Origin of the sequence: Nitrincola sp. (assembly GCF_048264025.1) — a bacterium.
Lineage (GTDB): Bacteria > Pseudomonadota > Gammaproteobacteria > Pseudomonadales > Balneatricaceae > Nitrincola.
Genome location: NZ_JBLXDN010000021.1, coordinates 1 through 57,104, shown reverse-complemented (window position 1 = coordinate 57,104; position 57,104 = coordinate 1). Strand labels below are relative to the sequence as shown.

The 57,104-nt window shown below is 52.9% G+C and carries 55 protein-coding genes (1 of these 55 running past the window's edge); 40 read left to right on the top strand and 15 right to left on the bottom strand.

Annotation, left to right across the window (positions count from 1 at the left end; translation table 11 throughout):
• The 9 genes in view from iscR to ACN0R1_RS14580 are tightly spaced (at most 41 nt apart) and all read left to right on the top strand, a layout consistent with a single transcriptional unit that may run on beyond the window.
• Positions 1-324 carry the 3' portion of a Fe-S cluster assembly transcriptional regulator IscR gene (gene iscR / locus ACN0R1_RS14620; protein ID WP_417584124.1) on the top strand. It extends 156 nt beyond the left edge of the window, so 324 of the gene's 480 nt are visible here — the last part of the coding sequence; its start codon lies off the left edge, out of view; it ends in the stop codon at positions 322-324.
• 32 nt (positions 325-356) lie between these two features.
• Positions 357-1,514, top strand: coding sequence for an IscS subfamily cysteine desulfurase (locus ACN0R1_RS14615; RefSeq protein WP_417584122.1), 1,158 nt, complete (start codon positions 357-359; stop codon positions 1,512-1,514).
• Between the two features lie 30 nt (positions 1,515-1,544).
• Positions 1,545-2,981, top strand: a complete 1,437-nt coding sequence (gene sufB, locus ACN0R1_RS14610) for a Fe-S cluster assembly protein SufB (RefSeq protein ID WP_417584120.1) — start codon at positions 1,545-1,547, stop codon at positions 2,979-2,981.
• Positions 2,982-3,022: 41 nt separating this feature from the next.
• Entirely contained in the window at positions 3,023-3,772 is a 750-nt protein-coding gene (gene sufC / locus ACN0R1_RS14605; protein WP_417584118.1) for a Fe-S cluster assembly ATPase SufC, read from the top strand.
• The gene (gene sufD / locus ACN0R1_RS14600; protein WP_417584116.1) at positions 3,772-5,070 is read left to right on the top strand and encodes a Fe-S cluster assembly protein SufD; all 1,299 of its coding nucleotides are present in this window, start codon (positions 3,772-3,774) and stop codon (positions 5,068-5,070) included. The genes sufC and sufD overlap by 1 nt, the downstream gene beginning before the upstream one ends.
• Complete coding sequence (locus tag ACN0R1_RS14595) at positions 5,063-6,298, top strand: SufS family cysteine desulfurase (protein ID WP_417584114.1); 1,236 nt, start codon at positions 5,063-5,065, stop codon at positions 6,296-6,298. The genes sufD and ACN0R1_RS14595 overlap by 8 nt, the downstream gene beginning before the upstream one ends.
• A 21-nt stretch (positions 6,299-6,319) precedes the next feature.
• Entirely contained in the window at positions 6,320-6,679 is a 360-nt protein-coding gene (locus ACN0R1_RS14590; protein WP_151057202.1) for a HesB/IscA family protein, read from the top strand.
• On the top strand, positions 6,679-7,212 hold the full coding sequence (sufT, locus tag ACN0R1_RS14585; protein WP_417584112.1) for a putative Fe-S cluster assembly protein SufT: 534 nt from the start codon (positions 6,679-6,681) through the stop codon (positions 7,210-7,212). The genes ACN0R1_RS14590 and sufT overlap by 1 nt, the downstream gene beginning before the upstream one ends.
• 19 nt (positions 7,213-7,231) lie before the next feature.
• The gene (locus ACN0R1_RS14580) at positions 7,232-7,663 is read left to right on the top strand and encodes a SufE family protein (protein ID WP_417584110.1); all 432 of its coding nucleotides are present in this window, start codon (positions 7,232-7,234) and stop codon (positions 7,661-7,663) included.
• A 7-nt stretch (positions 7,664-7,670) separates the two neighbouring features.
• Here ACN0R1_RS14580 and ACN0R1_RS14575 read toward each other — a convergent pair whose 3' ends face one another.
• Positions 7,671-7,949 (bottom strand): EscU/YscU/HrcU family type III secretion system export apparatus switch protein, encoded by a 279-nt coding sequence (locus ACN0R1_RS14575; protein WP_417584108.1) that lies wholly within the window; start codon positions 7,947-7,949, stop codon positions 7,671-7,673.
• A complete protein-coding gene (locus ACN0R1_RS14570; RefSeq protein ID WP_417584106.1) occupies positions 7,949-10,033 on the bottom strand; it encodes a flagellar hook-length control protein FliK in 2,085 nt (694 codons plus the stop codon). The genes ACN0R1_RS14575 and ACN0R1_RS14570 overlap by 1 nt, the downstream gene beginning before the upstream one ends.
• Before the next feature lie 131 nt (positions 10,034-10,164).
• Here ACN0R1_RS14570 and ccmA point away from each other — a divergent pair, with 131 nt between their 5' ends.
• Genes ccmA through ligA form a run of 11 tightly spaced genes read left to right on the top strand, consistent with a single transcriptional unit; the run spans position 10,165 to position 21,432 of the window.
• Entirely contained in the window at positions 10,165-10,800 is a 636-nt protein-coding gene (gene ccmA, locus ACN0R1_RS14565; RefSeq protein WP_417584104.1) for a cytochrome c biogenesis heme-transporting ATPase CcmA, read from the top strand.
• Positions 10,801-10,805: 5 nt separating this feature from the next.
• The gene (gene ccmB / locus ACN0R1_RS14560; RefSeq protein WP_417584102.1) at positions 10,806-11,540 is read left to right on the top strand and encodes a heme exporter protein CcmB; all 735 of its coding nucleotides are present in this window, start codon (positions 10,806-10,808) and stop codon (positions 11,538-11,540) included.
• A 10-nt stretch (positions 11,541-11,550) separates the two neighbouring features.
• On the top strand, positions 11,551-12,312 hold the full coding sequence (locus ACN0R1_RS14555; protein ID WP_417584100.1) for a heme ABC transporter permease: 762 nt from the start codon (positions 11,551-11,553) through the stop codon (positions 12,310-12,312).
• 1 nt (position 12,313) lies between these two features.
• Positions 12,314-12,493: a heme exporter protein CcmD gene (ccmD, locus tag ACN0R1_RS14550; protein ID WP_417584098.1), complete on the top strand. Its 180-nt coding sequence runs from the start codon at positions 12,314-12,316 to the stop codon at positions 12,491-12,493.
• Positions 12,490-12,954 (top strand): cytochrome c maturation protein CcmE, encoded by a 465-nt coding sequence (ccmE, locus tag ACN0R1_RS14545; RefSeq protein WP_417584096.1) that lies wholly within the window; start codon positions 12,490-12,492, stop codon positions 12,952-12,954. The genes ccmD and ccmE overlap by 4 nt, the downstream gene beginning before the upstream one ends.
• Positions 12,955-12,956: 2 nt before the next feature.
• A complete protein-coding gene (locus ACN0R1_RS14540) occupies positions 12,957-14,927 on the top strand; it encodes a heme lyase CcmF/NrfE family subunit (protein WP_417584094.1) in 1,971 nt (656 codons plus the stop codon).
• 2 nt (positions 14,928-14,929) lie between these two features.
• Positions 14,930-15,469, top strand: coding sequence for a DsbE family thiol:disulfide interchange protein (locus ACN0R1_RS14535; protein WP_417584092.1), 540 nt, complete (start codon positions 14,930-14,932; stop codon positions 15,467-15,469).
• Entirely contained in the window at positions 15,466-15,975 is a 510-nt protein-coding gene (locus ACN0R1_RS14530; protein ID WP_417584090.1) for a cytochrome c-type biogenesis protein, read from the top strand. The genes ACN0R1_RS14535 and ACN0R1_RS14530 overlap by 4 nt, the downstream gene beginning before the upstream one ends.
• Positions 15,972-17,225: a c-type cytochrome biogenesis protein CcmI gene (gene ccmI / locus ACN0R1_RS14525; RefSeq protein ID WP_417584088.1), complete on the top strand. Its 1,254-nt coding sequence runs from the start codon at positions 15,972-15,974 to the stop codon at positions 17,223-17,225. The genes ACN0R1_RS14530 and ccmI overlap by 4 nt, the downstream gene beginning before the upstream one ends.
• Before the next feature lie 49 nt (positions 17,226-17,274).
• Positions 17,275-19,026, top strand: a complete 1,752-nt coding sequence (gene zipA / locus ACN0R1_RS14520) for a cell division protein ZipA (RefSeq protein WP_417584086.1) — start codon at positions 17,275-17,277, stop codon at positions 19,024-19,026.
• A gap of 21 nt (positions 19,027-19,047) precedes the next feature.
• Positions 19,048-21,432, top strand: a complete 2,385-nt coding sequence (ligA, locus tag ACN0R1_RS14515) for an NAD-dependent DNA ligase LigA (RefSeq protein ID WP_417584084.1) — start codon at positions 19,048-19,050, stop codon at positions 21,430-21,432.
• A gap of 3 nt (positions 21,433-21,435) precedes the next feature.
• Here the strand turns inward: ligA and ACN0R1_RS14510 are convergent, their stop codons facing one another.
• The 3 genes from ACN0R1_RS14510 to ampD are packed head-to-tail and all read right to left on the bottom strand — an operon-like array spanning position 21,436 to position 24,644.
• Positions 21,436-22,086, bottom strand: coding sequence for an HPP family protein (locus ACN0R1_RS14510; RefSeq protein WP_417584082.1), 651 nt, complete (start codon positions 22,084-22,086; stop codon positions 21,436-21,438).
• A gap of 52 nt (positions 22,087-22,138) precedes the next feature.
• Positions 22,139-24,073: a bifunctional tRNA (5-methylaminomethyl-2-thiouridine)(34)-methyltransferase MnmD/FAD-dependent 5-carboxymethylaminomethyl-2-thiouridine(34) oxidoreductase MnmC gene (gene mnmC / locus ACN0R1_RS14505; RefSeq protein WP_417584080.1), complete on the bottom strand. Its 1,935-nt coding sequence runs from the start codon at positions 24,071-24,073 to the stop codon at positions 22,139-22,141.
• Positions 24,060-24,644 (bottom strand): 1,6-anhydro-N-acetylmuramyl-L-alanine amidase AmpD, encoded by a 585-nt coding sequence (ampD, locus tag ACN0R1_RS14500; protein WP_417584078.1) that lies wholly within the window; start codon positions 24,642-24,644, stop codon positions 24,060-24,062. The genes mnmC and ampD overlap by 14 nt, the downstream gene beginning before the upstream one ends.
• Before the next feature lie 62 nt (positions 24,645-24,706).
• On the opposite strand from ampD, the gene nadC reads away from it, so the two are divergent.
• Positions 24,707-25,549: a carboxylating nicotinate-nucleotide diphosphorylase gene (nadC, locus tag ACN0R1_RS14495; protein ID WP_417584076.1), complete on the top strand. Its 843-nt coding sequence runs from the start codon at positions 24,707-24,709 to the stop codon at positions 25,547-25,549.
• Between the two features lie 15 nt (positions 25,550-25,564).
• On the opposite strand, the gene ACN0R1_RS14490 is transcribed toward nadC, so the two are convergent.
• The gene (locus ACN0R1_RS14490; protein ID WP_417584074.1) at positions 25,565-26,665 is read right to left on the bottom strand and encodes a malate dehydrogenase; all 1,101 of its coding nucleotides are present in this window, start codon (positions 26,663-26,665) and stop codon (positions 25,565-25,567) included.
• A 170-nt stretch (positions 26,666-26,835) separates the two neighbouring features.
• Here ACN0R1_RS14490 and ACN0R1_RS14485 point away from each other — a divergent pair, with 170 nt between their 5' ends.
• From ACN0R1_RS14485 to ACN0R1_RS14450, 8 genes are all read left to right on the top strand, one after another.
• Complete coding sequence (locus tag ACN0R1_RS14485) at positions 26,836-27,345, top strand: sigma-70 family RNA polymerase sigma factor (RefSeq protein WP_417584072.1); 510 nt, start codon at positions 26,836-26,838, stop codon at positions 27,343-27,345.
• The gene (locus ACN0R1_RS14480; protein WP_417584070.1) at positions 27,338-28,309 is read left to right on the top strand and encodes a DUF4880 domain-containing protein; all 972 of its coding nucleotides are present in this window, start codon (positions 27,338-27,340) and stop codon (positions 28,307-28,309) included. Before ACN0R1_RS14485 ends, ACN0R1_RS14480 begins: the two co-directional genes overlap by 8 nt.
• 110 nt (positions 28,310-28,419) lie before the next feature.
• A complete protein-coding gene (locus tag ACN0R1_RS14475) occupies positions 28,420-30,807 on the top strand; it encodes a TonB-dependent siderophore receptor (protein WP_417584068.1) in 2,388 nt (795 codons plus the stop codon).
• Between the two features lie 28 nt (positions 30,808-30,835).
• Entirely contained in the window at positions 30,836-32,089 is a 1,254-nt protein-coding gene (locus ACN0R1_RS14470; protein WP_417584066.1) for a PepSY-associated TM helix domain-containing protein, read from the top strand.
• Positions 32,086-32,628: a hypothetical protein gene (locus ACN0R1_RS14465; protein WP_417584064.1), complete on the top strand. Its 543-nt coding sequence runs from the start codon at positions 32,086-32,088 to the stop codon at positions 32,626-32,628. Before ACN0R1_RS14470 ends, ACN0R1_RS14465 begins: the two co-directional genes overlap by 4 nt.
• Before the next feature lie 28 nt (positions 32,629-32,656).
• Positions 32,657-32,989, top strand: coding sequence for a hypothetical protein (locus ACN0R1_RS14460; RefSeq protein WP_417584062.1), 333 nt, complete (start codon positions 32,657-32,659; stop codon positions 32,987-32,989).
• Between the two features lie 119 nt (positions 32,990-33,108).
• The gene (ubiU, locus tag ACN0R1_RS14455; protein WP_417584060.1) at positions 33,109-34,104 is read left to right on the top strand and encodes a ubiquinone anaerobic biosynthesis protein UbiU; all 996 of its coding nucleotides are present in this window, start codon (positions 33,109-33,111) and stop codon (positions 34,102-34,104) included.
• 9 nt (positions 34,105-34,113) lie between these two features.
• A complete protein-coding gene (locus ACN0R1_RS14450; protein ID WP_417584057.1) occupies positions 34,114-35,019 on the top strand; it encodes a U32 family peptidase in 906 nt (301 codons plus the stop codon).
• Between the two features lie 82 nt (positions 35,020-35,101).
• On the opposite strand, the gene ACN0R1_RS14445 is transcribed toward ACN0R1_RS14450, so the two are convergent.
• The 7 genes from ACN0R1_RS14445 to glpK all read right to left on the bottom strand — a co-directional run bounded on the left by ACN0R1_RS14445 (position 35,102) and on the right by glpK (position 42,728).
• The gene (locus ACN0R1_RS14445) at positions 35,102-36,829 is read right to left on the bottom strand and encodes an ABC transporter substrate-binding protein (protein ID WP_417584055.1); all 1,728 of its coding nucleotides are present in this window, start codon (positions 36,827-36,829) and stop codon (positions 35,102-35,104) included.
• A gap of 57 nt (positions 36,830-36,886) precedes the next feature.
• On the bottom strand, positions 36,887-37,159 hold the full coding sequence (locus ACN0R1_RS14440; protein WP_417584053.1) for a DUF2160 domain-containing protein: 273 nt from the start codon (positions 37,157-37,159) through the stop codon (positions 36,887-36,889).
• Between the two features lie 11 nt (positions 37,160-37,170).
• Positions 37,171-37,965, bottom strand: a complete 795-nt coding sequence (locus ACN0R1_RS14435) for a carbohydrate ABC transporter permease (RefSeq protein ID WP_417584051.1) — start codon at positions 37,963-37,965, stop codon at positions 37,171-37,173.
• 16 nt (positions 37,966-37,981) lie between these two features.
• A complete protein-coding gene (locus tag ACN0R1_RS14430; RefSeq protein WP_417584049.1) occupies positions 37,982-38,860 on the bottom strand; it encodes a carbohydrate ABC transporter permease in 879 nt (292 codons plus the stop codon).
• The gene (locus ACN0R1_RS14425) at positions 38,853-39,956 is read right to left on the bottom strand and encodes an ABC transporter ATP-binding protein (RefSeq protein WP_417584047.1); all 1,104 of its coding nucleotides are present in this window, start codon (positions 39,954-39,956) and stop codon (positions 38,853-38,855) included. The genes ACN0R1_RS14430 and ACN0R1_RS14425 overlap by 8 nt, the downstream gene beginning before the upstream one ends.
• A gap of 1 nt (position 39,957) precedes the next feature.
• Complete coding sequence (locus tag ACN0R1_RS14420; protein WP_417584045.1) at positions 39,958-41,046, bottom strand: ABC transporter ATP-binding protein; 1,089 nt, start codon at positions 41,044-41,046, stop codon at positions 39,958-39,960.
• 185 nt (positions 41,047-41,231) lie between these two features.
• A complete protein-coding gene (gene glpK / locus ACN0R1_RS14415) occupies positions 41,232-42,728 on the bottom strand; it encodes a glycerol kinase GlpK (RefSeq protein ID WP_417584043.1) in 1,497 nt (498 codons plus the stop codon).
• 205 nt (positions 42,729-42,933) lie between these two features.
• Here glpK and ACN0R1_RS14410 point away from each other — a divergent pair, with 205 nt between their 5' ends.
• Positions 42,934-43,692 carry a DeoR/GlpR family transcriptional regulator gene (locus ACN0R1_RS14410; RefSeq protein WP_417584041.1) on the top strand — a complete coding sequence of 253 codons (759 nt, stop codon included), beginning with the start codon at positions 42,934-42,936 and terminating at the stop codon, positions 43,690-43,692.
• Positions 43,693-43,894: 202 nt separating this feature from the next.
• Positions 43,895-45,424: a glycerol-3-phosphate dehydrogenase gene (glpD, locus tag ACN0R1_RS14405; protein WP_417584039.1), complete on the top strand. Its 1,530-nt coding sequence runs from the start codon at positions 43,895-43,897 to the stop codon at positions 45,422-45,424.
• 3 nt (positions 45,425-45,427) lie between these two features.
• Here the strand turns inward: glpD and ubiT are convergent, their stop codons facing one another.
• A complete protein-coding gene (gene ubiT / locus ACN0R1_RS14400; protein WP_417584036.1) occupies positions 45,428-45,925 on the bottom strand; it encodes a ubiquinone anaerobic biosynthesis accessory factor UbiT in 498 nt (165 codons plus the stop codon).
• A 92-nt stretch (positions 45,926-46,017) separates the two neighbouring features.
• Positions 46,018-46,614 carry a helix-turn-helix domain-containing protein gene (locus ACN0R1_RS14395; RefSeq protein ID WP_151057125.1) on the bottom strand — a complete coding sequence of 199 codons (597 nt, stop codon included), beginning with the start codon at positions 46,612-46,614 and terminating at the stop codon, positions 46,018-46,020.
• 257 nt (positions 46,615-46,871) lie between these two features.
• On the opposite strand from ACN0R1_RS14395, the gene purU reads away from it, so the two are divergent.
• Genes purU through ACN0R1_RS14350 form a run of 9 tightly spaced genes read left to right on the top strand, consistent with a single transcriptional unit; the run spans position 46,872 to position 56,930 of the window.
• Positions 46,872-47,726: a formyltetrahydrofolate deformylase gene (purU, locus tag ACN0R1_RS14390; protein WP_151057123.1), complete on the top strand. Its 855-nt coding sequence runs from the start codon at positions 46,872-46,874 to the stop codon at positions 47,724-47,726.
• Between the two features lie 9 nt (positions 47,727-47,735).
• Positions 47,736-48,977 (top strand): FAD-dependent oxidoreductase, encoded by a 1,242-nt coding sequence (locus tag ACN0R1_RS14385; RefSeq protein WP_151057121.1) that lies wholly within the window; start codon positions 47,736-47,738, stop codon positions 48,975-48,977.
• A 10-nt stretch (positions 48,978-48,987) separates the two neighbouring features.
• On the top strand, positions 48,988-49,254 hold the full coding sequence (locus ACN0R1_RS14380; protein ID WP_151057119.1) for a sarcosine oxidase subunit delta: 267 nt from the start codon (positions 48,988-48,990) through the stop codon (positions 49,252-49,254).
• Positions 49,238-52,147, top strand: a complete 2,910-nt coding sequence (locus ACN0R1_RS14375; protein WP_417584034.1) for a 2Fe-2S iron-sulfur cluster-binding protein — start codon at positions 49,238-49,240, stop codon at positions 52,145-52,147. Before ACN0R1_RS14380 ends, ACN0R1_RS14375 begins: the two co-directional genes overlap by 17 nt.
• Entirely contained in the window at positions 52,147-52,635 is a 489-nt protein-coding gene (locus ACN0R1_RS14370) for a hypothetical protein (RefSeq protein WP_417584032.1), read from the top strand. Before ACN0R1_RS14375 ends, ACN0R1_RS14370 begins: the two co-directional genes overlap by 1 nt.
• Entirely contained in the window at positions 52,635-53,969 is a 1,335-nt protein-coding gene (gene glnT, locus ACN0R1_RS14365; RefSeq protein ID WP_417584030.1) for a type III glutamate--ammonia ligase, read from the top strand. Before ACN0R1_RS14370 ends, glnT begins: the two co-directional genes overlap by 1 nt.
• A 24-nt stretch (positions 53,970-53,993) precedes the next feature.
• The gene (locus ACN0R1_RS14360) at positions 53,994-54,899 is read left to right on the top strand and encodes a class II glutamine amidotransferase (protein WP_151057111.1); all 906 of its coding nucleotides are present in this window, start codon (positions 53,994-53,996) and stop codon (positions 54,897-54,899) included.
• An 11-nt stretch (positions 54,900-54,910) separates the two neighbouring features.
• On the top strand, positions 54,911-55,594 hold the full coding sequence (locus tag ACN0R1_RS14355; RefSeq protein ID WP_417584028.1) for a protein glxC: 684 nt from the start codon (positions 54,911-54,913) through the stop codon (positions 55,592-55,594).
• Positions 55,595-55,604: 10 nt separating this feature from the next.
• The gene (locus ACN0R1_RS14350) at positions 55,605-56,930 is read left to right on the top strand and encodes an FMN-binding glutamate synthase family protein (protein ID WP_417584026.1); all 1,326 of its coding nucleotides are present in this window, start codon (positions 55,605-55,607) and stop codon (positions 56,928-56,930) included.
• The last annotated feature ends 174 nt before the right edge of the window (positions 56,931-57,104 follow it).

Genomic DNA, 57,104 nt, shown 5'->3' with positions numbered 1-57,104 from the left:
GATCTTGTCGGCAGTGTACGTGGACCAGGCGGCGGTTATCAATTGAAGCGCTCACAGCGTGAAATTAATGTCGCTGAAGTGATCGATGCTGTGAATGAAAATGTTGATGCCACCGGCTGTAATAAACGCGGTGATTGTCAGTCTGGCGAAGTGTGTCTGACGCACCATTTGTGGTGTGATTTGAGTGATCAGATTCATACTTTTCTGAATGGCATAACACTGGCTGATCTGGTGGAACGTCAGGATGTTAAAGATGTTTCCCTGCGTCAGGATGGCCGACGTTCTGAGCAGATGATCGCCAGTGATATTCAGGTAGCTAGCTGATTCTGAATTTAATTTTTGTTAGTGAAGGTGTAATGAAAAAGCCGGTGTATCTTGATTATGCGGCCTCAACTCCGGTTGACCCCAGAGTTGCCGAGCAGATGATGGCTTGCCTGACGCTGGATGGAAATTTTGCTAATCCGGCTTCTCGGTCACATATTTACGGCTGGAAAGCTGAAGAAGCGGTGGAAACAGCACGTCAGCAAGTCGCCGAGCTAGTGAATGCTGATCCCCGAGAGATTGTTTGGACATCAGGTGCCACTGAGTCCAACAACCTCGCCCTCAAAGGGGCGGCGCATCAGTATCGGCGCAAGGGACAGCATTTGATCAGCTCGGTGATTGAGCATAAAGCCGTCATAGATACGCTGCGTCAGTTGGAGTCAGAGGGTTATGAGGTTACCTGGCTAACTCCTGATTCTAACGGCTTGATTCAGCCAGCTCAGGTGGCGGCAGCCATTCGTGAGGATACGCTGTTGGTCAGCATCATGCAGGTCAACAACGAGATCGGCACGATTAATGATATTGCCGCCATGGGTCAGATTTGTCGTGAGCAGGGCGTGTTGTTTCATGTCGATGCGGCGCAGAGTCTGGGCAAGTTACCGATTGATCTGAGCTTGTTGCCGGTGGATCTGATGTCTTTTTCAGCGCACAAGCTCTATGGCCCCAAGGGTGTGGGTGCGCTGTATGTGCGCCACCAGCCTCGGGTTCGCTTAGAGGCTCAGATGCACGGTGGTGGACATGAGCGGGGGATGCGCTCGGGTACGCTGGCGACGCATCAACTGGTTGGTATGGGTGAGGCGGCCCGTCTGGCCCATGAATTGATGGCCGATGAATCGGCACGTATTCAAGGGATTCGAACGCGTTTTCTTGAAGGGGTTCGGGATCTTCCGGGAATCCATGTACATGGTTCATTAACACAACGTGTCGCTGGAAACCTGAATCTCGGCGTAGAGCAGGCTGATGGTGAGTTGTTACTCATGGCGCTTAAAGACCTGGCTATATCGACAGGCTCGGCTTGTACGTCAGCCAGTCTGGAACCCAGCTATGTGCTGAAGGCCATCGGTGTACCGGATGCACTGGCTCATGCATCCCTGCGGATTAGTTTTGGTCGTTTTACCACAGTGGAAGAAGTTGATTTTGCTGTTGCCCATTTCCGGCAGGTGGTTAGTAAATTGGTCAGTATCACCGCCTGACCGTGGTTAGCGAGAATAAGAGGTAGGGTTATGTCTGAACAGGTTGAACAGTTAATTAAGAAAGAATATGCGGCGGGTTTTCATACGGATGTTGAGTCTGAAACCTTACCTCCCGGATTGAATGAGGATGTGGTCCGCTTTATCTCGGCCAAGAAGAATGAACCAGAGTGGATGCTGGAATGGCGTCTTAAGGCCTACCGTGCCTGGCTGACCATGAAGGAGCCTGAGTGGGCGCATGTGCATTATCCAACTATCGATTTTCAGTCGATCTCCTATTTTTCCGCACCGAAAAGCCTGGCTGATAGGCCTCAGAGTCTGGATGAAGTTGATCCTGATCTGATTGAAACCTACAACAAGCTGGGTATTCCTCTGCATGAGCAGGAGATGCTTGCCGGTGTGGCTGTGGATGCAGTATTCGATTCTGTGTCTGTGGTGACCACCTTCCGGGCCAAACTGGAAGAAGCGGGGGTTATTTTCTGCGCGATCAGTGAAGCGGTGCACAAATACCCTGAACTGGTGAAAAAATATATCGGTTCTGTCGTACCTCAGCGCGACAACTACTACGCCGCGCTTAACTCGGCGGTGTTCTCCGATGGCTCCTTTGTTTATATTCCCAAAGGCGTGCGTTGCCCGATGGAGCTGTCGACCTATTTCCGTATTAACCAGATGAACACTGGGCAGTTTGAGCGCACGCTGATTATTGCTGAAGAAGGCTCTCACGTCAGTTATCTGGAAGGCTGTACCGCCCCTCAGCGTGATGAAAACCAGCTGCATGCCGCCGTTGTTGAGCTGGTGGCGATGGACAATGCTGAAATCAAATACTCCACCGTGCAAAACTGGTATCCAGGTGATGAGAATGGCAAGGGCGGGATTTATAACTTTGTGACCAAGCGTGGCATCTGCCATACCCGTGCCAAGATCTCCTGGACCCAGGTTGAAACGGGCTCGGCGGTCACCTGGAAGTACCCAAGCTGTATCCTGAAAGGGGATCACAGTATCGGCGAGTTTTACTCGGTGGCGTTGACCAATAACTATCAACAGGCCGATACCGGTACCAAGATGATCCATCTGGGTAAAAATACCCGTTCAACCATTATTTCCAAAGGGATCTCTGCCGGGCACAGTCAGAATGCCTACCGTGGGCTGGTGCGCATGGGACCAACCGCGGCTGGTGCGCGTAATTATACCCAGTGTGATTCGTTGCTGATTGGCGATCGTTGTGGTGCGCATACCTTCCCTTATATTGAAAGTTCGCACCCTTCGGCCATAGTCGAGCATGAAGCCACTACCTCTAAAGTGAGTGATGACCAGATGTTTCTGTGTCAGCAGCGCGGTCTGGATCCAGAGAAGGCGGTGTCGATGATTGTTAATGGCTTTTGTCGCGAGGTATTCAAGCAGTTGCCGATGGAGTTTGCCGTAGAAGCCGGTAAGCTTTTAGAAGTCAGCCTGGAAGGTTCTGTCGGTTAAGCGATTCTCAGCCGTATACGTTAATGTTTTTGGAAGATACTATGTTAAATATCAGTAATTTATGTGCCTCTGTAGAAGATAAAGCCATCCTCCGCCAGTTATCGCTGGAGGTGAAGCCGGGTGAGATTCACGCCATTATGGGGCCCAATGGTGCCGGTAAAAGTACGCTGGGTAATGTATTGTCAGGGCGTCCTGGCTATGAAGCTACCTCTGGTAGCGTCACCTTTAAGGGTATGAACTTACTTGATCTTGAGCCTGAAGTACGTGCGCGTGAAGGCTTGTTTCTGGCATTCCAGTATCCGGTGGAAATCCCGGGTGTCAGCAATATGGAGCTGCTCAAGGCGGCTGTCGATGCTCGCCGCGCACATACCGGACAGGAAGAACTGTCAGCTATCGATTTTATGAAAATGGCGCGTGAAGCCAGCAAGGCTGTGGATCTGGATCAGAGCTTCCTCAAACGTGGCGTTAATGAAGGTTTTTCCGGCGGTGAGAAGAAGCGTAACGAGATTATGCAGATGATGCTGATGGAGCCGTCATTGTGCATTCTGGATGAAACTGACTCAGGTCTGGATATAGATGCATTGCAGGTTGTTGCTCGTGGCGTCAACGCCATGCGCGCAGAGAACCGCAGCTTTATTGTCGTGACTCATTATCAGCGTCTGCTGGATTTCATCGTACCGGATTACGTGCATGTCCTGGCCAATGGCCGCATCGTTAAATCGGGTGACAAGTCACTGGCGCTGGAGCTGGAAGCCAAGGGTTACAGCTGGCTCGAAAACGAGGTGGCGTGATGACTTCTGAGTTTCAGCAACATGCCGTATCACTGGCTTCTAGCCAGCCGTTTCCAGCCTGGCTGGGTCAGGTAAGAGAACAGAGTGGTCAGCTATGGCAGGATCTGCCCTGGCCGACACGTAAGACCGAGGCTTGGCGCTACACCTCGCTGTTGCCGATTGAAAATGCACAGTGGCAGTTGGCGTCTCAGGCAACGCTGGATTCTACCGATGGGCTGATCGAACTGGATGCCTATCGCCTGGTGTTTGTGAACGGTCGCTTCGATGCTGCTTTGTCTTCAAGCTTGCCTGCCGAAGTGGTGCGTTTCTCCACCGCAGATAGCGAGCAGCAAGCACTGATCAGTGAACATCTGAATAGCATTGCTGATCAGCGTAAACACCTGTTTGCGGCACTCAATAGCAGCTGGCTGGAAGAAGGTGTTTTACTGCATGTGCAGGCCAATCAGCGCCTGGACAAGCCGGTTTATATCGTGCACGCAACCGATACCCCGTCATCCGAAGTGGTTAACAGCCGTTTGCTGGTGGTGTTGGAAAGTGGCGCTGAGGCGCAAGTGCTGGAGCATTTCTTTACCCTCAGTGCTGAGGATAAGGGCTGGCTGAATTCCACCACCGAGCTGGTGCTGAAAGCCAATGCCTCTCTGAGTCATCATCGCATCAACCTGGAATCTGAGCAGTCACTGCATACCGGTGGTGTGCATGTCAGTCTGGCTGAAAATTCGCGTTTGCTGGGATTCACGCTGGCAACCGGCAGCCGTCTGAAACGCATTGATTACCATGTGTTTCATCAGGGCAGTGGGGCTGATTTGCAGCTTAACGGCATCTACCTGCCACGCAATAATCAACGTATTGATTACCACACCAATGTTGAACACTGTGTCCCTAACTGCACTACCACGGAAGTGTTCCGTGGGGTGATGTCGGATAGCTCAAAAGCAGTGTTTAATGGCCGTATCCATATTCATAAGGATGCGCAGAAAACCCTGGCACAGTTGAGCAACCGCAATCTACTTACGTCAGATCGTGCCCAGATCAATACCAAGCCTGAGCTGGAAATTTATGCAGACGATGTGCGCTGCGCTCATGGAGCAACCGTCAGTCAGCTGAACGATGAGGCGCTGTTTTACCTGACCAGTCGCGGTATTTCTGAAGCGGAAGCGCGGGTGATGCTGAGCTTTGGTTTTGTCAATGAACTGGTAGAGAACCTGACCCTGGAACCCTTGAAAGTTTGGCTACGGCCACGTCTGGCCAGGCTATTTGGCCAGGATGGGCAACTGACACGGCATATTATTCATGACTGAGCAACGTAAATCCTTTGATGTTGACGCTGTGCGGGCTGATTTTCCTATCCTGCAACAGCAGGTGAATGGCCATCCACTGGTTTACCTGGATAACGGTGCCACGACACAGAAACCTCAGGCAGTCATTGATGCGCTGGTGCATTACTACACCTGTGACAACAGCAATGTACACCGGGGTGCGCATACCCTGAGTGATCGTGCTACCGAGGCTTTCGAGCAGGCACGCCTAGCCGTGGCGACGTTTATCAATGCACCAGAAGCGCGTGAGGTGATCTGGACCCGCGGGACCACTGAGGGTATTAACCTGGTCGCCGCCAGTTGGGGGCGTCAGCATCTTCAGGCCGGGGACAGGGTGCTGGTCTCAATGATGGAGCACCACTCCAATATTGTGCCCTGGCAGTTAATTGCGGCCGCAAAAGGCGCGCAGGTAGAGGCTATTCCAGTCACTACATCAGGCGAAATTGATATGCAGGCATTCGAGAGTATGCTGGATGAGCGTGTCAAAATGGTCTCTGTCGGGCATGTCTCCAATGCGCTTGGCAGTATCAACCCGGTGCGTGAGATAGCGCGTCTGGCCCATGTGGTGGGTGCGCTGGTGATGATCGATGGTGCCCAGGCGATCAGCCACTGGATGACGGACGTACAGGCACTGGAATGTGATTTTTATGCTTTCTCCGGACATAAGCTGTTTGGCCCGACAGGCATTGGCGCCCTCTGGGGGCGTGCTGAGTTGCTGGAGGCCATGTCACCTTGGCACGGCGGCGGCGAAATGATTGAAGATGTCAGCTTCGAAGGTACCACCTTTAACAAGATACCGTTTAAATTCGAGGCCGGTACACCCAATATTGCTGATGCGATAGGTCTGGCCGCAGCCATCACCTATCTCAACAGTCTTGATAAGGCTGGCATGATCGCGCATGAGCAGGCTCTGATGCAGTATGCCCAGCAACGTGCCGAGGCATTCGAAGGGATGCGTTTGGTCGGTACAGCGCAGAACCGCATCTGTGTGATGAGCTTTGTGCTTGAGGGGATACACGCTGCTGATATTGGCATGTTACTGGACCAGCAGGGTATCGCGGTGCGTACCGGAAACCACTGCGCCCAACCGGTGATGGAATACCTGGGGCTGGATGGCACGGTCAGGGCAAGCTTTAGTTTTTACAATACGCTGGCTGAGGTGGATCGTTTGTTCGACGGTCTGGCCAAAGCACGCGAATTTCTACTCTGATTTACAGGTGGAGTTAAATTTATGTCGGTAGAACGTTTTGATCCGTCGACTCAGACAGTAACAGTACTTCCTGCTGCCCTTGAGCATTTTCGCAAACAGCTGAGCGCTCAACAGAACGCCCAGGCCATCCGCTTGAGTGTGAAACCCAGCGGTTGCTCCGGTTTTATGTATGTTCTTGATCTGGTTGAAGCTGGACAACAGGAAGACCTCAAGCTGCAGGTGGAAGATGTGACTCTGCTGATTGATAAGTCGAGTCTGGCGATTGTCAGCGGCTCAGAAATTGATTATGTGCGTGAAGGTATTAATCGCCAGATCAAATTTATCAATCCCAATGCCACCAGCGAATGCGGTTGTGGTGAAAGCTTTACGGTGAATGAGTAATGGAAAGACGCATAGTTGTTACTCTGACTGACTGCCCGGCGCGTATTGTTCCGGCAGGCACACCTGTAACTATTCCCAAAGACACCTTTGTTACTATCACCCAGTCACTCGGTGGTAACTATACGCTGACCTGGCATGGTCAGATGGTGCGGGTGGATGGTACCGATGCGGCGGCGTTGGGTCTGGAAGCGGAAAAGCTGTCCTTCCCGCCAGCTGAAACGGATGAAATACTGGAAACTCAGGTCTGGGAAGCGTTGCGGACTATTTATGACCCTGAAATTCCGGTGGATCTGGTGAATCTGGGGCTGATCTATTCGGTCCGTATTGATCAGCAGGCACATAGAGTTGATATCGATATGACGCTTACTGCACCCGGTTGTGGTATGGGCCCGGTATTGGTGGGTGATGTCGAATACAGGGTGGCTAAAGTACCTAATGTTGAAACGGTTAAAGTGGAGCTGGTATTTGATCCGCCTTGGCAACGCGATATGATGAGCGAAGAGGCGCAACTAGCCACCGGTATGTTCTACTGAAAGAGATAGCAGACGTCAGATGAAAACCTTTGGAACCGATATAACCACCGACGACATAATCGATACCCTGTCTTTTTTTGATAGCTGGGAAGATCGTTATCGTTACATCATCGATCTAGGCAAAGAACTCCCGCCTATGGATGAGGCACAGCAGACCGAAGCCAATCAGGTCAAGGGATGCCAGAGTCTGGTGTGGTTATCTGAGCGGCTGGAAGATGACAAACTCTATTTTGAAGCCGACAGTAATTCACACATCGTGCGTGGGTTACTGGCGGTGGTCCTGGCCGCCTACAATGCCAAAACACCGACTGAAATTCAGCGCTTTGATATCGAAGGTTACTTTGAAGCCTTGAATCTGATAAAGCACCTCAGTCCCAGTCGTGGTAATGGGCTGAAATCGATGGTGGCCCGGATCCGGGAGACCGCTGCGCGTATGTCAGCGATGGCGTAACCCTGTATCAACTATCCGTCTCGTTTTGTTTCAGTGTGTAGGCGAATGCGATCACTTCGGCGATGGCTTTGTAGAGCGTTTCCGGGATTTCATCACCTAACTCTAGCCTGATCAGTACTTCGAGCAACTCCGGGTTCTCGTGAATATGTACATCATGCTCACGTGCCAGCGCCAGGATCTGCTCGGCGATCAGGCCTTTGCCCTTGGCAACGATCTTGGGAGCAGTTCCTTTCTGTTGATCATATTTCAGGGCTACAGCCTGAGTGTCTAGCTCGCTTCTTTTCATCAGGTATGCACATCCACTAAACGCTTCTGCAGCGGAGTGATCTCCGGATTAGCCATTTTTCCCAGTCTGGCATAGAGCGGCGATACATCAAATCCCTTGCGCTTCAAGTCACCTTCGAAATCATTGAGGCGTTCGCGCAGACGCCCAAGCGTCTCGGGTTTTTCCACCCAAAAGCTGGCACTGAGCTGGAAATTATCTTGCAGGCTAATATCCGCATCGATAGAACCGGCTTCCTCCAGTTGGAAGTGCAGGCGTACACTCCAGAGGGTAACAAAGTTGCCCTGCTCATCTCGGCGGCGGTGTTCGGTAATGCGCAGTTCCGCATTCTCGAATTTTTGTTCCTGCTGGATTGGCAGGTCTAGCCGAAAATGGCGTTCCTGGCCGCCGTCTGGCAGGTCTCTCCAGCGTTGCAAGCTGCTGATCTGTTGAGCCGTAGAACGTGCCAGCAGTGAGTTAATCAGTTGTGTCAGTTGCTCACGTGCCTGGGCCGGGAGTTGATCGGCCAGCTTAAGTAGTTGTCCGAGTTGTTGTTTCAGGTCAGGCGCTGGCGCCCGCTCACCCGTTGCCCGATTCAGTCCTGCTTCACTTAGTAATCCGCCTTGCTGCAGGTTGCGTGCAATCGCCTTGTCAGCATCGGCCGATCCGGGTTTAACACTGAAGAGTCCCAGCATTGACTGAATCAACTGATTTAATGCACCGTTCTGTTTAACTCCCTGGCGCGCGCTGATTTGCATCAACTGGTTAAGGCCGTCAGCCAGCGGCAATTGTACCGGCAGTACTTCACGCAGTGTTTGCTGCATGATGGCCTGAACGCCCGGTTGCTGTGATAGCGGTAAGGCTGGCTGAGTAATCTGTAGGCGTAACAATCCCTGCTCATTGCGGGTGACTTCAACCTGCTGACCCGCCTGTATCGGACGCGGGCTGACCAGGTCAATAACCTGCCCGGCGGCTAAAATGCGTACCGGATACCCTCCCTGGGGCCTGGGAGGTGGCTCAGCCTGGCTGAGTGCGTTGGCTAAGGGTGTCGGTGTAGCGAGTGGTGGGGCCGTGGCCGGTTGAGAGGTTCCAGGGGACAGCGTGGTGGCTGGTTGTGTCGCTGTTGTTAGAGGGGCTGATTGAGTGATGGATTGAGCCGGTTGTCCCGCCGCTGCTGACGCGTTGGCGGTTGCAGACGGTAATGCACCACCAGTAGGTGTAGGGGGTAAGCCCTGTGTTCCTGAAACCGGTGCTCCTGAAACGGGCGCTCCAGATGCAGGAGTTGCAGTCGCTGGAGTTGCAGTCGCTGGTGTGGCTGGGTTGTTACCAACTGTGGATGTTACTGTGCCAGGGGGCGGGGTGCTGGCTGGGTTGCCGCTGGTGCTGGGTGTAGGTGCTGCAGTAGCGGGCGCAGCGCTGGCTGGGTTGCCACCGGCGCTGGCAGGCGTAGGTGCTGTTGTAGCGGGCGCTGTACTGGCTGGAGTACCGCTGGTGGTGGGTGTTGCTGTGGCGGGTGCCGAACTGGCAGGGTTACCCCCGGAGCTGGGTGTCGCTGGCGTAGTTGGTGTGTTGCCACTGCTACCTGGTGTCGACGTACTGGGTGTGCTACCTGGTGTGGGTGCCGCCGCCTGGGCAACAACGGCGGGTTGTGCCAGCACGACCCCACGAACCGGCTGATTCAAGGGTAGGTTATTGGTTTGACTAACAGACCCAGCAGTAATGCGTAGCAAAAAAGCCTCTGCGGCCGCTCTGGCCTGAGCCGGTGCATTCTGGGCATTTCCAGCCCCCGATTGCCCGGCCGTTTGTGCGCTAGAAGGTTGCCCGGTATTGATCGGCAGGCGCAGTTGCACATTGCCTTCAGCGTCACGACTGAGAGTCACCTGGCTGCCTTGTGGCAGCGGTCGTTGAGTAGTCAGTTCCAGAGTACGGTTGCCAACTTGCAACTGGATAGTGAATTGCGCGGGCTGCGTTGGGCTCTGTGAGACACGCTGAACGGTGGCGCTGGCTTCCTGCCCAGCGGGCAGCATCCGGGCAATATCTGTCCCACGGGCCGCTTGGCCTGCTTCATTGCTGACATTGATTGCACGTACGTTCAGATAAGATTGCACCGTCTTCCCCAGTAAACCTCTAACATGACTGACACTAACAGTTTATAATAATAGTCTTATTTATATCGGCGGTAATGCGGATTTTTTCAGTGTTGTTGTTAATTCAGTATATTTTCATGACAGGGTGATTTGTGGCTGACCCGCTTCTTCAGGTGGTAGACCTTTTCTGCGAACGCGACGACAGAGTTTTATTTGACGGATTATGCTTCAGTGTGTTCCCTGGCGAAATTCTTCAGGTCGAAGGTCAGAACGGCAGTGGCAAGACAACACTGCTGCGTATTTTAGGTGGTTTGTCACAGCAGTATGAAGGGCAAATTCTTTGGCGCGGCAAGCCAGTCACCAAACACGTCGAAGCGTTCCGACGTCAGTTGTTGTACTTCGGTCATCAGGCGGGCGTTAAAGCCATACTAACAGCGGAAGAAAACTTGCGTTGGTATGCGGCATTGGATCCTGGTATTGATCTACAACAAATCACTAGGGCGCTCGATGCGGTAGGCTTAAAAGGATTTGAGGATGTACCCTGTCACATGCTGTCAGCCGGACAGAACCGACGTGTCAATCTGGCACGTTTGTATCTCAGTCGGGCGCCATTGTGGATTCTGGATGAGCCTTTTACGGCGATCGATAAAAAAGGGGTTGCCGCTAAAGAAGCCTTGCTGGTAGAACATGCTGCTCGCGGTGGCACCGTCATGTTGACTACCCATCATGAGTTGGATCTGAGTCGGCATGTTCGTCGCATCAATCTGGATGAATCGTCAGGAACTTAATGCGCATGATAGACACAAATCCTCAGCGACTGGCTGCATTACAAACTGACAGTGAGACTGATTATCGTCCGGCACGGATATTTTTCGCCACTCTGAAACGTGAGTTACAGCTGGCATTGCGCCGACGTAGTGATCTGGTTAATCCACTGATTTTTTTTCTGATGGTTGCTACGCTGTTTCCGCTGGGTGTCAGTCCTGAGCCGACTTTATTGGCAATATTGGCACCAGGCGTGGTTTGGGTAGCCGCTTTATTGGCAACTTTGCTGGCTATGGACAGTCTGTTTCGTTCAGACTTTGAAGATGGATCGCTTGAGCAGATATTGTTAAGTCCACAGCCTTTGTTTGTTGTGGTGTTGGGTAAAGTCTTAGCACATTGGATAATGACAGGGCTGCCGCTGACGCTGATGGCGCCATTATTGGGTGTGATGTTGTTCTTGCCTGCAGAAGGTATGAAGGGGTTGATGCTCAGCCTGCTGATTGGTACACCGACCTTGAGTCTGGTGGGTGCAATTGGCGCCGCACTGACAGTTGGTTTGCGTAAAGGTGGCGTATTGATCTCATTGTTGGTATTGCCGTTATATATACCTGTACTGATTTTTGGTACAGCGGCAGTTGAGGCCGCATTGACAGGTCTGCCAGTAGGTGGGCATCTAGCTTTACTGGGGGCGTTGCTGGCACTGGGGTTGGCTTTAGCGCCACTGGCCATTGCAGCTGCATTACGAATTTCGGTGAGTGGATAAAGAGAAATTTATGGCAGGAAAAAACCTGATGCCACGCTGGTTCTATCAGTTGGCTTCACCACGCTGGTGTTACCAGATTACCGGCAAATTGTTGCCAGGCTTTGCAATCGCTGCAACCTTACTGATTGTGGGTGGGGTCATCTGGGGGCTGGCCTTTGCGCCACCGGATTATCAGCAGGGTAACAGTTTCCGTATCATCTATTTGCATGTACCGACGGCTTACATGGCGCAGTCGATCTACCTGACTATGGCGCTTGCCGGCGCCATCGGTCTGATTTGGAAAATGAAGGTTGCCGATATGGTAGCTAAGTCCTGTGCACCTATCGGGGCTTCTTTGGCTGTACTGGCACTGATTACCGGGGCGATCTGGGGCAAGCCTACCTGGGGTTCCTGGTGGGTATGGGATGCCAGACTTACGTCTATGCTGATCCTGCTTTTTTTATATTTAGGCGTTATGGCACTGAACTCTGCCATAGAAAGTGAGTCTACCGCTGCACAATCAACGGCTGTATTAGCGTTGGTGGGGTTAGTGAATATTCCAATCATCAAGTATTCCGTGGACTGGTGGAACACCTTGCACCAGCCTGCCACGTTCAGTGTGACGGAAAAGCCGGCTATGCCAGCGGAAATGTGGATTCCTTTGCTTATTTTGGTGATAGGTTTCTACTGTTTTTTTGCCGTTGTGCTGATGATGCGTTTGCGCAATGAAATCATCCGTCGGGAGCGCCGCACAGGATGGGTTCGTGAATTATTGATGCAGCAAAGGGGTTGATGTGAGTTTCGAAAGTTTTTCTGATTTTCTCGCCATGGGCGGGCATGGGCTGTATGTCTGGAGTAGCTATGCATTGGGTCTTGTGGTCCTGCTGGCGAATGTCATTTCACCTATGATGACGCGCAAGCGTCTCATCACCGAGCAGTTGCGTCGGATCCGCAGAGAGGAGACAACATCATGAATGCACAGCGCAAGCAACGCTTAACGATTGTGTTAATGATTGTATTTGGTGCCAGTGTGGCTGTAGGCCTGACGGCCTATGCACTGAGTCAGAATATTAACCTGTTTTACTCCCCCAGCCAGATTTCCATGGGTGAAGCGCCAGCTGATACCCGTATTCGTGCCGGAGGCATGGTGGTTGAAGGCAGTATCCGCCGAGACCCGAACAGCCTGAAAGTGGAATTTGATATCACGGATTACGCCCATACCACTCGAGTGGAGTATGTTGGCATTCTGCCTGATCTGTTCCGTGAAGGTCAGGGTATTGTTGCTCAGGGAATGCTGGATCAGGGCGGTCGTTTCGTCGCCTCCGAAGTATTGGCAAAGCATGATGAAAATTACATGTCCCCCGAGATAGCCGAAGCCTTGGCTGTTGCCGGTGAAATGCCTAAAATGCCTGCCTCAGCGGCTAAGGAATACTAAGCATGATTCCGGAGTTAGGTACTTTTTCGACGATACTCGCCTTATGTTTGGCTTTAATTCTTTCAGTTGTGCCACTGGTCGGTGCTTACAGCGGTAATAAACTCTGGGTCGATTATGCCCGGCCCCTGGCTAAAGGGGTGTTTTTCTTTCTGACACTGGCCATGCTGTTGCTGGCCTATTCCTTCCAGTTGGATGACTTCTCGGTTGCTTACGTAGCGCAAAGCTCTAATACCAACCTGCCTTGGTATTATAAAGTCAGTGCGATTTGGGGCGGCCATGAAGGGTCGCTGTTGCTGTGGGTATGGATACAAGCTTTCTGGACCCTGGCTGTCGCCATTAAAAGTAAAGACCTGCCTCTGGATATACTCGGGCGGGTGTTGGCCGTTATGGGCATGATTACCGCCTCCTTTCTGTTGTTTATCCTGTTTACCTCCAGTCCGTTTGGTCGTCTTCTGCCCAATACGCCGCTACAAGGCGCTGACCTTAACCCGCTGTTGCAGGATTTTGGCCTGATCGTTCATCCACCCGCGTTATACATGGGCTATGTGGGTCTATCAGTGGCTTTTTCCTTTGCTATAGCGGCCTTGTTGAGTGGTCGGCTTGATGCGGCCTGGGCGCGCTGGTCGCGTCCCTGGACCAATGTCGCCTGGGCGTTTCTAACCCTGGGCATTGCCTTGGGAAGCTGGTGGGCTTACTACGAGCTGGGCTGGGGTGGCTGGTGGTTCTGGGATCCGGTAGAAAACGCGTCATTAATGCCTTGGCTGGTGGCTACGGCCCTTATTCACAGTTTAGCAGTTACCGAAAAGCGTGGTGTGTTTAAAAGTTGGACAGTGCTGCTGGCGATTTCGGCTTTCTGTTTGAGTTTGCTGGGTACCTTCCTGGTGCGTTCCGGCGTGCTGACATCGGTACATGCCTTTGCCACAGATCCTGAGCGCGGCATCTTCATTTTAGGTATGTTGATCTTTGTTATCGGCGGCTCGCTGCTTTTGTATGCTATCCGTGCCGGCTCGGTAAAGAGTGAGTCTTCGTTTGCACTCACCTCGCGTGAAAGCTTTTTGCTGGTTAACAATATTCTCTTTACCGTTGCCTGCGCCATGGTGCTAATTGGCACGCTTTATCCGCTGGTTATGGATGCCTTGAATATGGGCAAAATTTCGGTAGGGCCTCCTTACTTCAATGCCCTGTTTGTGCCACTGATGTCTCTGATGGTGATTTTCCTTGGCATAGCCTCCGTTAGCCGCTGGAAAGAAACCTCGGTTTCCCTGCTGGCATCAAAACTCTGGTTGCCTGCTGTGCTGGCGATAATTGCCGGTTTTGCGACCAACTGGTTGTATAGTGGCACGCTGGATTTTTGGGTGGTACTGGCGTTTGTATTGAGTTACTGGATAGTGTTCACCTGGGGGCGTGAGTTTATTGGCCGCCTGCGCATGCGCAAAAGCCTGTTTTCAGGGTTGACTAAACAGTCCCGGAGTTACTATGGCATGCTGCTTGGGCATGTGGGTGTGGCTGTTACCGTGATAGGTATAGCCATGGTCACTGTGTTCGTTGAACATCGCGACGCACGTATGGCCCCGGGAGATAGCTTGGAATTTCGCGGTTATACCTTTATTTTTGATGGTGCGCGAAAGGTACAGGGGCCAAATTATTCCTCTGACATGGCGCGTGTCAGAGTGCTTTATAATGATAAACCTTACCGGGAGATGTTTCCGGAGAAGCGGATGTACAACGCACGTGGCATGGTGATGACACAAGTTGCGCTTGATCCAGGGCTGTTCCGTGATCTTTACATCGCTATGGGTGAAGAACTGGAAAATGGTGCCTGGGCGCTCAGATTGCAATTTAAACCCTTTATTCGCTGGATCTGGTTGGGCGCCTTGCTGATGACAGCGGGTGGCATACTGGCAGCGAGTGATCCGCGTTATCGTAAGCAGGCTCGTAGGGATGCGACTGCACGACAGACTGTCACGGAGTAGCTATGCGTAAGTTAATGGTTTTTGTTCCCTTTGTTGCTTTTATAGTGCTGGGTATTTTTTTGTATAAGGGGTTGTTTATGGACCCTTCAAAACTGCCGTCAGCGCTGATTGATCGTCCGTTCCCTGAGTTTGCTCTGCCGTCACTGTATGAGCCTGAGCGGGTACTGACTCAGGAGGATGTGAAGGGTGAGATTGCGTTGCTGAATGTCTGGGCAACCTGGTGCCCAACCTGCAAAGAAGAGCATGAACAACTGAATAAAATCGGTCTGGAGGAGGGTATCCCCATCTATGGCTTGAACTATAAGGATGATCCACAGCTGGCGCGCGACTGGTTACAGCGCTACAAAGACCCTTACAGTCAAGTCATCGTCGATCGTGAAGGGCGTTTAGGCCTGGATCTGGGTGTCTATGGGGCGCCGGAAACCTATATTCTGGATAGCTCAGGCGTGATTCGTTATCGCCATGTCGGTGAAGTGGATGAAAAGGTCTGGCAACAACTCAAGGGGCTGATGGAAGCCATCGCCACAGAGGAGGGGGCATGAGTCTGCGATTAAGCCTGTTTGCGCTGCTGCTTCTGTTATGTTCGGGTGCTCAGGCCTCATTTGAAACCTATGAGTTTTCAACCACACAGAATGAGATGCGCTATTTTCATCTGTCCAAAGAGCTGCGTTGTCCAACCTGTCAGAATCAGAATATCTCCGACTCTGATGCACCGCTGGCTGCCGATTTACGCCGTGAACTGCATCGGATGATTGAGGCGGGTTATGACGATGATGAGATCCTGGACTTCATGGTCAGTCGTTTTGGTGATTTTGTGCACTACCGCCCACGGATCAGTCCCGATACCTACCTCCTTTGGTTCGGCCCGTTTGCGTTGCTGTTGGGTGGCTTTGGTGCGGTCTGGCTGGTAGCAAGAAACAGACGGCTAAGACGGACGGCAATCGATTCGCCCGTGCAGCCTGAAGCCAATACCCAATTTTCAGATGAACTAACTTCCGAGCAGCGCTCTCGCCTGAATAAATTACTGCAACAGGATAAAAATTTATGACGTTACTCTGGGTGGGCATCGGTGTTTTGACGCTGATTGCTGTTGTTATCGTGTTTTGGCCTTTGCTGAAAAGTCGTCATGAGCAGCCGGTTGCAGAAGAAACGGCAGCGGATAGAACAGCCCAAAATGTGGACATTTTTCGGGAGCGTCTGGCTGAACTGGAAAAAGAGCTGGATGCCGGTACGCTGACAGAAAACGCCTTCATCGAATTGAAAACCGAGCTGGAAAAAAATCTACTGATTGATGCCGACGAAAATCGCCGTGTGGCACCCGTGTTACGGGTGGGACAATCCCAGTTAGTGACCATTACGCTGATTGCACTGTTGGTGCCGACCTTCTCGTTCGGGCTCTATGCCTACCTCGGGCGAGCTGATGATGTCGCCAGGAAAATGGCCATGGATGTCTGGCAACAAGCCCCAGGACAGAGTGATATATCCATTGAGGAAGCCATCGCGCAGCTTGAAGACGAGTTGGATAAGCGTCCTGAAAATGCGGAAGGCTGGTATCTTCTGGCAACCACGCGGATGAACATGAGTCAGTTTACAGCCGCCGTTGATGCGTTCAACCAGTCGCTTACGTACTTGCCTGAAGGCGCTGTGGAGTTTCCGATGGTGATGGGTCAATTAGCTCAGGCGATGTTTTTTGCCAATCAGGGTGAAATGACTGACGAGGTTATGGCACAGGTGGAAGCAACCCTGAGACTGGACCCCAATGAGCTGACAGCCTTAGGTCTGCTGGGTATTGCCGCATTTGAAGCTGAAGACTATCAGGCCGCCATTAGGCATTGGGAACAAGCACTTCAGGCAGCTGATGGTCAGTCAGCCGAGTCGTTACAAACCGGTATTGCACGTGCCAGAGCTCAACTTGAAGCACAGGGTGTGATCATGGAAGAGGTGGTTGCAGGTCCCGGAGTACGTCTGCAACTGGATCTTGCTGATGCGCTTATGACTGAGGTCAGAGGTGATCAGTGGGTATTTGTGTATGCGCGTGCACCGGGTGAACGTATGCCGATTACCGTAGAGCGCTTGCAGGTTTCACAACTGCCTGCCGATATATTTCTCAGTGCGGCCAACTCTATGGTTGAAGGAATAAGTCTGGCTGATTTTGAAAATGTCGATATCGTGGCACGTATCAGTGTGTCTGGTATGGCAGAACAACAGCCGGGTGACTTTAAAGGTGAGCTCAGCAATGTTAAAGTGACGGATGGTGATGAGTCTATCAGGCTGATCATCAGTGAACGGGTTGAGTAACTTTAACGCTATTTATAATCAGAGTTGTAACTTGGGAACCGGTTGAATCATGGAGATCAGTCTTCGCGAATGGCTTATCATCGGCGCTATTTTTGTCATCGCCCTGATTCTTTTTGACGGTTGGCGCCGTATACGCGCAAATCGCAACCGCTTACGTATTGATATTGACAAAACGCTGTCAGAGATTGGTGAAACCAGTCATCATAATCCTGAGTTGCCGAATGGTGGTGCGCGTGTTCGTTCATTTGTTGAACCGCCGTTGACGACAGCCAGTCACAACGATCGCCGAACAGAGCTTCAGGACCAACCGGTTACGAAAGCAGCCAATGTTGAACCTGAGCCTGACTCAGATAAGCTCGATATTGGTATCTCTACGCCCGAAGCACCCGAGCTCCACGAACCACAAACGCCACGAACATACACTCCCCGAGCCGAAGAATTAGTCGAAGCACCGGCCCATGCGACAGACAATACCGATATTCCGGTTCTCAGTAATATTAATCCTGCCGAACTTCAGGAAGGCATGATTGATGCATTTGACTTCCCTGCTGAAACAAAGCCATCAGCCTTCAGTGCCTATGACGATGATACGGATCACTTGCAGCCGCCTCTGTCTGCCGAGCCAATCGAACCTGAGCCTGAGCCTGAGCCTGAGCCTGATACTGTCGCTGAGCAGTTTGAGTGGGATCCTGAGCTGGAACGCCAGTTTGATAGCTTCGATGAATCTGAAAGACCTATGGCTGAGCCTGAGCCTGAGCTTGAGTCGGAACCAGAACCCAAGTTTCTGACGCCCGAAGATAAAACCAGCCTTCCTGAAGCTGCCCCAGTCGTGGCCGAAAATCCTAAGGCAGATTATTCTGGCCTGGATCCCTTATTTGATGATATACCCTCCGATTCCTTTGATAGGGATGTGCCGGATGAAGAAATAACTCAGCCGAATCTTTACCTTGACCTGGATCTGGAACAGCCGATTCATCAGATTATGGCTAATAAAGCCGCGGCTAAAGACTCAGTTAAAGACAACAGTAAAAACGACAGTAAGGACACCAGCAAAGATTATGGCCGTCGGGTAGCGGAAAAACCGCGTCGCCGCCAGGTTGAAAACCCCAGTTTTACGTTACCTCTGGATGAACCTGAAGAGGATCTGCTGTCAGATATGGGGCTTTCTGCGCTGGAGTCCGAATTTGAAACCCGGCAGGAAGCTGAACCTCCGTTTAAGCCGAAAGAGCAAGCGCCTAGAACATCAGTGCCCAGCACACCTGCAAAACCTGATAATCGCGCGGCAGAATCCCAGGCAGCCAGCTCGGCAGCCTCTAAATCGGCGGCGGCTGCGGCTCGTAAGGCACTCACTGATATGCCGGATCCAGACGAAGTGCTGGTAATCACCGTGGTGGGCCGTGATCGTCAGAAACTGCCAGGTGTGCCCTTGCAAAAGGTGGTAGAGGCCTGTGGTATGGAGTTTGGTGATATGTCGATCTATCACCGTTTTGAAGGCGATGCGGTGGCATCATCTTTACAGTTCAGTATGGCCAATGCGGTCAATCCGGGTACCTTTGATCCGGATGCCATGGATGAGCTGGAAACACCGGCGGTGTCCTTTTTCATGTCGATGCGTGAACCGAAAGACCCGATGACAGCCTACGAGTGTATGCTGGCAACGGCTGAAACACTTGCCAAGCACCTGGACGGAGATCTACTTGATGAAGACCGTTCGGTAATGCGCGAACAAACCAAAGAGCACTATCGTCAGCGTATTCGTGATTTCGAGATGCAGAGTCGTCGTCGAAAACTGGGCCGCTAACCTCTAAGCCACAAGATACCTATGACTCATCAGGATATAACCGCCAAACTGGCTGATCTGCGCGAACAGCTGGACCAGCACAACTATCGTTATTATGTACTGGATGACCCGAGTATCACCGATGCCGGGTATGATCGTCTGTTTGCTGAGCTGCAGGCGCTGGAAGCGGAACATCCTCATCTGATTACCCCCGAGTCACCCACTCAGCGCGTCGGCGCGAAGCCGATGGGTGGTTTTGCCGAAGTGGCACACGAACTGCCGATGTTGTCATTGGATAATGCCTTCACTGATGAAGACCTGGCGGCGTTTATGCGCCGTGTCGAAGAGCGTCTGGATCAGTCGCCCGTCGATTTTGCCTGTGAACCCAAGCTGGATGGCATCGCCATCAGTCTGATCTATGAACAAGGGTTGTTGGTACTGGGTGCAACACGCGGGGATGGTTACACAGGTGAAAATATCACCGGCAATGTGCGTACTATCCGCAGCGTGCCACTTAAACTGCATGGCGAAAATATTCCGGAGCGCCTGGAAGTCCGCGGTGAAATCTATATGCCTCGCGCCGGTTTTGATGCACTTAATCAGGCTTCTATAGAGCGAGGTGAAAAAACCTTTGTTAATCCGCGTAATGCCGCTGCGGGCAGCTTGCGTCAGTTAGACCCGCAAATTACCGCCGCACGGCCTCTGGAGTTTTGTGCTTACAGTACCGGAATAGTCTCCGGGGGTGAGCTACCCGAAGGGCATGTGCAAACCCTTGAGCAACTGCAGCGCTGGGGTATACGTATCAATGCCGAGATGCGGCTGGTCTCTGGGCTGCAGGGCTGTCTGGATTACTATACTCAGTTGGCAGAAAAGCGGCAGACGCTACCCTACGATATTGATGGTATCGTATTCAAGGTTAATCAGCGCGACCAGCAGCAACAGCTGGGGTTTGTCTCGCGCGCGCCACGCTGGGCAATTGCCCGCAAGTTTCCGGCACAGGAAGAGATCACCCGACTGAACTCGGTGGAGTTTCAAGTGGGGCGTACCGGTGCGATTACGCCTGTTGCCCGGCTGGAGCCCGTGTTTGTCGGCGGCGTTACTGTCAGTAATGCAACCCTGCACAATATGGATGAGATCAACCGTCTGGGGGTAATGGCGGGTGATTACGTGATGGTTCGTCGCGCGGGTGATGTGATTCCGAAGATCGTTAGTGTGGTCATGGAGCAGCGTCAGCCGGATCAGGTTAGCGAAGTTCAACTGCCCGAACACTGCCCGGTCTGTGGTTCGGATATCGAACGTAGCCTGCTGAATAGACACCGTAAGGCTACTGATAGCCAAAGCTTCGGTACCGTCTACCGCTGTGTTGGCCGTCTGGCCTGTCGGGCGCAGGTTAAGCAGTCTATCTTGCATTTTGTATCCCGACGAGCGATGGATATCGAGGGGCTTGGCGATAAGAATGCAGAGCAACTGGTTGAACGCGGATTGGTGAAATCTCCAGCAGACCTGTATCAGCTGACTAGCGAGCAGTTACTGCAACTAGACGGCTTTGCTATGCTGTCATCCGAAAATTTATACCAGGCGATTCAATCCAGTAAGTCGGTAACGCTGGAGCGCTTTATCTATGCCTTGGGTATACCCGAAGTCGGTGAAGAGACGGCGCGGGTGCTGGCACAAAGCCTCGGCAGCCTGAGCCGTATTCGTGAAGCCTTACCACAGCTGTTGGTATTTTTGCGTGATATAGGCCAGGAAGTTGCAGCTGAAATTCATAACTTTATGCAGGATAGTCACAATCAGGAAGTCATGGATGCCCTGCTTGCCGCAGGTGTGTCTCTTAAAGCCTCTGGCGAGGTAGCTGTTGGGCTGCGAGGCAAAATTACCCTCAGTGACTTGCTCAGTCATTTAGCTATACGTGGCGTCGGACCGACCAGTGCCAAAGCCCTGGCTGCCTTCTTTGACAATCCGGAGCAACTGTTTAACACCGATGTCGCACGTCTGGCTCAAGTACCCGGACTGAATAGCAAAGCGCAGCAGGGTGTTGCTGAGTGTCTAAAGGATAGCGATTGGCTGGATAAGGCCCGAGCGCTCTACCAACAACTGCAGGACTTTGGCCTGTATGCAGGAAGCGAAGCCGCGCAGGTTGCCGCGGAGAACTCAGCCGAGAGCTCATCAGAAAACGTGCAGAAAAATGCACAACCTCTGGCGGGAGAAACCTGGGTGCTAACCGGCACGTTGGAAGTCATGACCCGTGATGAGGCCAAGGATCAATTGCTGGCACTGGGGGCGAAGGTGAGTGGCAGTGTATCCGGTAAAACGGCTTGTGTTGTCGCAGGCCCTGGGGCTGGGTCAAAACTGACTAAAGCAGAACAGCTCGGTGTTAAGGTGATCGATGAAACGACCTTTCTGTCTTTGCTGGAGAGCCTGAAGTAAACCTCAGGCCCAGCTTTCCACCTGCGCGTCATTGATAAGTAAGCGCACCAGATCAGTTCTGGAAATGATGCCAAGCAGTTCGTCTTTTTCGCTGATCACCGGAATGGCGCTGATCGGATAACTAACAAAGGTCGAGGCAATCTGGGACAGCTCAGTTTCCAGTGTCGCGGCAACCATCTGTTTCTGATACACCACCGCCACCGTAACAGTGGAGTCAGTGCCGTGCTCAAGGATGTCCGGGCGGGAGATCAGGCCAACAGGTCGTTCACTGTCATCCAGCACAACCAGATGGGCAATGTTGTGTTCTTCCAGTTGTAACCAGGCCTGACGCAGTGATGCTGTGGTGGTAATGGTCTGCACCGGGAAGGTCATAATCTGCTGCGCACGCAGTACCGGGCGAGCTGTTTTGGGTTTGCCAGCCTTGCTGGTTTCCTCATAGGCTGCCTGAGCGCCGCTGGTCTGAGGTGCCGGATGGCGACTGGATTCCGGGTCGAGTCGAATAAAACGTTCACCCGGGCGCTTCATGTTTTCATCTGAACCTGGCAGACCACGCGATGCGTTACTGGCAGCCGTTTCATCGACACTGCGTTGTTTAAACAGTGCCTTGACCGGTGTCTGTATCCTGTTCCCTTGATCTATGATTATCAGTGACATACTAAGCGACTCCTCTCTCTTGTAGAGTATATCGTCATTTTACTGAAAATCATTAAATTCGTCGTCGTGTCAGATCACGCAGAATAAATCGTGCCGGGTCCAGACGGGCTATCAGTTGCTTGGATAAGGGCGCGGGCGTGCCACAGATCTGTGCTGTCAGTAGTGCGGCGCTGATCGGGCAGGTTATCAGGCCTTTGGAGCCGTGACCGGTGTTGACATAAAGTCCGGATAAACGTGGTACCGGCTGATCAGCCAGACGGCGGGAATCGGTCCTCAGTGGGGCAAACACTTCCACCGTGGCATCGTAATCAGCCACCTGGCCTACCATCGGCAGATAATCCGGGGTGCTGCAACGAAATCCGGTACGTCCATCACAGTCGGCCGGTGTCAGCGTTTTGAAGGCGGGTAGGGCGGCGGCCAGAGTATTAAGGTTCTTCTGATGATCACTGTCACGCAGTTCCGTGTTGGCATAATGCAGATCAAACGTAGCGCCAAAGCAGTAGTGCGCTTTCCGTGCCGGAGAGATATAGCCTTCACCACAGATAACCGTGTGGAGCTCTGGCAGCGATGCACTGGCCTGGACCAGACTGGTTTGTCCGCGTATCGGTTTAACCGGCAAATGAGCAAGTTCGGCTAGCTGACGCGTATCGGCAGCGGTGCATATAATCACTTTTGGAGCTGAAAAGCACCCTTGGAGCGTTTTGACTGCCCAGTGACTGTGATCGGCATCGGCAATCAATTGCTGTACTGGCTGATTGAAGTGACATTCGATCGCCGGATGGTCCAGCAGATAGCGGCAATAGTCAGCGGGGGCGACCCAGCCAGCATGGGGAAAGAATAATCCGGGATAGCCTACCTGGGTTCCGGCTAGCGCTGAGGCTTGTTCAGCAGAAACAGCACGAAACAGGCTGTCCGCGTAATGACCCTCAGATAGCAACTGTTTCTGACGCTTGGCATCCTTGGGCTGTATGGCCAATTGCAGTACCCCGCAGAGCGAGGCCAACGGCGGATCTGTGTCGGGGAGTTGTCGCAGTTGATTAGCGCTGAATAGCAGCCCCTGCAGGTGAAAGGCACTTTCATAAGTGGGTTTTACCGCTAACTTGGCGTAAAGCGCGCCCTGGGCATTACCCGAGCCCTGTTGTGCAGGTTCAGGTCCTGCTTCGAGTAGTGTCACGCTTATACCTTGTTCGGCCAGCGCCCGAGCTGTTGACGCACCCGCCAGTCCAGCACCGACAACAATCAAGTGTTGTGGCGCTGGTTCTAACGGCGACTGTAACGGCGCATCACTCAGTTGCCCACAGAGCATTTCCCGTTTGCGGCCAAAACCGGAGCGTTTACTCAGGCTAAATCCGGCCTGCTGCAGGCCTTCTCTGACCTGGCGGGCAACGGTAAAAGTTGCCAAAGTGGTACCTGGGTGGCTTTTAGCGGCCAGTTGTTGAAACAGCGCCGGTTGCCACATGTCCGGATTTTTATCAGGAGAAAAGCCATCCAGAAACCAGGCATCGACGCTGGCTTGAAGTTGCGGCAGTTGCTCCAGTGCATCACCGATAATCAGCGTCAGCTGTACACGGCCCTGGTCAAAGAACAGGCTATGGAAGCCCTGTTGCTGGGGTGGATACTGCGGCAGAAAGCGGCTTTGGCAATCGGTTATATCAGGCCAGCGCTGCAGCAGGATTTCCATGTCGGCCAGAGATAACGGATATTTCTCAAATGCCAGGTAGTGCAATTGGGCATCGGCTGGTGCGCAGCGCAGCCACAGTTTCCGGGCAGTAAAAAAATTCAATCCGGTACCAAAACCGGTTTCACCTATGACAAAAGTCTGTCGACTGGCTAGCGCCTGAAAGCGTTGCTCGAGCTGGTTACCCGCCAGAAAGACATGCTGGCTCTCTTCAATACCGCCATCCGTGTTGAAATAGAAATCATCAAAGGCTTCGGCGACAGGTACGCCGTCTTCCCAACGCAGTCTGGCACTTTCAATACGACTCATCGGCAAACCCCTGTGCTACTGATTCAAGGCTTTTCAGGTAGCTATCCCAATCAAAACAGGGGCCAGGATCGGTTTTTCGCTCCGGCGCAATATCACTATGGCCGGTGATGCGTGCAGGCGTAATCTCAGGGTAAGCCTGCATTAACAGCAGGGTAATCCGGCTGAGTTGCTGATACTGTGCTGGGGTGAAGGGCGTGGTATCTGTACCTTCCAGTTCGATGCCGATGGAGAAGTCATTGCAGTTGTCGCGGCCCTCAAAACAGGATGCTCCGGCATGCCAGGCGCGCTGATTGAAGGGCACAAACTGCAGCACTTCACCGTCACGGCGAATCAACAGGTGAGCCGAGACCTGTAGCGCTGCAATCTGGCAAAAACCGGGGTCAGCCTCAGGATCCAGACGGTTACAGAACAGGTCTTCGATATAAGGGCCACCAAACTGACCCGCAGGCAGACTGATGTTATGGATCACCAGCAGCGACACCTCATCATTCGGGCGGGCGTTGAAATTATCACAGTTAACCTGACGGGCAAACGTCAGACGATGATCCTTGAGTAAGCTTTGCACTGGCACAGAGTGATCCTGATGGTTAGAATGCTGCATCTTAGATTGAAACTTCGGAATAGCCTATTCTCATGCTTACACTCCCTGAACTGCAAGCCGTTATCCAGGATAATGTTACCTCTGCTCTGTTGGAAGATGTCGGCAGTGGCGATATTACCGCTGAACTTATCCCGGCGGCGCATCAGGCCAGTGCCCGGGTGATCACCCGTGAAGCCGCGGTTATCTGTGGTGTGGCCTGGGTAAATGAGGTGTTTCGCCAGGTGGATCCTGACGTTGAACTGCAGTGGCAGGTTCAGGAGGGTGATCGGGTGGCGGCGGATACTGAGTTGCTGTTACTCAAGGGGTCGGCTCGGGCAATCCTGACCGGCGAGCGCACGGCACTCAATTTTCTGCAGACCTTGTCTGGTACAGCAACACTCAGTGCTGCTTATGCCGATAAAGTGGCGGCAACCAGCGTAAAGTTACTGGATACCCGCAAAACCCTGCCAGGACTGCGGATGGCGCAGAAATATGCCGTCAGTTGTGGAGGCTGTTTTAACCACCGTATCGGCTTATTCGATGCTTTTCTGATCAAGGAAAATCATCTGATGGCTTGTGGCGGCATTACCACCGCCATTCAAACCGCGCATCAGAACCATCCCGGTAAGCCGGTCGAGGTGGAAGTTGAAACCTTTGAGCAGTTACATGAAGCGCTGCAGGCCGGAGCGGACATTATTATGCTGGATAACTTCACCCCGGCGCAGATGCGTGAAGCGGTTCAGATCAATGCCGGTAAAGCGAAGCTGGAAGCTTCAGGTAATATCACCGATGCCACGTTGCTGGATTTTGCCACCACCGGTGTTGATTATATTTCCATAGGTGCCTTGACCAAACATTGTCGGGCGATCGATCTGTCGATGCGGATCACCCTTTAATTTACTGACTGGATGCTAGAGAACCCGGTTAGTACTGAGGTATTTAAAGCTCGCCTCAGGTCCTGTGCCATCGGCATAGAGGGTTACACCCGAGCGCAGACAGATGGACAGATGCTGGTGTGAAGCCTCGGTTTCTGGCGGTAGCAGATGATTAACAGCGGCTTTTTCATCCAGCAGTTCCTGTTCAGTAAGCTTCATCATCGTCATACTGTATTCATTTAGATCCAGCCCTTTGACTATCTGATAGCGGCCATAGTTACAGCGTACCGGAAAGGAGTAGAAAATCCCTTTCTCAATACCGTAACTGCCATCACTGATAATACCCATACTGACAACCTGGCCCGGCGGAGTGCCCAGTGCCCAGTCGCGCATATGATGAATGATGGCCTGAGCCGCTGATGCGGCACTGGATACACCGCGGGCATCAATAATCTGACTGCCACGGGTCTGTACCTTGGGGATGAACTCCTGCTGATACCAATCCTGATCTATCTGTTCCATGACGGGCTGCCCCAGCACACTGGCATGGTAAAGATCAGGAAACTGTGTCGGTGAATGGTTACCCCAGATGATGATGCCATCAATATCCAGTGGATTAGCCCCTGTGTGGTTAGCCAGGATACCCTTGGCCCGATTGTGATCAAGTCGAGTCAGGGCAGTGAACTGTGATGGTGACAATTTAGGTGCGTTACGACTGGCGATCAGCGCATTGGTGTTCGCCGGGTTGCCCACCACCAGCACCTTCACATCACGGTTAGCGTGATCGTTGAGGGCCTTGCCCTGACGGGTAAAGATTTCCGCATTCACTTCCAACAAGTCGCGCCTTTCCATACCCGGCCCACGAGGGCGTGCTCCGATCAATAACGCATAGTGAGCATTATTAAAGCCCTCTTCGACATTATCGTGCAGCGTAATGGTATGCAGTAAAGGAAAGGCACAGTCCTCTAGCTCCATGGCCAAGCCACGCAGGGCTTCCATACGTTCAGGCATCTCGATCAATTGCAGGATGACGGGCTGATCATCTCCCATCATGCTGCCATCGGCAATCTGGAAAAGCAGGCTGTTACTGATGGCACCAGCGGCACCGGTAATGGCGATACGGACAGGGCGTCTCATAAGGGGATCTCTTTTTATAGTGTTTATGGATTGTGAAATACTAGACCAAAGTCTAGTTAATATGAACCCCAGCTAATGTGTTCTGTTGAAATTGATTAGAGCTTGTAAGCTTAGATATCGATATATAGAATGATAACTATTATCATTATTATAGTTGTTAAGGAATACTGATGTCTGAGGCTAACTCAATGCTGCACAATCAGGTGGACTCGCTGTACCGCGACCATCGTGGATGGTTGCACCATTGGTTGCGTCGACGTTTAGGCTGTTCGGAAACAGCGGCCGACTTGGCTCAAGATACGTTTATCCGAGTGCTATTAAAAGATACGGCTCCACAACCTGACAGCCCTCGCGCTTATCTCAGCACCATTGCCAAAGGGCTGATGTTCAACCACTGGCGACGACAAGCCTTAGAGCAAGCTTATTTAGAGATGTTGGCCCTGCAACCAGAGCCTGAATCGCCCTCGTTGGAAGATCAGCATCTGGTGGTAGAAACGTTGCTGCAACTGGCGCAGATACTCGATGGTTTGCCTCATCGGGATCAGCAGATTTTTCTGATGGCGCGCCTGGATGGACTGAAATATCAGGAGATAGCTGAGCACCTGAACATCAACGTAAACAGAGTGCAAAAAGCCATGGTGCGTTGTATGCAACAGTGCTATCGAGTCTTGTATGACTAATTCAGCCATGCCAACTCGTGAACTCGTAACGGAAGCTATTCACTGGCTGGTTAAATTCGAAGCAGGGGAGGTTGCAGATGAAGAGCAGCGTGCCTTTACTCACTGGCTATCGCAAAGCCCGGAGCACGCTTTGGTTTGGGATCAGCTGGGACGAGCAAATCAACACTTCTCTGCCATCTCGAATCTGAACAGTGAGAAGGCTTTATACAGCCTGCATTCGGCTGAACACCGATTACTGCAAAAACGCCGCACTCTGAAAACACTCGCCTCCATTAGTGCTTTAGGTACAGCGCTGTGGTTAACCCGTGATATTACCGGTGCTGCACAAGCTGGACGCTATCTGTACGGCAAGACGATGGCCGATATACAAACAGCGGCTGGTGAGCAAAAAACACTGGTTCTTCAAGACAGCAGCAGGTTAATTCTTAATACCCAATCGGCCCTTGCTGTGGACTTCAACGCCCAACCTGAGCTTAGGCTGCACTATGGTGAGTTGGCCATTACCAACAGTGGTGGTGCCCAGGTTCGGATCGGCAACCATCTATTCAGCCCAGATGTGGGTAGCGAATTTACCCTGTCCCGAGAAGATAGCCGTTGCCATTTGCAAGTGATTACTGGGCAGGTGAACTGTACCCTCAGTGGTAACAGAGAATATCAGGTTACCGCTAGCCAGGGTCTACTGATGCAGGGAGAACAGGTTCAACAGTCAACCCTAACGCCTTACCACCTGAGTTGGCGCCAAGGGCTGTTAACCGCCCAGCGCACCCAATTAAGCGACTTTATCCAACAGCTTGCTCGTTACCGAAGCGGTTACCTGGGCTACGCCGACGACATTGCCCATCTTACATTTTCAGGCAGTTTTCCAATTGAGGATACTGACGCTATCCTCGATAACCTCTGCCAAATTCTACCTATTCGTCAACATAGAGTGAGTAAATATTGGGTACGACTCATGCCTGCATAAAAAAATTATAAAAATAAGGCAGATTTTTCCTGTTCGTGGGGCATATCAAATATGAACTGCGCTTGGCTATCAACCCAAGTGTATAAGCCACTAAACAAGGAATCTTGAGCATGTTGTTGACCCAGCCACCTGTAAGTCTTGTAAGAAAATACCGACCCACCTTGAGTCAACTCGCCTTGGCTATGGGACTCGGACTTAGTGGGCTATCAGTGTCCGCGCTGATACACGCTGACCCGGTGGTGGATGTTAAACAGGCTTTTGCAATTCCGAGTGGCGCTCTGGACTCAGCCTTGGTGCTGTTTGGTCAGCAGAGTGGAGTCCTAGTGTCCGTGAGCGGAGACTTGAGTCAGGGTAAACAAACACGAGGCCTGCAAGGTAACTATTCCGTCGATCAGGCGTTAAGTCTTCTGCTACAGGACAGCGGACTGGTCGCTGTACCGCAAACTGGCGGGGGCTATATTATCAACCGGCCTGAGCCTGTGGTAAGCCAGCATGGCGCGGTGCAGTTGCCCACCCTCAGCATTCAACATAAACGTGAATTCCGTGTTTCCAAAGGCGCAACCAATCTACCTATGGAAATAAAGGACACCCCCCAGACGATCAGCACGATCGAACAGGAAAGCTTGCGCGACTTTGGTGTTAGCAACAGTAATGATGCGTTGCGTATGGGTACCGGTATCAACGTCGATGAGTGGGAGACCAATCGTACCGGCTATAACGCACGTGGCTTCGATATTATGCTGACGCAGGTCGATGGCTTAGGGATGACCAACGACTGGGGGCTTGTTGAAGGTCAACTGGATACCTTCCTGTTCGATAAAATCGAACTGACTCGTGGCGCAAATGGCTTGCTCACCGGTGTCGGTAACGCCTCTGGTACCATCAACTTCGTTCGCAAACGGCCTACCAACGAGGACGGTGGCGAGGTTCAGCTCTCCGGTGGATCCCATGGTCTTAAACGCCTGGCATTGGATTATAACAAGGTGCTCACTGAGGATGGCGAGTGGGCCGGACGACTGGTGCTTACGCAGGAGGATAAGGGCTCGTACCTGCGCGCACTTAATGACAAGCGTACCTCCCTCTACGGCGTTGTCGAAGGGCAGATTGGTCTCGACGGAGTGTTAACACTGGGCTTGAGCTACCAGGATTCCAAACAGCGTTCTCCTATGTGGGGATCGCTGACACTGCCTTATGCCGACGGTAGCCTGGCTGATTTCGACGTCTCTGCCTCCACTGCCCAGGACTGGACACGATGGAACAACCAGTCCTATAACGCCTTCATCGAGTACTCACATATGCTATCGCCTGACTGGGAGGGCAAGGTGACTTACAGCCACACCAAGGGTAGCAGTGATAACAAGTTGTTTTATGCCTACACCTCCACTGGCTATCTGAACGATGACAACACCGGTCTGCTCGGTTGGCCGTATCGCAGCGATAGCGAATCAGAGATCAATATCCTCGATGTCAACCTCACCGGTGTTTTTGATGCTTTCGGTCGCCAACACGAAGCCGTGTTCGGCTTGAGTCATTCCAGGCAGACAAGTCTGACCTACACATACGATGGTGCCACCTTCCCCGTATTGCCAGCTTTTCCTTATGGTGGCGATGTTTATGCAGAGCCCAATTGGGGAGCTAAAAGTGTCGCATCAGATGGTGATCAGAACATTACCCGGTTGTACGCTGCAAGCCGTATATCCTTGACCGATAGACTCAGGGGTATCGTCGGCATTAACGCCATACACCTAAAGCGAGATGGTACGGCGATCTACGGCGGTGGAACTAATCTTGACAACGAAACGACTGAAAAGGCCAGCCCGTATTTTGGCTTAACCTACGATATTTCACCTGATGTGATGACCTATGCTTCATACTCGGATATCTTCCAGGCGCAGGATCAACGTGACGTGAATGGTGCCTTCCTTGCGCCGATGAAGGGGGTTAACACTGAGATCGGCCTCAAAGCCGAGTGGTTTGATGGTGATCTCCTTACCACTGTTGCGGTTTTTTCTGCCAAGCAGAAGGGACTTGCAACCATTGCTGGCTTCGATCCTGTTGCCCAATGGAACTACTATGAACCGATGGACGTGACTTCGCGCGGTTTCGAGTTAGAAGCCACTGGTCAAGTCAGTGAAAATACCCAGCTAACGGTTGGCTATACCTCGCTCAAGCTGACTGGGGAAGATGGTAGCGATATCTACGAGTGGGTTCCTCGGCATACGTTAAAAATTCGTGCTGCCACGCGTATGCCCATGTTGCCCGATTTGCGGGTGGGCACGGGGGTGCGTTGGCAGTCCGATGTGTCTAAGGACGGTGGAGCTCGACAGGACTCACACTTTATTGCCGACGCCTTCGCGGCTTATGCGTTGAGCGACAACGCAACCCTGCACTTAAACGTCAACAATCTGTTTGATGAGAAATATATTCGTTCCGTGCAGTATGGTGCGATCTATGGCGCGCCTAGAAGCGTTTTACTCTCGCTTGACTACAAGCTCTGACCGGTAAGCTGGGAGGAATTACTGTCTGATGTCTAATTCTATATCGATTAAATCAGGTGCGGAAAAACCAAAACCTAGCCGTGCCAAAATCTGGTTTCTAGTGCATAGCTGGATGGCTATGCCGATCTGGGCATTTGTATTTTTCATCTGTCTAACGGGTACCATCGCAACGGTTAGTCAGGAGATCGTGTGGCTGGCTGATCCGGCCTCACGTGCCAATCCTCCTGCTCAGGCGGGCCCGCTGCTCAGTTTTGATGAAATTGTGGCGGTGGTGAAGGAAGGGCATCCTGAAGCGATTATTCAGTCCATTTCTCGGCCGGTAAAATCGCAGTTTGCACTGACGGCTGATATCAGCTACCCGGACACCACGACCCGGACTTTATACGTGAATCCCTATACCGGTGTCATACAAGGGGAGAGCGCTCGTTTTGATTTTCGCCAGTTTATCCGTGGCCTACATGGTTGGCTATTGATGCCCTGGACCAATGGCTACAGTTGGGGGTGGTATCTGGTCAGTATCACCGCCATCCCCATGCTGGTTTCATTGGTCACGGGGCTTGTGGTTTACAAACGTTTTTGGCGAGGTTTCTTGCGCCCGCGACTACGTTTCAACGTCAATGCACGGGTATTCTGGGGTGATTTTCATCGTCTGGCAGGTATCTGGTCTATTCCTTTTATTGCCATCATCTCGATCACCAGCATCTGGTTTTTACTTCAAGGCATACTGCAGGATAATCAAATATCCTTTTCAACGGCTGGACCACCCATCTATGTAGACCGGGCCGATGTCCCGCCGCTAGATGCCAACAGCCAGACCCCGCCTTTTATCAGCCTGGATGAAGCAACTGCCGCTGTCGAAACGGCATTTCCAGATTTTCAGGCATCTTTTGTCTCCATGCCGTGGAATGCTTATGCGCACTATAATATCGGCGGGCGTAGCGTCAGCTATCCGCTGCTGTTCGAAAACGTTAGCGTTAATCCCTACAATGCCAAGATTGAACAGACACGCCGGATTTCCGATCTATCCTGGCTTGAGATCATCACCGGCTCTATGCGCCCGCTGCACACAGGTGATTTTGTCGGTCTGAGCCTGAAACTGGTGTATTTCTTCTTTGGCATACTACTGACCATGATGGTGTTCAGCGGCATGATGATCTGGACCAAACGTACCTTCAGGGATACGGCGGCCGTCCTTCGGGAAAGAAAAATCAAAAAACAGCCAAACAAACAGCCCGACTCCCGGATACCGGCTTATGCCTTACAAGAAGGAGAAAGGACATGAGTCAAGCATCCATATCTGCGAAGACTATATCCGGTAATAAAAACAGCCTGTGGTTTCGTTGGCGCTTTCATCTAAGCGCTCTGTTGCTGATTTTGCCAATCGTGGCGATGCCTTTTTATTTTGATAACCTGGCAATGACACGCGGTGAAAAAGGCCTGGGTGAACGGGACCTTGGTCAGCATCAAGTGGGGCCGTGGCAGATTCAGCTGGCCGAGTGGGATACCCTTCCACCCTGGAAAGATGGGGTGGCCAGCCATATGAAAACCTTTTCACTGTCACTCTGTCAGGCCTGTATCCCGGAGGTGAAAGCCGCCTATATACGTATTGGCAAACCGCGTAATTTGCGCACCGCTGGCGCTATTTCCTTTGGGACACCTTATCGCCAGTTTATCGCGGTACCCATTACCGATAGCGCCACGGCCGATGCCGATATCTGGCTGACCCTGGAAGGTTGGGATGGCTCTGTGCACCAGATGTCCATGCCCTTGGCCGACGCCTCACCCAGCGCCGTAACCTTCATTCAGCGACGTAATCGCTAACCTGTGCGCACTAACCTGAGGACGGATCATGAGAACGAAGAAACACTTTTTTTGTATAGCGCTACTGATGTTCAGCAGCCTGGTTACCTTGCCTGCCTGGGCGCACTCTCCGCACTGTCAGTGCAAACTTGAGGGGGAATTCATTGTCTGCCAAGGTGGTTTTTCCGATGGCTCCGGGGCTGAGGGCACCCAACTGGATGTTATCACCTATGATGAGGACGTGATTCTGTCGAGCGCGCTGGATGAACACTCCCGCATCCGATTTCCGCGTCCTGAGGGTGATTTTTACATCTTATTGGATGCAGGTCCTGGGCATACTGTTGAAATAGACTGGCCAGAAATAGACGGGATAGATTCTTAACCCAGTCGTGCTAATGGCGCTTATTGAACTGCCATCACTTGTATCCACCGGATCATGACCAGTATCAACTTATCACAGCCGATGAACTGCTATGCTTGCCCAAATTTTTGGAGGTATGCATGGAGTTGGTCTGTCCTGCCGGGAATCTTCCGGCGCTGAAAAAGGCGGTAGATGAAGGGGCCGATGCGGTCTATTTCGGTTTTCAGAACGCCACCAATGCACGGCAGTTTATTGGATTGAATTTTAACGACAAACGTGCGCGTGAAGGTGTCGACTATGCGCAGAGTCGCGGCTGTCGGGTGTTCTGTGCTATCAATACTTATCCACAACCCTCACGTTGGTCCGAGTGGACCGGCGCTGTGGATCAGGCCGCAGCACTGGGTGTGGATGCGCTGATCCTGGCCGATATGGGGCTGTTGGATTATGCCGCTCAGACCTATCCTGATCTATCACGTCACCTGTCTGTGCAGGGCTCGGCTACCAGTCGTGCTGCGCTGACTTTCTATCAACAACAGTTTGGCATTAAGCGGGCGGTGTTGCCGCGTGTACTGTCGATTGCTCAGGTCGAGGACTTAGCCAAACAGAGTCCTGTTGAGCTGGAGGTGTTTGCCTTCGGTAGCCTGTGCATCATGGCAGAAGGGCGTTGTTACCTATCTTCCTATCTGACTGATGAATCACCTAATACGCGTGGCGCCTGTTCACCTGCCAAAGCAGTACGTTGGCAGGAAACCGCTTCTGGTCTTGAAGCGCGGCTCAATGGTGTATTGATTGATCGTTTCCTGGCAGGTGAAAAAGCCGGTTATCCGACGCTGTGCAAGGGTCGCTTTGCTGTCGGTGATGAAACCTATCATGCTCTGGAAGAACCGGTCAGCTTGTCCACATTGGATCTGTTACCCAAGTTGCAAGCCATGGGTATCGCTGCGGTAAAAATTGAAGGGCGTCAGCGCAGTCCGGCGTATGTAGCGCAGGTGACACAGGTGTGGCGGCAGGCGATCGATAAGGCCAGGACCTCGGCCGCTGATCCAGCGCAGTTGCAGCGCTGGGCAGGGCAGTTAAGTCAGTTGTCTGAGGGCAGTCTGACGACACTGGGTGCTTATCACAGAAAATGGAAGTAGGAATTGGCGATGAAATTGTCTTTGGGACCCTTGCTGTATTACTGGAAAAAATCCGCAGTTGAAGCTTTCTATGATCAAGTCAGTCAGTGGCCGGTAGAAATCGTTTATCTGGGTGAAACCGTGTGTGCCAGACGCCGAGAGCTGAAACTGGATGACTGGGCCAGTATTGCTAACCAGCTAGTGCAGGCGGGTAAGCAGGTGGTGCTATCCAGCCAGACACTGATTGAATCAGAAGGGGATCTGAAACAACTGATGCGCCTGGTTGATCTGGCCGCCAGTCAGGGTTGGCAGGTGGAAGCCAATGATCAGAGTGCCTTGCAACTCCTGTCTGAAGCCGAGGTGCCCTTTGTTAGTGGACCGGCGGTGAATATCTATAACCCAAGAACACTGCAGCGTTTGGTGAGCCTGGGGCTGCAACGCTGGTGTTTTCCGGTGGAGCTGTCGCGTGAAACCCTGGCCGATATGCAACAGGCCATCACCGCGGAAGGCATGCCAGTCGAAACGGAAGTATTCGCTTATGGTCATCTGCCTCTGGCCTGGTCATCGCGTTGCTTTACCGCGCGCTACCATGATTTGCCCAAAGATCGCTGTGGTTTTGTCTGTCAACAGTATCAGGGTGGCCTGTTAATGCGCTCTCAGGAGGCACAGGATGTTTTTGTGCTGAATGGTATCCAGACCCTGTCCGGCGCTTGCTGCAATCTGGTTGATCAGCTGCCTTTAATGCATCAGCTGCAGGTCGATGTGGTGAGGCTCAGCCCTCAAGCGCAGGGTATGGCTGAGGTGGTCAGTCACTTTGATCAGTTACGTCATGGCTGGACACCGGCTGAAACGACCATCCCGCTGCATGATCAGCTGGATTGCAATGGCTACTGGTTTGGCCGCCCAGGTATGGAGCAGGTAGAGTCAGGCAGGTAATGGCTGGTCAGAATATGGGTAGAGCCTCGGCCAGTCCGTCGCTTTGCGGACTGGCCGAGGCTTGTCACAGAATGGATCGGCCTTATTGGGCCATCCATTCTTCCATCATCTGATCATACGGCATGGTCTTGCCCTGGGGCTTTTCGTTCTCCAGAGCGGGCTTAGGCGCACCGGGTTGATCCAGCCAGTACTGCTCGTCACGTGGTTCGTTAAGGACCGGTGCATAGTTTGCGAACACGTTAGCCCGTGCCAGACGCGCCATAGTGCGATCTATGGCGTCCGCCAGATTGTCCAGCGCTTCCTTGGGCGTGATTTCTCCGTTGACGGCTGGTGCCAGGTTCTGCCACCACAGCGGTGCGAGACGTGGGTAATCCGGCACGTTGGTACCTGTCGGTGTCCACATGCTTTCATTTTCACTGCGGTAGAACTCGACCAGTCCGCCCAGTTTGGGTGCCAGCTCGGTCATTTCATCCGAGAAAATATCGGAACGACGAATCGGTGTCAGACCGGCAATGGTCTTTTCCAGAGAAACGGTCTTGGAAACCGTGAACTGGGCAAACAGCCAGGCTGCGGTACGACGATCTTCAGGTGTTGAGTTGAAGAATGTCCAAGAGCCTACGTCCTGATAACCTACCTTCATGCCTTCTTCCCAGTAGGGACCGGTTGGAGACGGTGCCATGCGCCACTTGGGATTACCTTCGTCGTCAGTCACCGGAAGACTCGGGTCGGTCATGTCAGCCGTAAATGCGGTGTACCAGAAGATCTGTTGTGCAATCTGGCCCTGTGCCGGTACGGGTCCAGCCTCGCCAAAGGTCATGCCCCGTGCACTCTCTGGGGCATAGTCACGCAGCCACTCAACCATCTTGGTGACAGCATACACAGACGCTGGCGAGTTGGTTGCACCGCCACGGCTGACACTGGCACCTACGGGGTTGCCCTCTTCATTGACTCGAATACCCCAATCATCCACTGGATTGCCGAAAGGCACGCTTTTGTCGCCCATACCCGCCATAGAGAGCCAGGAGTCATGGAAACGCCAGCCCAGGGATGGATCGCGACGCCCATAGTCCATGTGACCGTAAACCCGCTTACCATCGATTTCCTTAACGTGAACACTGAAAAACTCGGCGATGTCTTCATAGGCCGACCAGTTTAGCGGTACGCCCAGGTCATAACCATAGCGCTCTTTGAACTGTGCCTGTAGATCCTCGCGATCAAACCAGTCTGCGCGGAACCAGTAGAGGTTGGCGAACTGCTGATCCGGCAACTGATAAACCTTGCCATCGGGTCCGGTGGTGTACTGCAAACCGATAAAATCATCCAGATCCAGGTAAGGGCTGGTATAGTCCTTCCATTCGTTTTCTATGGCATCCGAGATGGCAATGGTCTTGCCGTAGCGCAGATGAGTCCCGATAGCATCTGAATCGTTGATATACCCGTCGTAGATATTCCTGTCGGACTGCATCTGCGTCTGCATGGTATCCACCACATCACCTTCGCCGATGATGTTGTGGGTGATTTTAATACCGGTAATCTCTTCGAAGACCTTGGCCAGCACTTCGGCTTCGTAAGTGTGGGTCGTTAAGCCTTCGGCTACGGTCTTGATTTCCATGCCACGGAAGGGCTCAGCCGCGTTGATGAACCACTCCAGTTCGGCAAGCTGCTCTTCCCTGGACAGGGTTGAGCGCTGGAAATGCTCATCCAGAGCCTTTTCAGCCGCCGCCCTATAGTCCTGGGCGTATAGCTGTGATGACGTCAGCAGCGCCCCGGAAATAATCAGCGAAAGGTACTTCATTTTTATGTTTTTCATACATACCTCATCTAGCTTTGTTTGCATCCCTGTAAGAAGGAAAGTCCCTTTTTTGGATTAACCCCAGCGCATCAGAATGACCATCCAGACAACAGACACTGCGGTTGCTACCAACACATGAAGTTCAGTCACTCCGATGAAAGCGAGGTGAATGAACGCACTGGTCAGAAGACCAATGAACAGCCGGTCACCACGCGTCGTGCTGATCGGCAGGAAGCCTTTTCGCTCGACACTGGGCGAAAAGTACTGCCATACAGTCATGCCCGTCAGAATCAGGGCAATCGAAATAAAGAATCCAGCCGTCGGACCGGTCCAATGCATCCAGCTCATAACAAGTCTCCTTAGGTACGACCCAGAGCGAAGCCCTTGGCGATGTGATTGCGTACGAAGTAGACCACGGCAATACCCGGTACGATGGTGAGCACACCCGCTGCCGCCAGCGTGCCCCAGTCGATACCGGAGGCACCCTGCGTTCGGGTCATGATGGCCTGGATCGGCTGGGCCCCCGTCGAGGTGAGAGTCCTTGCCAGCAATAACTCTATCCAGGAAAACATAAACAGGAAGAAGGCGGTCACGCCAATGCCGGATCGGATTAGCGGAATAAAGATCTTCACGAAGAACTTCGGAAAGCTGTAACCGTCGATATAGGCGGTTTCGTCTATTTCCTTGGGCACGCCACTCATAAAACCTTCAAGAATCCACACGGCCAGGGCTACATTGAACAGGGTATGGGCCAGCGCTACGGCGATATGGGTGTCGAACAGCCCCACGGACGAGTAAAGCTGGAAGAACGGCAGTGCGAATACCGCTGGTGGAGCCATCTTGTTGGTCAGCAGCCAGAAGAACAGGTGTTTGTCACCTACAAATCTGTAGCGGCTGAAAGCGTAGGCAGCTGGCAGAGCGACTGTCAGGCTAATGGCCATGTTCATGAACACATAGGTCATGGAGTTCACGTAACCCATGTACCAGCTTGGGTTGGTTAATATATTGATGTAGTTGTCGAAAGTCAGATTCCTCGGCCAGAAGCTGAGTTCGCCAAGAATCTCCGCGTTGGTCTGCAGTGACATATTCACCAGCCAGTAGATCGGCAGAATCATCACTATCAGGTAAATGATGAATGCGATGCGTGATTTCATCTCTGTCCCCTTATTTTTATTGTTGGGCTGATTTGTCTTTCTGCAGCGTCATGATGACGGTGTAGAACACCCAACTGACGGCGAGAATGATCAGGAAATAAATGATGGAGAAAGCCGCGGCAGGCCCCAGGTCAAACTGCCCCACGGCCATGGTGGTCAGCGCCTGACTCAGGAAAGTGGTGGAGCTGCCGGGCCCGCCACCAGTCAGTACGAAGGGTTCGGCGTAGATCATGAACGAATCCATAAACCGCAGCAGTACACCGATCACCAATACATTGGTCAGTTTGGGCAGTTGGATGTAGCGGAATACCGCCCAGCGTGAGGCTCGGTCGATACGGGCGGCTTGGTAATAGGCGTCCGGGATGGCTCGCAAACCACTGTAACTGAGCAGTGCAATCAGCGGCGTCCAGTGCCAGACATCCATGAGAATGATGGTGAACCAGGCGTCCACGGCGTTGGCATTGATGTTGTAGTCCATTCCCATACTGCTCAAAGACCAGCCCAGAAGTCCGATGTCGGTACGAGCAAGGATCTGCCAGATGGTGCCGACAACATTAAGGGGTATCAGCAGCGGCATGGCGACCAGAACCAGCGCGGCTGATGCGGCCCAGCCTTTCTTCGGCATCAGCAGTGCAATGCCAATGCCCAGCGGAACCTCAATAGCGAGAATGGCGAAGGAGAAGGCAAACTGCCTAAGCAGGGCGGCCTGCAGGTCTGGATTCCGGAGCATCTCCTTGTACCACTCGGTACCGGTCCAGTAGGCTGAATCAGCGCCAAAAATATCCTGTACGGAATAGTTGACCACTGTCATTAACGGGATCACGGCCGAAAAGGCCACGATCACAAAGACCGGGATGACAAAAAACCAGGCTTTATTATTTTCTATTTTATTCATGATCGGCCTCCACGAGTCGCTCGTCGACGTAGACTTTCAGCCAGGCTTCCGGAAAGCTGATACTGGCCGTGTCACCTGGAATTTGCTGGTCTTCGGGAATACGTACTTTTATGATAACGGAGCCGAACGCCACATCGACGATCCGATAGGTGCCCAGATCTTCGATGCCGGTGACCGATACGGCATAACTCTGTTCACCCGCATCGGTTGCAAGTGTGACGTACTCCGGACGTATACCCAGCTTGATGTTATCCGAGCCGCTGAGACGTACCTTCTGGAGAAGTGGCTCACTGACTGGCATCTGCTTACCGTTGAACATCAGTCCCTCGTCGGTCAAGCGGGGCTCGAAGAAGTTCATCCCGGGGCTACCTATGAAATAACCGACAAAGGTGTGTGCTGGCCGCTCGAACAGCTCCTGCGGGGTACCGAACTGAACGATCTGCCCTTCATACATCAGGGCGATTTTGTCAGCAAAGGTTGAGGCTTCTAACTGGTCGTGGGTTACATACACCATGGTGATATCGAAGCGTTCATGAATCTGCTTGAGCTTGCGGCGCAGACGCCATTTAAGCTGTGGATCGATAACGGTCAGTGGCTCATCAAACAGAATGGCGGTGACATCTTCACGTACCAGGCCGCGTCCCATGGACACTTTTTGCTTCTGGTCGGCACTGAGGTTTTTCGCCTTGCGTTTCAACTCACCGGAGAGCTCAAGAACTTCAGCGACTTCATGCACTTTTTCGCTGATTTGCTGTTCCGAGAAACCGCCCTGATTGCGCAGTGGGAAAGCCAGATTGTCGTAGACTGTCATGGTGTCGTAGACCACCGGGAACTGAAAAACCTGAGCGATATTGCGTTTCTCCGGCGGTAGCTCGTTCATCCGTTTACCGTCAAATAGCACATCGCCTTCCGAGGGCGTCACCAGCCCGGAAATGATATTCAACAGCGTGGATTTGCCGCAGCCTGAAGGGCCAAGCAGTGCGTAAGCGCCGCCTTGGGCCCAGACATGTTCCATCTTGCGGATGGCATAGTCCTCCGGTCCCGAAGGCTTTGCGCTGTATGAATGTGCCAGTGTTTTTAGCCTGATTTCAGCCATGTCAGAGACCCTCCGCCCGACTGGGTACATGCACTGTCCTACCATCAGGCGCGAATGCATAGAGTTTGTGGGTAGGGAAGTACACCTTGATTTGCTCGTCGGTGTGATACTGATAGATGCCTTGCAGGTGCAGAACCAGGTCGAAAGATTCGCTATGCACGTGCAGGAAGGTTTCCGATCCACTGATTTCGGCCAGATCTACCGTGACTGAAATTTCCAGATCATCCTCAGCCTGAGGTACCAGGCCAATGTGTGAAGCGCGGACGCCGAACTGGTACTGACCTGGTGCGAGGGAATCCAGATCCGCATTGAGCTGAAAATGAACCCGCTCATCAAAGGTCACTTCCGTTTCGCTGACGCGTCCTGGCACGATATTGATGGGCGGTTCAGAGAAGATTTCTGCCGTCTCGATATCCTGAGGTCGATGGTAGACTTTCGGGGTGGAGCCTTTCTGCAGCAGTCGGCCTTGGTGCAATACAGCGGTTTCACCACCCAACGCCAGCGCTTCCTGGGCCTCGGTAGTGGCGTAGACGGCGATACAGTTGCGTGCCTGAAACAGGGTTTTCAGTTCACTGCGCAAGGCCTCGCGCAACTTGTAATCCAGATTGACCAGCGGTTCATCGAAAAGTACCAGGTCGGCATCCTTGACCAGCGCCCGGGCCATGGCGACCCTTTGCTGCTGGCCACCTGAAAGTTCGAGTGGCAAGCGTCTCAGCAGGTCTTCAATCTTGAGCAGCTCTGCGGTTTCCCGGACCCGCCGGTCGATCTCTTCCTTGCTTTGTTTGGCAAGCTTCAGTGGCGAGGCGATGTTCTCGTACACACTCAGGGTGGGGTAATTGATGAACTGTTGATACACCATGGAGATGTTTCGTTTCTGAACAGCCATGCCGGTCACATCCACGCCATTCATCAGGATTTTACCGCTTGATGGCTTATCCAGCCCTGCCATAATACGCATCAGCGTTGTTTTGCCGGCAAGAGTCCGGCCAAGGAGGACATTAAAGGAACCCGGTTCCAGCGTCATGCTGACGTCCGATATCCAGGTTTCTCCATCCACAACGCGCGATATATTCTGCAGCGTTAGAGACATGATTTTTCCTTTCTTTTATTGTTATCATTAGAAGTTAGTCTACAAGAGCTATGTCAAAACGAAAAGATACGAAAGTAATTTTTTACTGAATCGAACACTGGCTTCTCTATAATGAATCCCGCTGGGCGCTAACTAGAACCCTTTCTCCTCAATTTCTGCCTTTACCCATAAGGGAAGGTAGTGTGCTACTTGGCACTCTGGGGACCGCTCTGCAACTTGGCAACGGCGGCATACCAGCCAGCATAAAGCTCGTCGCGTTTTTGCTTGCTCATCTGCGGTTCGAAGCGCCGATCACACTGCCAGGCCTCCTGTAGCGTATCGAGGGATTCGTAGACACCCGCCTGAAGACCGGCGAGGTAAGCTGCACCCAACGCAGTGGTTTCCACCATTTTAGGCCGATCCACCGGGGCGCCGAGTATGTCGGCCAGAAACTGCAGTACCCAATTGTTGGCCACCATGCCACCATCAACCCTCAGGGTGATGGGCCTCAGGCCATCCTTCTCCATGGCTTTTTGTAGATCCTTGGTCTGGTAACACACCGATTGCAGGCCCGCCGTGACGATTTCCTTAATCCCCGTGTCTCGGGTCAAACCGAAAATGGCGCCGCGGGCGTTGGGATCCCAATAGGGGGCTCCCAGCCCGGTAAATGCTGGCACCAGATACACACCGTGATCTACGGATGTACCCTCTGCCAGTGGTTCGGTCTCGCTGGCATTGCTGATCAGTTGCAGGCCATCCCTGAGCCACTGAATGGCCGCGCCCGCGATAAAGATACTGCCCTCCAGGGCATAAGTCGGCTTGCCTTTGAGGCGATAGGCCACGGTTGTGAGTAGTCGGTGTTCCGAGACCAGCGGCTTGTCTCCGGTGTTCATGATCAGAAAGCAACCGGTTCCATAGGTGCTTTTCGCCATGCCGTTTTTAAAACAGGTCTGTCCAAACAGGGCCGCTTGCTGGTCACCAGCAATCCCCAACACCGAGATGCCGTCAAGGCGACCATGCCCCTCAATCTGGCCAAAGTCTGCCGCAGAATCCATAACTTCGGGCAGCAGCGAATCGGGAATGCCGAACAGCTCCAGTAGTTCCTGGTCCCATTCCTGCTTGTGTATATTGAACAGCATAGTGCGACTGGCGTTGGTGGCATCAGTGCGGTGGGCTTTGCCACCGGTCAATCGCCATAACAGGAAGCTGTCGATGGTACCGAAGGCGAGCTCACCCTTTTCGGCACGCTCTCTGGCACCAGGTACATTATCAAGCACCCAGCGAATTTTTGTGGCTGAGAAATAGGGGTCTATCAATAGTCCGGTTTTGCTGCTTACCAAGGGTTCCAGGTGCTGTTGTTTCAGAGTTTCACACCAGTCAGCGGTCCGGCGATCCTGCCAGACAATCGCTGGATACACCACTTCGTTGGTAGCTCGGTCCCAAAGTACGGTCGTCTCTCTTTGGTTGGAAATCCCAACAGCGACAACTTCGTCGTTGTCGCCACACCCCCGCTGCATGACTTCAGCACAGGCTTCTTTTACCGTGCGCCATATATCTTCAGGGTCGTGTTCTACCCAACCGCTGGCCGGAAAATGCTGGGGAAATTCTTGCTGACTGCTGGCGTGTATAGTGCCCTTCAGGGTAAAAAGAATGGCGCGAGAACTGGTGGTCCCCTGGTCTATCGAAAGAATGAACTGAGTCATGGTTGTTTGGCCTCGGGTGTTCTTATTTTTTCGTATTTTTACCTTTTTGAAAACAAAAGCCAACCCTTGGTGCGGGTGAAAACTGCTGCGGCCGCTACAACTCCATAAAAAGGCTGAATAAAAGCATAAAACACTCTAGAATAAGTGCAAGTTTGAGATCGTTATTTCGTTCGTTACAGAAAAATCGGGATGCGGAGGAAGTTGAATGGCATTGCGACGCCGACAAGATCTGATCATGGAGCTTATCCAGCAGAGCGGTTTCGTGACCACTGAGCAGCTGGTTGAGCAGTTCAAAGTTACGCCACAAACCATTCGCCGGGATCTGAACGAACTGGCCAGCCAGAAAAAACTGCATCGGCATCATGGCGGTGCAGGTATTGATTCCAGTACGGTCAACACGGCTTATCAGGCCCGCAAGATCATGGATCTTGAAGCCAAAGAGCGCATTGCCGCGTCACTGGTGGAGATGATCCCCGATAACTCCTCCATGTTCATCAATATCGGCACTACCACCGAGACCATCGCCAAGGCGCTGCTGGAAAAAAACAACCTGCGAGTGGTGACCAATAATCTTCATGTAGCCTCGATTCTTTCGGCTAAGGAAGATTTCCACATCATTATCGCTGGCGGTGAAGTAAGAAGTCGTGATGGTGGCATCGTGGGTGAAGCCACCCGGGACTTCATCAACCAGTTCAAGATGGACTTCGGCATTATCGGTATCAGTGGTATTCACAGTGACGGTTCGCTGTTGGACTTTGATTACCGGGAAGTGCGTGTTGCCCAGTCAATCATCGAGAATTCAGGGCAGGTCCTGCTGGCGGCTGACCACTCCAAATTTGGCCGCAATGCCATGGTGCGTCTTGGTCGCATTACCCAGGCTGATCATGTGTTTACCGATAAAACACCGCCTGTTGAGATCTGTAAGCTACTACGCGAAAGCAATGTAGAGCTGCATCTGGTCTGATCCACCACATACCTGACTTGACTGATCCCGCCTCGCAATTTTGTTGCGTGGTCTCGTTTTTGCTTGCTTTTGATTTTCGTTTTTTTTCTTTATTTTCCTTTACGAAATTATTTTCCTTTCGCATAATAGCGTTTAATGTTGGTATGGAAAACGTAAAGTGCGCTGTGTTCATCTTTTCACTGGCGTCAGGAGATGATAAAAAATGACTGGAGAGAGTTCACAATTTGACGTTGTGGTTGTAGGCGGTGGCATTAATGGTACGGGGATCGCCATGGATGCAGCCGGCCGTGGCCTCAAGGTGCTGTTGTGCGAAATGAACGACCTCGCCTCAGCCACATCTTCCAGCAGCAGCAAACTGATTCACGGCGGGCTGCGTTATTTGGAACACTATGAGTTTCGCCTGGTTCGCGAAGCCTTGGCCGAAAGGGAATCGCTGTTACGGAACTCCCCCCATATCATGTGGCCCATGCGCTTTCGTCTGCCTCACCGTCCTCATCTTCGTCCTGCCTGGATGATCAGGATGGGGCTGTTCCTTTACGATCACCTTGCCAAACGCGAAATTCTGCCTGGATCAGGTTCCATCAAGTTCGATGAACAGGATCCGCTCAAGCCAGATATTACCCAAGGGTTTGAATATTCCGATGGCTGGGTTGATGACGCACGTTTAGTGGTACTGACGGCAAAAAAAGCGCAGGAGTGCGGCGCTACTATCCTGACCAGAACTAAATGTATCCACGCCGAGCGTGGCACAGATTCATGGAACATTTCGCTGCAAAACATGCATGACGACACTCTTCGCCAGGTTTCGGCGAAAGTGATTGTGAATGCGGCTGGGCCTTGGGTCAGTCGTCTGTTCAGTGAAAGTCTGTCGATGAAGGCACCGAAAACTATTCGCCTGGTTAAGGGCAGCCATATTGTGGTTCCCCGCATGAACAGGGATGCCGAGGCCTATATCCTGCAGAACGAAGATGAACGGATTGTGTTTGTCATCCCTTATGAGGATGAGTTCTCACTGGTTGGCACAACCGACGTGGACTATGAGGGCGATCTGAGTGAAGTGAAAATTTCGGCGGAAGAAACCAGGTATCTGCTCGATATCGTTAACTCACATTTCAAGCGTCAACTGACGGAAGTTGATGTTGTATGGTCCTATTCCGGCGTGCGTCCGCTGATGGATGATGAACAGGGCGATGCCAAGAAAGCCTCCCGAGACTATTCGTTTCAAGTCAGCAAGGAAAAGGGCAAGGCCGCGGTTATTTCGGTTTTTGGCGGCAAAATTACTACCTATCGTAAGCTTGCTGAAGTCGCAACTGACAAATTATGCATGTTCTTTCACCAACCCCGTGGTCGCTGGACAAAAACAGCTATCCTGCCGGGAGGTGACTTCGAAAACCATGCGGCTCTGGAGACCCAGCTATCGAAAGATTATCCGTGGCTTCCTGAGGCTATCTGCAGGCGCTATGTGCGCACCTTTGGCACCCACGCCTACGATATCCTGGGTCATGCACGATCTGTTGAGGAGCTCGGCTATCATTTTGCTGGCACGCTGTATGAACGTGAAGTGGAATACCTTATCCAGCACGAATGGGCGATGACCTCAGAGGATATCCTCTGGCGCCGCACCAAGCAGGGGCTCTATGCCAGCGAAGACGCTGTGCGTGAATTGAATAACTACCTGTCAGCCCATGGCAATCAGGATGAAGCCCAAGCTAGCTCAGGGTTGTACGGCTAGCTATTAGCTAGCCGAGCTTGCGGCGCCTGGGAATCTCTGGCGCAGAAAGGTTTCAAGGCGTAGTGCTATCGCCCCTAAACGCGAGTCCTGCATCGACCATTCAAGGCTGTCAAGCAGGTTACGCACCCCTAAACCGAGTTCGGTATCACCTTCCAGCAGCAGCTTACGTTGAAAGAACAGGCCGTCTGCATCGGCTTCCTGGCGGGCCAGTTGTAAAAAGGTGGGTAGATCTCCACTGATTTCAACCTCACCGGGCCTCTGGCTGAGTTGCAGGCGATCATTCGCCAGGGTCAGGGTGATGCTGATATCCAGGTCACGTAGCCTCAGACTGATAAAGCGTCCTTCAAGCAGATCAAATTCACCGGCAGCAATATAGTCCCCGAATAACTGGTTAAGCTGAGGCTCCAGCAACTGTCGCTTGAGACGCAGTGGTGCCCAGCGGTCCAGGTGATGAATCATACGGGCAGGCGTCGGCAGACGACGCGAAAGCGCAATGAACATGGAGTCTCCTTAATAAGCCGTTCTTGAGCATAGTAATCGGCTTTAACCCCAGGCTTGTTGATGTTAATCAAGCCAGCGTTAGTTCGCTGAGTTTACTCCGTATCATCATAATGAATGATGGAGAGTAGCCGGATAGGTACCTCGATGAGCGCTTCAGGGCCGTGAGGGATCTCTGCATCAAATGACAGGCTGTCACCCGGTCCCATCTCATAGAGGTGGTTGCCGTGGCGGTAGAGAATCTGGCCTTCCAGCAGGTAGATAAACTCCTGACCAGGATGAGAGAAGGTCGGGAAGACCTCGGCGGCATCATCCATGGTGATCAGAAACGGCTCGTAGCTTTTCTTGTTACCGCGCTGATAACTGAGCAATTGGTAGGTATGGCCTTTCTCTGTACCCCGGCGCACGACCTCCATCCCTTCACCTGATCGGGTCAGTTGAGCACCGCCTTCAGGGCGGTCATAGTCGCTGAACAGTGTGGAGATGGTCAGTCCTATGGCATCACAGAGACGGCTCAGGGTATCCAGACTGGTGGACACCTGGGCATTCTCAATTTTGCTGACCATGCCCTGGCTCAAATTGGCGATACGCGCCACATCAATAATCTTCAGGCCCTGCTCAACGCGTTTACGTTTTACTTTCATGCCGATGTATTGCTCAAGCCGAAGTTTGGGATCTTGTGGTGCCTGCATATCTGCTTTCCTTTGGTGCAAATTGTTGTGTTTATGCCCAATTTGGGTGCTGTCAGTGATTAAAAATCTCTAATAACTCAACGCGATTTTGGACTTAAAAGTTTCCTAAAAATATAAAAAAATTATCATAGGTAATATTTTCAGGCATTTATCACCCTTTAAAGCTAAACAATGGCCCAAGGTAGCAAAGCTGGCAAGCTTGTTGCTTTACTTTAAGGAAACTAATTTTCTTAAAAGTAAATAACAGGATTGCAACAATGGAAAGAACCTATCGGGTGGTTATCTCCTGTCCTGATCAAGTGGGCATAGTGTCCAGCGTCAGTGGTTTCATCGCCGGACAAGGTGGCTGGATCACCGAAGCGCACCAGTTTGCTGATGCCGAGCGTCAGCAGTTCTTTATGCGCTACGAAATTCTGGCCAGCTCTTTGCCTTACGACCTTGAGGGCTTTAAACACGAGTTTACACCGATTGCAGAACGTTTTGGTATGCATTGGTATGTCACCGATTCCGCGGTCCCCAAAAAAGTCGTGCTGATGGCATCCAAACAGGCGCACTGTTTGTCTGACATTCTTTATCGCTGGCGCAGTGGTGATCTGGCATTTGATATTCCCTGTGTCATTTCCAATCATGACGATCTGCGCAGTTATGTCGAATGGCATGGCATTCCCTACCTGCATCTGCCGGTGGACCCGAACAACAAAGAACCCCATTTTCAGGCAGTACGCGAACAGATCGCCGCAGTCGATGCTGATCTGGTGGTGCTGGCGCGTTATATGCAAATTCTACCGCCACAGCTGTGTGAAGACTATCCGGGTCGCATTATCAATATTCATCACAGTTTCCTGCCATCGTTTGTGGGCGCCCGTCCTTATCATCAGGCCGCTGAGCGCGGTGTGAAACTGATTGGTGCCACCTGCCATTACGTGACCTCGGAGCTGGATGCCGGACCGATCATTGAGCAGGACGTCGCCCGCGTTAATCATCATAACAGTACGGCGGACATGGTTCGCATTGGCAAGGACGTGGAAAAAAGCGTTCTCGCCCGCGGGTTGCGCTATCACCTGGAAGATCGGGTGCTGGTGTATGGCAATAAAACCGTTGTGTTTGCCTAGGAGAGCACTATGCCCTGGCGTTTACTTAAATATGGCTTGAGCAAATCGCATAACGAGCCGCGTTTCTTCCCGGACACTAAACCACTTAAGCCGCACTATGATGTGGTCATTATCGGTGGGGGCGGGCACGGGATGGCGTGCGCCTATTACCTGGCCAAGGAACATGGCATTACCAATGTGGCGGTGCTGGAGCAGGGGTATATCGGCGGGGGTAACACCGGTCGTAATACCACCATCGTGCGTTCCAACTACCTGACTCCGGAAGGGGTCAGGTTTTACGACACCAGTGTAAAGCTGTTTGAAGATCTGTCTGATGACTTCGATCTGAATATTTTTTACTCCACTCGCGGTCATTTCACCCTGGCGCATACCGACAGTGCTCTGCGCACCATGCGCTGGCGCGCTGAGGTGAACAAGCATATGGGTATTGCCAGTGAAGTGGTGGATCGTCAGCTGATCGCTTCGGAAGTGCCCTATATGGATCTGGATTGTGCTGGTCACAGCCCGGTGATGGGAGCCCTCTATCATGCACCGGGCGCTGTGGCACGTCATGATGCCGTAGCCTGGGGTTATGCGCGGGGGGCTTATAACCGCGGAGTGGAAATTCATCAGAAAACCCGTGTCACCGGTATCAGAACCCAGGGTGACAAGGTCTGTGGTGTGGACACTGACCGTGGCCGAATCAGCTGTAATCAGGTGGTGTCGATGGTGGCTGGATCCACCCCCCGCATTACCGAAATGGTCGGCATCCGCACCCCTATAGAGATTTTTCCATTACAAGCCTGCGTGACCGAACCGGTGAAGCCGTTTATGAACACCATCGTGGTATCCGGCAGCTTACATGTCTATGTCAGCCAGTCTTCCCGTGGTGAGCTGGTGATGGGGGCGTCGGTCGACCCGTCTGTATTGCATTCCACCCGCTCAAGTTTTGATTTCACTGAGGGTCTGTCTGACAAGATGCTGGATCTGTTTCCGTTTGTCAGTCGCCTGAAAATGATGCGCCAGTGGGCCGGGATGAGTGACATCACCCCGGACTTTGCGCCGATTATGGGCAAAACCCCACTGGACGGCTTCTACCTGGATGCGGGTTGGGGCACCTGGGGCTTCAAGGCGACACCGGTCAGTGGCAAAACCCTGGCCTGGACCCTGGCCAATGATCGCAACCATGAACTTATCGAACCTTTCCGTTTATCCCGCTTCGCTGACTTTGATCTGGTCGGCGAGAAGGGTGCGGCATCGGTCGGACACTGAGGAGACGACATTGAAATTACTCGATTGCCCGGTCATCGGCTCACGCCCGATCAGTGAATTTGACTATATGGGCGAGGTGCGTGTTCCGCCAACAGACGCTGATGAGTCTACCTGGAGTGACTATGTCTTTAATCGTAATGGCGCCCCTGGCGTGCTGAAAGAGTGGTGGTATCACCGCCCTAGTGGGCGCTGGTATGTGCTGTTGCGGGACACCCTGACCGACCGGATTACCGGCCACGTTGATATATCTGAGGTGCAGTATGAACTACCGTCTTGAACCCCAGCCGCTGGAGTGGATTGACCGGTCCGAAACGCTGCAATTTACCCTGGAAGGCAAGCCTTACAAAGCCTATCAGGGGGATTGCATCAGCTCGGCACTATTGGCGGATGGTCGCCGTGTGCTGGGGCGCAGCTTTAAATACCATCGTCCACGCGGTGTGCTGACCCTGGCTGATCACGACGTCAATGCGCTGTTTCAGTCATCAGAACGCCCCAATATTCGTGGAGACGTGACCCAGGTCACTGAGGGGCTGGCGCTCAGCCCCTGTAATGTCAACGGCACCCTGGAGAATGACAGTGACAGCCGCATTGGCTGGTTGTCACGCTTTATGCCGGTAGGTTTTTATTACAAGGCGTTTTATCAACCGCGGCGGTTGTTTCCTTTATGGGAAAATCTGATCCGTAAAAAAGCCGGTTTAGGGCAGGTGGATACCAGCTGGCAGGTTGAGCGTCAGGCCAAGTCCTATGCTTTTGCTGATCTGCTGGTGATAGGTGCCGGTGCTTCGGGAATGCAGTCGGCCTTGAGTGCCGCTGATGCCGGGCTGGATGTGGTGTTGGTGGATGAAAATCCGCATATTGGCGGTAGCCTGGATTACCAACTGGCGAATGACTCCAGTGTTGCCCCCGAGCGTCAACGGCTGAAAAACAGTGTCAGCCAACACCCCAATATTCGCGTGCTCACCGCTACCCTGGCCTGTGGCTGGTATACCGATCATTACCTGCCCTTACTGACACCCCAGGGCATCATCAAGTTACGCAGCCGTGCGGTCATTCATGCCGGTGGTGTGATGGAGCAGCCCGCAGTGTTTCGTAACAATGACCTGCCTGGGGTGATGATGGCCTCCGCTGCCCAGCGCCTGATCAGTCGTTATGCGATAAAACCGGGCCAGCGTGCCGTGGTGCTCTGTGCCAATGATGAAGGCTACCGGGCGGTACTGGATCTGTTGGATGCGGGTGTGGACGTGGTTGCGATCGCTGATCTGGGTGATCTGAACCTGCGCGGTGATACGGCCAGGCAGGTGGTGGCTAAAGGGATCAAGGTGCTACAGCAGCATGGGGTGTACGAAGCGCTGGGTCGACAGACGCTGACGGGCGTCAAGCTGGCACCTGTATCAGAAGGGCAGAGTGATCTGAGCCGACTGGAGCAGTTCGACTGCGACCTGTTGTTAATGAGCGTGGGTTGGGCACCGGCCGCACAACTGATCTATCAGGCTGGTGGCAAGCTGGCGTATGACTCAGGTCTTGAACAGCTATTGCCTGCACAGTTGCCTGAAGGCATCTTCGTTTGTGGCCGCCTAAACGGTGCTTATACTCTGGCGCAGCGCCTTGCCGATGCCCAGGCTGCAGCAGCAGAGGCCGTGGCCTGGTTAGCCGGTCAGCCGCAGCCGCGTGATCTGGCGGCGTTTCGTGACAGTCAGCCGCACAGCCATCCCTGGCCCATTATTGAGCACCCTAAGGGCAAGAACTTTATCGATCTTGATGAGGATCTGCAGCTCAAGGACCTCAGTAACGCTATGACGGAAGGCTTTGACAATATCGAATTGCTCAAACGCTTTTCAACTGTGGGTATGGGGCCGAGTCAGGGTAAGCACGCCAATATGAATGCTATCCGTGTGCTGGCGCGGCACCATAGCATCGGCATCGATGCCGCCGGTTCCACCACAGCACGCCCCTTCTTTCATCCGGTCCCTGTCTCCGCACTGGCTGGACGACGCTTTCGTCCGGAACGCCTGACTGCCTTGCAGCCGCTGCATCTGTTGTTGGGGGCACAGTTCATGGAGGCCGGTGTCTGGTTGCGTCCGGAATACTATGGTTCGGTTGCCGAGCGTGAAGTCTGCATCCGCAATGAAGTGCTGGCAGTCCGTCAGGGTCTGGGACTGATCGATGTCTCTACCCTGGGAAAAATCGAGGTCATGGGGCCGGATGCTGAGCGCCTGCTGGATCTGGTGTACACCATGAAGATGTCCAGCCTGGCCATCGGTATGACCCGCTATGGGCTGATGGTGGATGATTCGGGTGTCATTATCGATGACGGTATCGTCGCGCGAGTCAGCGATGATCGTTTCTATGTCACTGCGACCACCAGCCATGCCGATGCCACCTTTAAGATCCTGTCCAAACAGATTCAGTTCTGTGGCCTGAATGTGCGGCTGGTTAACCGTACCGGTTCACTGGCGGCGATGAATCTGGCCGGTCCGCATAGCCGACGCATCTTGTCAGCACTGACAGATATCGATCTGGATGACGCTGCGTTTCCCTATCTGGGCATGCGTGAAGGCCAGTTGTGTGGCTATCCCGTGCGCCTGATCCGCGTGGGCTTTGTGGGTGAGCTGGGTTACGAGATCCATCTGCCGCAAAACGCCGCTATAGCGGTATGGCAAGCATTGATGCAAGCCGGTTCAGCCGTCGGTATTCGCCCGTTTGGTGTTGAGGCCCAGCGTATTTTGCGACTGGAAAAAGGCCACATTATTGTCGGTCAGGATACCGATGGTTTGACCAATCCTTTCGAAGCCGCGATGAGCTGGGCGGTACCGCTGAAATCGAAACTCTGGTTTACCGGAAAACCGTCACTGGCATTGCTGAAAGAGCGTTGTAAACGCCGTCTGGTGGGTTTCCGTCTGGCTGAAGGAGCCCCGAATAACCTGGTTAAAGAGTGCCATCTGATCATAGAAGAGGGCGAAATGGTCGGTCGGGTGACCAGTGTGGCGCTTAGTCCGTCACTGGGTTGCGTGATCGGACTGACGATGTTGGATCTGCCGCTGGCAGACCAGGTGAAAACGATCGAAATTCGTACGGATCAGGGGATGCTGGTGTCTGCTGACCTCTGTGATCTGCCCTTTTATGACCCGCAAGGGGCGCGTCAGCGTGTTGATATCGAGGAGGTTGCCTGATGAGTGCCTTGAAACTAACTCCGCTGGACGCTTGGCAGGTGTGGATACTTACCGGCCCTGAGAGTAGCGCAGCGCTGCAACACGCCGAACTCCCTGTGCCTGAACAGCCGTTTGAAGCCGTTATGCACAACGGCAATCTGGTGGCTAAAACCGGACGTGATGAGTTTATGGCCTTTGTGACGCCTGAGGCTCGTCAGCCGGTGGCTGACTGGTGCTTTCGCCGTCATGACAGCATTTTTCAACTCAGTGGTACGGCCTGGATGGCGGTGATGGCGCAAGTTTGCCAGTTCGATTTTCGTCAGTTGCAGCCAGGTGAATGGCAGATGCTGGCGGTCGCCGGGGTGAACTGCTGGCTGTACCTCAGCGCCGAACCTGAGACCCGACTGCTGATCGGTTGTGATCCCGGATTTTCTCAATACCTGCAAGACAACTTGGATGCCGTCATCGCCGATGTCGGTCTGACTTCAGAATACCCAGGAGGTGCATAATGTTGCCCACAGATGTTCAGAGCTTTATCACAGAGAAACAGATTAAATACGTACTGGCCCAGTTCGTCGATATTCACGGCGTGGCCAAGACCAAATCCGTGCCAGTGCATACCCTGATGGATGTGGTCAATAAGGGGGCTGGGTTCGCCGGTTTTGCGGTCTGGGGTATGGGGATGGAGCCCCACGGCCCGGATTTTATGGCACGCGGTGATCTGAATACTCTCAGTGCTGTGCCTTGGCAGCCAGGGTATGCCCGCCTTGCCTGTGATGGTTATGTGAATAATCAACCGCATGCCTATTGCAGCCGGGTACTGCTCAAGCAACAGCTGGAGCGACTGACGCAACGCGGCTGGACCCTGAACAGCGGACTGGAGCCGGAATTCTCGCTGTTCCGTAAAACAGCTGATGGCAAACTGATACCGGTTGATGAGAGTGATGTGCTGGACAAACCCTGTTATGACTATAAAGGCCTGTCCCGCTCACGTGAATTTCTGGAACAACTGGTTGAATCGCTGCAAGCGGTGGATTTTGATGTCTATCAGATCGATCACGAAGATGCCAACGGTCAGTTTGAGATCAATTACACCTACAGTGATGCCCTGACCTCGGCGGACCGCTTTACCTTTGTGCGTATGGCCGCCGGTGAAATCGCCAACAAACTGGGCATGGTCTGCTCCTTTATGCCCAAGCCTGATTCCAGTCGTACCGGTAACGGCATGCACTTCCATCTGTCGATCTGTGATGAAAGCGGTCGTAACCTGTTCAATGATGACAGTGATCCGCTGGGAATGGGTTTGTCGAAGATGGCCTATCACTTTACCGCGGGCCTGCTGCATCATGCTCCGGCCCTGTGTGCCTTTGCGGCGCCCACGGTCAATTCCTATAAGCGCTTAGTGGTCGGACGTTCCTTGTCTGGCTCCACCTGGGCACCGGCGTATATCTGTTATGGCGACAACAACCGCTCCGCCATGGTGCGCGTGCCCTATGGCCGCCTGGAGTTCCGTCTACCGGATTCCGGTTGTAATCCCTATCTGGTGCATGCCGCACTGATCGCCGCCGGACTGGATGGTATCGAGCGCGAGCTGGATCCTGGCGAGCCGCACAATATCAATCTGTACGAACTGGATCGTCAGCAGTGCCTGGAAAAGGGTATCGGCATCCTGCCGCAGAATCTGGATGAAGCCATCAATGCGCTGGAAGCCAACCCCATGTTCAGTGAGGCGTTGGGTGCTGACTTTGTACAGGAATTTATCAATATCAAGCGTATGGAGTGGGTGGAGTACAGCCGTCATGTCTCCGACTGGGAACTGAAACAGTACGCTGAATTTTTCTGATCTGGTTTTGTTGAGGATAACGTTATGTGTGGAATTGTAGGGCTCTATTTAAAAAATCCGGCGCTGGAAGCGCGCCTGGGTGAGCTGTTCGAACCCATGTTGATCGCCATGACAGATCGTGGACCAGACAGTGCGGGTTTTGCGATTTATGGTGATGAAGTGGCCGAAGGCTATATCAAGCTGACGCTACGCCATCCGGATGCGGATTTTGACTGGGAAGTCCTGGCTGAACTGGCCAAAACCCAGTTGAGTGCCAGTCTGGAGTGGTTTCAGAATGCCAACGTGGCGGTCTTTAAGCTGGAAGCTGAAGAGTTCGCTGCCCGTGACTGGTTTGCCCAGCATGCGCCGGAGGTTCTGATACTGAGTGTTGGCAGGTCGATCGAAATTCTCAAAGAAGTCGGACTGCCGGTTGATATTGCCAGCCGCTTTTCACTCTCAGGTATGCAGGGTAGCCATATTATCGGCCACACCCGCATGGCAACCGAATCAGCCGTCACCATGGAGGGTAGCCATCCTTTCTCAACCGGTATGGACCTGTGTCTGGTGCATAACGGCTCGCTGTCCAACCACAACCGCCTGCGTGAATCGCTGCGTCGGGAAGGGATCAGTTTTGAAACTGAAAATGATTCTGAAGTGGCGGCAGGCTATCTGACCTGGCGTTTACGTCAGGGTGACAGCCTGAAACAGGCGCTGGAAAGCGCGCTAAAAGATCTGGATGGCTTTTTCACTTTTACCGTAGGTACGCGTAATGGCTTTGCTGTGATTCGCGACCCTATCGCCTGCAAACCGGCGGTATTGGCCGAAACCGAAGATTATGTCGCCATGGCATCTGAATATCAGGCGCTGACCAGCTTACCGGGTATCGAAAAGGCCCATGTCTGGGAACCCGATCCCGCCACCGTTTATGCCTGGGAACGCCAAGGTCAGTGAGGAGCAAGAGTATGAAAACAATAGATTTAGATCAGAGTAGTGTGCGTGAACTTAACCAGGCGCTGCATGATCAGGCGCAGGAATGTACCGAGCGCGAATGGCAGGTGACCCATCCGGCAGGCAAGCACAACCTCGCCTGTGGCCTCGACCAGAATCTGTCCATCGATATCGTCGGTCATGCCGGATATTACTGTGCCGGTATGAATAAAAAAGCCCACGTGGTGGTGCATGGCAATGTCGGTCAAGGCGTTGCAGAAAACATGATGTCCGGCAGTGTCAGAGTCAAGGGCGATGCCTCCCAGTCAGCCGGTGCTACCGGACATGGCGGGCTGCTGGTGATTGAAGGCAATGCCGCGGCACGCTGTGGCATCTCCATGAAAGGCATTGATATCGTGGTCAAGGGCAGTGTCGGTCATATGAGCTGCTTTATGGGCCAGGCCGGTAACCTGGTGGTTTGTGGTGATGCTGGCGATGCCCTTGGCGATTCTTTGTACGAGGTGCATATCTATGTCAAAGGACAGGTTAAGTCGCTGGGTGCGGATTGCATCGAAAAAGAGATGCGTGATGAACATCTGCAGGAGTTGGGTGCGCTGCTAAACCGCGCCGGTGTCGATGAAGACCCTGCCAGCTTTAAGCGCTACGGCTCCGCCCGTAATCTCTACAACTTCAAAGTCGATAATGCGGCCGCTTACTGAGGATAGCATCATGAGTGACATAAATGTAAAACCGGGTCTGCGTGAGTCAGCCACCTTTGATCGTCATACCATCGCTGAAATTCAGCGTGCCGCCGATACCGGTATCTATGATATCCGTGGCTTTGGCGCCAAGCGCCGTGTGCCCCACTTTGATGACCTGCTGTTTTTAGGAGCCAGCATGTCGCGTTATCCGCTCGAAGGCTACCGGGAAAAGTGCAATACCCAGGTGGTACTGGGTGACCGTTTTGCCAAAAAACCTATCGTAATCGAAACCCCCGTCACCATTGCCGGTATGAGCTTTGGTGCCTTGTCGGCTAATGCCAAAGAGGCGTTGGGTCGTGGTGCATCGGCCGTCGGTACCTCTACCACTACCGGTGATGGCGGCATGACCCCGGAAGAACGTGGCCAGTCGAGTAAGCTGGTGTATCAGTACCTGCCATCGCGTTACGGCATGAACCCGGATGATCTGCGCAAAGCCGATGCCATCGAGGTGGTGCTGGGGCAGGGCGCCAAACCCGGTGGTGGCGGTATGCTGCTGGGACAGAAAATCACCGACCGTGTGGCGATGATGCGCACCCTGCCCAAAGGCGTGGATCAGCGTTCGGCCTGTCGTCACCCTGACTGGACCGGCCCGGATGACCTGGCAATCAAGATCCAGGAACTGCGTGAAATCACCGACTGGCAGGTGCCTATCTATATCAAGATCGGTGCGACGCGTACCTATTATGACGTCAAGCTGGCGGTTAAAGCCGGTGCCGATGTGATTGTACTGGACGGGATGCAAGGCGGCACGGCAGCCACCCAGGATGTGTTCATCGAACATGTCGGTATTCCCACCATGGCGGCGATTCCCCAGGCGGTACAGGCCCTGCAGGAGATGGGTATGCACCGTAAGGTGCAGTTGATTGTCTCCGGCGGCATCCGCAATGGGGCCGATGTGGCCAAGTGCATGGCCCTGGGTGCCGATGCCGTAGCTATTGGCACGGCCGCACTGGTCGCGCTGGGTTGTAACCACCCCAAATGGCAGGCTGAGTACGAGAAAATCGGTTCCGCCGCCGGCTATTACGATGATTACCATGAAGGTAAGGACCCCGCCGGTATTTCCACCCAGGACCCGGATCTGATGGGACGGCTGGACCCGGAAGAGGGCGGGCGACGTCTGGCCAACTACTTGCGGGTACTGACACTGGAAGCACAAACCCTGGCACGCGCCTGTGGCAAGAATGACCTGCGCAATCTGGAGCCGGAAGATCTGGTCGCGCTGACCGTTGAAGCCGCAGCGATGGCGCGCGTGCCTTTGGCCGGTACGCAGTGGATACCCGGTCAGGGATACTAAAGCACTTAGTCAGCAGTAGAGCTGTAGAGTCTATCTGTCAAAACCGGCGATTGGGCCGGTTTTTTCTTTGGTGTAGTACACACGAGGCTAGCCTCCGATTGTAGGAAATAAGATGGACCCGCCCCCCTAACAATGTGCCATGCTTAATCTGTAGAGAAAGCAAACCGGCATCTG

Coding starts and splice junctions, on each gene's coding strand:
- ACN0R1_RS14615 (WP_417584122.1), top strand. CDS start 357: ATGAAAAAGCCGGTGTATCTTGATTATGCGGCCTCAACTCCGGTTGAC.
- sufB (WP_417584120.1), top strand. CDS start 1,545: ATGTCTGAACAGGTTGAACAGTTAATTAAGAAAGAATATGCGGCGGGT.
- sufC (WP_417584118.1), top strand. CDS start 3,023: ATGTTAAATATCAGTAATTTATGTGCCTCTGTAGAAGATAAAGCCATC.
- sufD (WP_417584116.1), top strand. CDS start 3,772: ATGACTTCTGAGTTTCAGCAACATGCCGTATCACTGGCTTCTAGCCAG.
- ACN0R1_RS14595 (WP_417584114.1), top strand. CDS start 5,063: ATGACTGAGCAACGTAAATCCTTTGATGTTGACGCTGTGCGGGCTGAT.
- ACN0R1_RS14590 (WP_151057202.1), top strand. CDS start 6,320: ATGTCGGTAGAACGTTTTGATCCGTCGACTCAGACAGTAACAGTACTT.
- sufT (WP_417584112.1), top strand. CDS start 6,679: ATGGAAAGACGCATAGTTGTTACTCTGACTGACTGCCCGGCGCGTATT.
- ACN0R1_RS14580 (WP_417584110.1), top strand. CDS start 7,232: ATGAAAACCTTTGGAACCGATATAACCACCGACGACATAATCGATACC.
- ACN0R1_RS14575 (WP_417584108.1), bottom strand. CDS start 7,949: ATGAAAAGAAGCGAGCTAGACACTCAGGCTGTAGCCCTGAAATATGAT.
- ccmB (WP_417584102.1), top strand. CDS start 10,806: ATGATAGACACAAATCCTCAGCGACTGGCTGCATTACAAACTGACAGT.
- ACN0R1_RS14555 (WP_417584100.1), top strand. CDS start 11,551: ATGGCAGGAAAAAACCTGATGCCACGCTGGTTCTATCAGTTGGCTTCA.
- ccmE (WP_417584096.1), top strand. CDS start 12,490: ATGAATGCACAGCGCAAGCAACGCTTAACGATTGTGTTAATGATTGTA.
- ACN0R1_RS14540 (WP_417584094.1), top strand. CDS start 12,957: ATGATTCCGGAGTTAGGTACTTTTTCGACGATACTCGCCTTATGTTTG.
- ACN0R1_RS14535 (WP_417584092.1), top strand. CDS start 14,930: ATGCGTAAGTTAATGGTTTTTGTTCCCTTTGTTGCTTTTATAGTGCTG.
- ACN0R1_RS14530 (WP_417584090.1), top strand. CDS start 15,466: ATGAGTCTGCGATTAAGCCTGTTTGCGCTGCTGCTTCTGTTATGTTCG.
- ccmI (WP_417584088.1), top strand. CDS start 15,972: ATGACGTTACTCTGGGTGGGCATCGGTGTTTTGACGCTGATTGCTGTT.
- zipA (WP_417584086.1), top strand. CDS start 17,275: ATGGAGATCAGTCTTCGCGAATGGCTTATCATCGGCGCTATTTTTGTC.
- ligA (WP_417584084.1), top strand. CDS start 19,048: ATGACTCATCAGGATATAACCGCCAAACTGGCTGATCTGCGCGAACAG.
- ACN0R1_RS14510 (WP_417584082.1), bottom strand. CDS start 22,086: ATGTCACTGATAATCATAGATCAAGGGAACAGGATACAGACACCGGTC.
- mnmC (WP_417584080.1), bottom strand. CDS start 24,073: ATGAGTCGTATTGAAAGTGCCAGACTGCGTTGGGAAGACGGCGTACCT.
- nadC (WP_417584076.1), top strand. CDS start 24,707: ATGCTTACACTCCCTGAACTGCAAGCCGTTATCCAGGATAATGTTACC.
- ACN0R1_RS14490 (WP_417584074.1), bottom strand. CDS start 26,665: ATGAGACGCCCTGTCCGTATCGCCATTACCGGTGCCGCTGGTGCCATC.
- ACN0R1_RS14485 (WP_417584072.1), top strand. CDS start 26,836: ATGTCTGAGGCTAACTCAATGCTGCACAATCAGGTGGACTCGCTGTAC.
- ACN0R1_RS14480 (WP_417584070.1), top strand. CDS start 27,338: ATGACTAATTCAGCCATGCCAACTCGTGAACTCGTAACGGAAGCTATT.
- ACN0R1_RS14475 (WP_417584068.1), top strand. CDS start 28,420: ATGTTGTTGACCCAGCCACCTGTAAGTCTTGTAAGAAAATACCGACCC.
- ACN0R1_RS14470 (WP_417584066.1), top strand. CDS start 30,836: ATGTCTAATTCTATATCGATTAAATCAGGTGCGGAAAAACCAAAACCT.
- ACN0R1_RS14465 (WP_417584064.1), top strand. CDS start 32,086: ATGAGTCAAGCATCCATATCTGCGAAGACTATATCCGGTAATAAAAAC.
- ACN0R1_RS14460 (WP_417584062.1), top strand. CDS start 32,657: ATGAGAACGAAGAAACACTTTTTTTGTATAGCGCTACTGATGTTCAGC.
- ubiU (WP_417584060.1), top strand. CDS start 33,109: ATGGAGTTGGTCTGTCCTGCCGGGAATCTTCCGGCGCTGAAAAAGGCG.
- ACN0R1_RS14450 (WP_417584057.1), top strand. CDS start 34,114: ATGAAATTGTCTTTGGGACCCTTGCTGTATTACTGGAAAAAATCCGCA.
- ACN0R1_RS14445 (WP_417584055.1), bottom strand. CDS start 36,829: ATGAAAAACATAAAAATGAAGTACCTTTCGCTGATTATTTCCGGGGCG.
- ACN0R1_RS14440 (WP_417584053.1), bottom strand. CDS start 37,159: ATGAGCTGGATGCATTGGACCGGTCCGACGGCTGGATTCTTTATTTCG.
- ACN0R1_RS14435 (WP_417584051.1), bottom strand. CDS start 37,965: ATGAAATCACGCATCGCATTCATCATTTACCTGATAGTGATGATTCTG.
- ACN0R1_RS14430 (WP_417584049.1), bottom strand. CDS start 38,860: ATGAATAAAATAGAAAATAATAAAGCCTGGTTTTTTGTCATCCCGGTC.
- ACN0R1_RS14425 (WP_417584047.1), bottom strand. CDS start 39,956: ATGGCTGAAATCAGGCTAAAAACACTGGCACATTCATACAGCGCAAAG.
- ACN0R1_RS14420 (WP_417584045.1), bottom strand. CDS start 41,046: ATGTCTCTAACGCTGCAGAATATATCGCGCGTTGTGGATGGAGAAACC.
- glpK (WP_417584043.1), bottom strand. CDS start 42,728: ATGACTCAGTTCATTCTTTCGATAGACCAGGGGACCACCAGTTCTCGC.
- ACN0R1_RS14410 (WP_417584041.1), top strand. CDS start 42,934: ATGGCATTGCGACGCCGACAAGATCTGATCATGGAGCTTATCCAGCAG.
- glpD (WP_417584039.1), top strand. CDS start 43,895: ATGACTGGAGAGAGTTCACAATTTGACGTTGTGGTTGTAGGCGGTGGC.
- ubiT (WP_417584036.1), bottom strand. CDS start 45,925: ATGTTCATTGCGCTTTCGCGTCGTCTGCCGACGCCTGCCCGTATGATT.
- ACN0R1_RS14395 (WP_151057125.1), bottom strand. CDS start 46,614: ATGCAGGCACCACAAGATCCCAAACTTCGGCTTGAGCAATACATCGGC.
- purU (WP_151057123.1), top strand. CDS start 46,872: ATGGAAAGAACCTATCGGGTGGTTATCTCCTGTCCTGATCAAGTGGGC.
- ACN0R1_RS14385 (WP_151057121.1), top strand. CDS start 47,736: ATGCCCTGGCGTTTACTTAAATATGGCTTGAGCAAATCGCATAACGAG.
- ACN0R1_RS14375 (WP_417584034.1), top strand. CDS start 49,238: ATGAACTACCGTCTTGAACCCCAGCCGCTGGAGTGGATTGACCGGTCC.
- ACN0R1_RS14370 (WP_417584032.1), top strand. CDS start 52,147: ATGAGTGCCTTGAAACTAACTCCGCTGGACGCTTGGCAGGTGTGGATA.
- glnT (WP_417584030.1), top strand. CDS start 52,635: ATGTTGCCCACAGATGTTCAGAGCTTTATCACAGAGAAACAGATTAAA.
- ACN0R1_RS14360 (WP_151057111.1), top strand. CDS start 53,994: ATGTGTGGAATTGTAGGGCTCTATTTAAAAAATCCGGCGCTGGAAGCG.
- ACN0R1_RS14355 (WP_417584028.1), top strand. CDS start 54,911: ATGAAAACAATAGATTTAGATCAGAGTAGTGTGCGTGAACTTAACCAG.
- ACN0R1_RS14350 (WP_417584026.1), top strand. CDS start 55,605: ATGAGTGACATAAATGTAAAACCGGGTCTGCGTGAGTCAGCCACCTTT.